Genomic DNA, 57,335 nt, shown 5'->3' with positions numbered 1-57,335 from the left:
GCTCGCGGCACGGGAGTGCGTCCCGCTGGGCGCGCTGGCCGGCGAGACCGTGTACGCCGGAGACGGGAACCCGAGGACGCCGGAGTGGACCGATCTGGCGCGGAAGCTGTTCGCCGGGCGGGGCATCACCGTCGCGCCGCCCGCGCCGCTGGCGGTGGGCGAGGAGGAGTTCCGGCGGGTGATGGAGAAGTTCGGCAATCCGGTGCTCGTGGTCGTGGACTTCCCGGCACTCCCCGGTACCGTACGGCGGCCGCTCGTCGACCCCGTGCCGCTGTCGCCGGTCTCGCTGGTGTGGCGCAAGGGGCTGCGCCACCCCGGTCTGGACGCGCTGCGCCGTGCGGCGGCCGAGCTCGCCGCGCGGGAGGGCTGGCTGGAAAGGGATCCCGCACAATGGCTGCCCGAGGGCGATACGTCCCTGATGTACGGTCGGGCCTGAGCTCTCCCGACGGCGCGGCCGCCCGCCGTGGCCCGCCGCCCGCCGAGGCGCCGGCCTCACGGGGCCGGTACGGCGGACGTGAGAGCAAGGTTTCGCACCGGTCACCTCACGGCACCGGCCTGAAACGCGACGTCCATAGCGTCGTATCCCACGACGAGAACCAGGTGGAGGCGCGTGATGGCAGGCCGATGGATCGAACAGTGGGACCCCGAGGACGAGACCTTCTGGCAGACGAAGGGGGAGCGGATCGCCCGGCGCAATCTCGTCTTCTCCGTACTCAGTGAGCACATCGGGTTCTCGATCTGGAGCCTGTGGTCCGTGATGGTCCTCTTCATGGGGCCCGAGTACGGCGTGGACCCGGCCGGGAAGTTCTTCCTGATCGCCACCGCGACCGTGGTGGGGGCCCTGATCCGGGTGCCGTACACCTTCGCCGTCGCCCGGTTCGGCGGACGCAACTGGACCGTCTTCAGCGCGCTGCTGCTGCTCCTGCCGACCGGCGCGGCCTACGCGGTGATGGAGCCCGGCACCTCGTACGCCACGTTCATCGCGGTCGCCGCCCTCACCGGCGTCGGCGGCGGTAACTTCGCCTCGTCGATGACGAACATCAACGCCTTCTTCCCGCTGCGGAAGAAGGGCTGGGCGCTCGGCCTCAACGCGGGCGGCGGCAACATCGGCGTCCCCGTCATCCAGCTCGTCGCCCTGCTGATCATCGGCACCGCGGGCGCGGCCCACCCGCGGCTCGTGCTCGGCATCTACATGCCGCTCATCGTGGTCGCCGCCGTGTGCGCGGCCCTGTGGATGGACAACCTGGCGCCGGTCAAGAACGACACCGGTGCCGCGAAGGACGCCGCCAAGGAGGGCCACACCTGGATCATGGCCTTCCTGTACATCGGCACCTTCGGCTCGTTCATCGGCTACAGCTTCGCCTTCGGTCTCGTGCTGCAGACGCAGTTCGGGCGCACCCCGCTGCAGGCCGCGTCGCTCACCTTCATCGGCCCGCTGCTCGGCTCGCTGATCCGGCCCCTCGGGGGTGCGCTCGCCGACCGCTTCGGCGGCGCCCGCATCACCCTGTGGAACTTCGCCGGCATGGCCGCCGCCACCGGAGTCGTCGTCGCCGCGTCCGTCCAGGAGTCCCTCGGCGTCTTCCTCGTCGGGTTCATCGCCCTGTTCGTCCTCAGCGGGCTCGGCAACGGCTCGACGTACAAGATGATCCCCGGCATCTTCCAGAACAAGGCGCTGGCCATGGGCATGACCGGCGAGACGGCGGCCGCCTACGGGCGCCGGCTCTCCGGCGCCTCCATGGGGCTCATCGGAGCGGTCGGCGCGCTCGGCGGGCTCGCGATCAACCTCGCCTTCCGCCAGTCCTTCCAGACCGCGGGCACCGGCACCGGCGCCTTCGTCGCCTTCCTCGCCTTCTACGCGGTGTGCTCCGCGCTGACGTGGGCGGTATACCTTCGCCGGCCCGCCGTCGTCCCGGCCCGCACCGCGGAGACCGCGACGGAGCCCGAGCCGGCCTACGCCCGGGTCTGAACCGGCAGGAAGCATCAGTGGGTGTGTAACAACCGCGAAATCTGAGCGATCCGGGCCTGTCATGCACCTTTGACAGGCTCGGCCGCCAGTTCAGCAGTCCAATGGGGTACATCCAGGCACATTCAGTAGGGACGACCAGATGCACGACCACGGCCAACCACACGGCCCGCTCGCGGGCTTCACCGTCGGCGTCACCGCCGCCCGCCGCGCCGACGAGCTCGGCGCACTGCTGCGGCGGCGGGGCGCGGCCGTGCTGCACGCCCCGGCGCTGCGCATCGTTCCGCTCGCCGACGACGCGGAGCTCCTCGCCGCCACCAAGGAACTCATCGACGACGCGCCCGACGTGGTCGTCGCCACCACCGCCATCGGCTTCCGCGGCTGGGTCGAAGCCGCCGACGGATGGGGCTTCGGCGAGGATCTGCTCGCCCGGCTGCGCGGCGTCGAACTCCTCGCGCGCGGTCCCAAGGTGAAAGGCGCGATCCGGGCCGCCGGGCTGACCGAGGAGTGGTCCCCGGCCTCCGAGTCCATGGCGGAGGTACTGGACCGGCTGCTGGACGAGGGCGTCTCCGGCCGCCGCATTGCCCTCCAGCTGCACGGCGAGCCGCTGCCCGGGTTCGTCGAATCGCTGCGGGCCGCGGGCGCCGACGTCGTCCTCGTCCCGGTGTACCGGTGGATGGAGCCCGAGGACATCGCCCCGCTCGACCGGCTCCTCGACGCGACGATCGCGCGCGGCCTGGACGCCGTGACCTTCACGAGCGCGCCCGCCGCGGCCTCCCTGCTCTCCCGCGCGGAGAGCCGCGGGCTGCTGGGCCGGCTGCTGGAGTCCTTCGACCACGACGTCCTCGCGGCGTGCGTGGGGCCGGTCACCGCGGTGCCGCTCCAGGCGGCGGGGGTGACCACGGTGCAGCCGGAACGGTTCCGGCTCGGCCCGCTCGTGCAGCTGCTCGGCGCCGAACTGCCCGCTCGCGCCCGTACGTTGCCGCTCGCGGGCCATCGTGTCGAGATCCGGGGCCACGCGGTCCTGGTCGACGACGACCTGCGCCCCGTGCCGCCCGCGGGTATGGCGCTGCTGCGGGCCCTGTCGCTGCGCCCCGGCTGGGTCGTCTCCCGGGCCGACCTGCTGCGGGTGCTGCCGGGCACGGGCAAGGACGAGCACGCCGTCGAAACGGCGATGGCGCGCCTGCGGACGGCGCTGGGCGCGCCGAAGCTGATCCAGACCGTGGTCAAACGCGGGTACCGGCTGTCGCTGGACCCGTCGGCGGACACGAAGTACGCGGGGGCCTGAGCCGGGGCCACCCGGCGGGTGTGCGGGGCTCTGCCCCGGCCCCGCGCCTCAAGCACCGGCGGGGCTGGATTCGGCCCGGTCGTGGGGGTGCGGCGGGGCCGGGTGTCGCTGGGGGCGTCGGTGCGGCGGGTGTCTGCCCCGGGCCCAGCACCTCAAGCGTCGGCGGGGCCGGATTTGCCCGATCGCCGGGTGCGGGGCCGACGCGGGCTTTCGGGGGGAGGGGCGGGCGGGCACTCTGGTGGGGACAGCCGGTCGTGAAACCCTAGGCGGTGACAGGCACATGGCGGCGGGCACGGGCTCGTACGAGTGGCGGTTCGACTCCGGGCGGGTCTGCCTGGATCTCGTGGCCACGGCACCACAGGCCGACCGGGCGGGCGCCGCGTGGGAACCGCTCGCCGGGCCGGGGCGGCTCTCCTGCTGGCTGACGGGCACCGGGCTCGTGCCCGCCGGGACCCGTATCGGCGCGGTCGACGACTCCTGGGTCACCGGCTTCGTCGAACTGCGCGAGTGCGTAGCCCAATTGGTGGGCGCCGCACTTGAAGGACGCCCCGCGGGCCCGGCGTTGGAGACCCTCAACGCCCTTGCCGAGGGACCGCCGCCCGGCATCAGGGCCGTACGGGACGGGGACGGCACGCTCGTACGGGCACTGAGCGCCGCGCCCGGGCGCGGCGCGCTGCTCGCGGCCGTCGCCCGCGACGCCGTCGACCTGCTCACCGACCCCGTCGCCCGCTCCCGGCTCCGCCGGTGCGAGGGCGACAGCTGCGCCCGCGTCTACCTGGACACCTCCCGCGGCCGGCGGCGGCGCTGGTGCTCCAGCGAGGTGTGCGGCAATCGCGAGCGCGTGGCCCGGCACCGGCGCAAAGCGGCCGCCCACTGAAAAAGATCTTGAAATTTCTTCTTCGCCCGTTGAGTGATCCTCTTCCGGACCCCGTAGTGAAGGGGGACCAGGAAACAAGGTCTCGACCGGGGAGGTTCAGGTGCGCAAGGATGCCGCCGTGGCCGATGACCGTCCGCAACGGGCCCGCCATCGCAGGGGGCACCTCCCGGGCCCGGAGGGCTCGGGGGGGCAGAAGCCGCGCATCGATTCCTCCGTCCCCGACGAGGAGTTGATGCGCGCTCTCTATCGCGAACACGCGGGACCGTTGCTCGCCTATGTACTGCGTCTCGTCGCAGGCGACCGCCAGCGCGCCGAGGACGTCGTGCAGGAGACGCTCATCCGTGCCTGGAAGAACGCCGGTCAGCTCAACCGGGCGACCGGCTCTGTCCGACCCTGGCTGGTGACGGTCGCCCGGCGCATCGTCATCGACGGTCACCGCAGCCGGCAGGCCCGGCCGCAGGAGGTCGATCCGTCGCCGCTGGAGGTCATGCCCGCGGAGGACGAGATCGACAAGGCGTTGTGGCTGATGACGCTCTCGGATGCGCTCGACGATTTGACGCCCGCCCACAGGGAAGTCCTTGTCGAGACGTATTTCAAGGGGCGTACGGTCAATGAGGCGGCCGAAACGCTCGGCATACCCAGTGGGACCGTGCGGTCCCGAGTGTTCTACGCGCTCCGTTCCATGAAGCTCGCTCTGGAGGAGAGGGGGGTCTCGGCATGACCAGGTACGAGCAGGAGTCCGTACACGACGCCGTCGGCGCGTACGTGCTCGGCGTGCTCGACGAGGCGGACGCCTCCGCCTTCGAGGCGCACCTCGCCGGGTGCGACATCTGCGCCGCCCGCCTCGAGGAGTTCTCGGGGATGGAGCCGATGCTGGCCATGCTGGCCGAGGCGCCGGCCCCGCCGCCGCAGAATGTCCACAGTCTTCCCGGGATGCCGGGCCGCATGGACTTCCCGCCGCCGCGCCCCGCACCCGTCGTGCCCACGTCCCCGAGCCCCCGGGTCCTCGACGGCCTGCTGAACGAGGTGGCCGCGGGCCGTGCCGCCAAGCGCCGGCGTGGCATGTACCTCCTCGCGGCCGCGGCGGCGCTGATCATCGGCGGCCCGGCCGTCGCGGTCGTGGTCACGGCCGACGACACCACCGGCAACCAGGCCGTCGAACCGCACCCGACCAGCCCCGCCGAGGACGCCTTCTTCAACCACATGGAGGAGAAGGTGCAGGCCATCGACGCGACGACGAAGGTCAGCGCGGTCGTCGGCATGGAGAAGAAGGGCTGGGGCACCCACACCGTCCTGGAGCTCAAGAACGTCAAGGGCCCCCTGAAGTGCAACCTCATCGCCGTGTCCAAGACCGGCGAGGAGGAGGTCGTGACGTCCTGGGCCGTGCCGAAGTGGGGCTACGGCATCCCCGACAGCCCCGAGAAGGCCGCGAAGAACCCGCTGTACGTGCACGGCGGCGCGTCGATGGACCGCAACGACATCGACCACTTCGAGGTGCGCACCTTCGACGGGCAGCGCCTGGTGGAGGTCGACGCGTAGCCCGCCCGGCCGCGCACGGGCAGACCGCTGACCCGGCGCGGCCGGTACAGGTGCAATGTCCGCCCCCCTTGGCGTACGGTTGACGGCTGCCCAGTGCACGTCAGAAGGGGGCCTCGGTGGCCGCGCCGCATGCCGCTGAATCCGTTGATTCCGTTGTCGACACCGTGATCGGCTCCGCAGCCGACTCGGTGCGGGACCGGGAGATCGCCGTCGAGCAGATCCACCTGGACCGGGTGTACCGCCGTCTCGAGGAGAAGATCCACGAGGCGGAGTTCCTGATGAACGACGCCGCCAAGCGGGGGCAGGTCGGCACGCCCGGCGCGCTCGCCGAGCGGGACGCCCAGGTCTTCCGCGCCGGCGTGCACCTGAACCGGCTCAACAACGAGTTCGAGGACTTCCTCTTCGGCCGTGTCGACCTGCTGTACGGCAAGGACGGCGAGAAGGGCCCCGACGGCGCGTACACATCCGTCGAGCCCGCCGACGACGCCGTACGGCCGGACAACACGGCCGACATCGGCGAGACCCTGCACATCGGCCGCATCGGGGTCCTCGACTCCGACTACGCCCCGCTGGTCATCGACTGGCGTGCCCCGGCCGCCGCGCCCTTCTACCGCTCCACGCCCGTCGACCCCGGCCGCGTGGTGCGCCGGCGCGTCATCCGCTCCAAGGGGCGCAAGGTCCTAGGCGTCGAGGACGACCTGATGCGTCCCGAGCTGACCGCGTTCCTCGGCGGCGAGGAGCTGCCCGTCGTCGGCGACGGCGCGCTGATGGCGGCCCTGGGACAGGCCCGCAGCCACACCATGCGCGACATCGTCGCCTCCATCCAGGCAGAGCAGGATCTCGTCATCCGCGCACCCGCCGCCTCCGTGACCTACGTCGAGGGCGGCCCGGGCACGGGCAAGACCGCGGTGGCCCTGCACCGGGCCGCGTACCTGCTCTACCAGGACCGCCGGCGGTACGCGGGCGGCATCCTGATCGTCTCGCCGACGCCGCTCCTGGTGGCCTACACCGAGGGCGTGCTGCCCTCGCTCGGCGAGGAGGGCCAGGTCGCCATCCGCGCGGTCGGCTCCCTCGTGGACGGCGCCGAGGCGACGGCGTACGACGAACCGGCCGTGGCCCGCGTCAAGGGCTCCTCCCGGATGCTCAAGGTGCTGCGCAAGGCCGCCCGGGGCGCCCTCGAACAGGGGGAGGCCCCCACGCGACTGCGCGTCGTCGCCTTCGGGCGGCGTCTGGAGCTGGAGGCCGACGAGCTCCAGCGCATCCGCAACAACGTGCTGGGCGGCACCACCCCCGTCAATCTGCTGCGCCCCCGCGCCCGCCGCCTGCTCCTGGACGCCCTGTACGCCAAGTCCGGAGCCGCCGGACGGCACGACGACCCCGAGCTGGCGGCCGAGCTGCGCTCCTCCTTCGACGAGGACGTCACCGGCGAGGACGGCTTCGTCGCGTTCCTGGACGCCTGGTGGCCGGAGCTGACCCCGCGCGGCGTGCTGACGGCGATGGCGGACGAGAAGCGGCTCGGCCGCTGGGCCCGCCGGGTACTGAACCCGGGGGAGGTGCGCAGGCTCTCCCGTTCCCTGCGCCGGGACGCCCTGTCCGTGCACGACGTGGCGCTCCTGGACGAGCTGGACACCCTGCTCGGCACGCCCGCCAGGCCGCGCAGGAGACGCGAGCTCGACCCGCTGGACCAGCTCACCGGTCTCGAGGAGCTGATGCCGCAGCGCGAGGAGTCGCAGCGCGAACGCGCGGAGCGGCTCGCGGCCGAGCGGACCGAGTACGCACACGTGATCGTCGACGAGGCGCAGGACCTGACTCCCATGCAGTGGCGCATGGTCGGCCGCCGCGGCAGGCACGCCACCTGGACCGTCGTCGGCGACCCGGCCCAGTCGTCCTGGTCGTCCCCGGACGAGGCGGCCGAGGCGCGCGACGAGGCGCTGGGCACCCGTCCGCGGCGTCGTTTCGAGCTGACCGTGAACTACCGGAACCCCGCCGAGATCGCCGAGCTGGCCGCCAGGGTGCTCGCCCTGGCCATGCCGGGCATGCAGGCGCCCTCTGCGGTCCGCTCGACGGGCGTCGAGCCGCGGTTCGCCGTCGTCCCGGACGGCGGCGACCTGGCGGGGGCGGTGCGGGCCGAGGCCGAGCGGCTGCTGGCCCGGGTGGAGGGCACCGTGGGCGTCGTCGTCGCCATGAACCGCCGCGAGCAGACGGCCCGCTGGCTCGCGGGTCTCGGCGAGCGCGTGGTGGCCCTCGGTTCGCTGGAGGCCAAGGGACTGGAGTACGACGCGACGGTGGTCGTCTCGCCCGCGGAGATCGCGGACGAGTCGCCGGCCGGCCTGCGGGTGCTGTACGTGGCGCTGACCCGCGCGACGCAGCAGCTCACGGTCGTCTCGGACCGCCGTGACCAGCCGGACGCGGAGGGCGTGCCCGACCTGTTGCGCGACTGACGAGTGCGGCCCGCGGGTGACTGACGGCGAGTCAACACGCGGAGGGGGAATCACTTGCCCGGGTGGTGCGTTAGCCTGGGTGTGGCACCGGCTCGATCCAAGCCCCCGGGCCCAACCTTCGTCGCTACGAGCGACCACTTGCCGCGAGGCGAGCATGGCGGGTCGGTGCCACTTGAACCACCTGGAAGAGGCCCGGAGTCACCGTATCGGTGACTCCGGGCCTCTTCTGTTTCCCAGCAGCTTCTCGTATGGTGGAAAAGAGTTTCCGAAAACAAAATGACCGCATTACCTGCTACCGGCAGGTAGGTGTCACCATCGTTAGGCGCTGCCGGGCCTCGGCCCCTGACGTCGCGCAGCAACGAAGCTAGGGAAAGCAGAGGAACCCGGTCATGGCAACGGCGCCCAGCGTCTCGTACTCGATGACGGTCCGGCTGGAGGTGCCCGCGAGCGGAACCGCGGTCTCCCAGCTGACCACGGCTGTGGAGTCCAACGGCGGCTCCGTGACCGGCCTGGACGTGACCGCTTCCGGTCACGAGAAGCTGCGTATCGACGTCACGATCGCCGCGAGTTCCACCGCGCATGCCGACGAGATCGTCGAGGAGCTGCGCAAGATCGAGGGTGTCGTCCTCGGCAAGGTGTCCGACCGTACGTTCCTGATGCACCTCGGCGGCAAGATCGAGATGGCGTCCAAGCATCCCATCCGCAACCGTGACGACCTCTCGATGATCTACACGCCGGGTGTGGCGCGTGTGTGCATGGCGATCGCGGAGAACCCCGAGGACGCCCGCCGCCTGACGATCAAGCGCAACTCCGTCGCCGTGGTGACGGACGGCTCCGCCGTGCTGGGCCTGGGCAACATCGGCCCCAAGGCCGCGCTGCCGGTCATGGAGGGCAAGGCGGCCCTGTTCAAGCGGTTCGCGGGCATCGACGCCTGGCCCATCTGCCTGGACACCCAGGACACGGACGCGATCGTGGAGATCGTCAAGGCGATCGCCCCCGGCTTCGCCGGCATCAACCTGGAGGACATCTCCGCGCCCCGCTGCTTCGAGATCGAGGCCCGGCTGCGCGAGGCGCTGGACATCCCCGTCTTCCACGACGACCAGCACGGCACCGCCATCGTCGTCCTCGCCGCGCTGACCAACGCGCTGCGTGTGGTGGGCAAGTCGGTCGGCGATGTGCGGGTGGTCATGTCTGGTGCGGGCGCGGCCGGCACGGCCATCCTGAAACTGCTGATCGCGGCGGGTGTCAAGCACGCCGTGGTGGCCGACATCCACGGTGTCGTGCACGCGGGCCGTGAGGACCTGGTGGGGGCGGCGGGCGATTCCCCGCTGCGCTGGATCGCGGACAACACCAACCCGGAGGGCGTCACCGGCACGCTCAGGGAGGCGGTGGTGGGGGCCGATGTGTTCATCGGTGTCTCGGCTCCGAATCTGCTGGGTGCGGAGGACGTCGCGGCGATGGCGGACGGGGCGATCGTCTTCGCGCTCGCGAATCCGGATCCGGAGGTCGACCCGGCAATCGCCCGTCAGACGGCGGCAGTTGTGGCCACGGGCCGTTCCGACTTCCCCAACCAGATCAACAACGTGCTGGTGTTCCCGGGTGTGTTCCGCGGTCTGCTGGACGCCCAGTCCCGGACCGTCAACACGGAGATGATGCTGGCGGCGGCGGCCGCGCTCGCGGACGTCGTGACCGAGGACGAGCTCAATCCGAACTACATCGTTCCGTCGGTCTTCAACGACAAGGTCGCGGGTGCCGTCGCGGGCGCCGTCCGCGAGGCGGCGAGGGCGGCAGCGGCTGTGACGGGCCCCACGTCCGCCTGACATACGGCGCGTCGCGGGTCGCGGCATCCCAAACCCCCCTTTAGGGTGGCGGACCATGAGCCCGCGGCCGCAGTCCGGCCGCGGCCGGGCCGCTCCAATGAGTCTCAAGGGAGTCGACGGAACGTCACCACGACAGGGCGCTGGCGCTTTTCGTGTGACTCCGGAGGGTGCCGGATTGGCTTTCCCGCCGCTGGTGGGGGCAGGATGCTTCCTCGAGGACCTGCGCCTTGGGGGGACCCCCGCGGGCGCGGAGGGGTCTGACAGCAGACCCGGGTCCGGGGACTGTCCGAGGGCCCTGGCAGCATCGGCTTCGATCCACGCCTCACAGGCAAGAAGAACACGGGAGTAACGAAATGAACCGCAGTGAGCTGGTGGCCGCGCTGGCCGACCGCGCCGAGGTGACCCGCAAGGACGCCGACGCCGTTCTGGCCGCTCTCGCCGAGACCGTCGGCGAGGTCGTCGCCAAGGGCGACGAGAAGGTCACCATCCCCGGCTTCCTGACCTTCGAGCGCACCCACCGTGCCGCTCGCACCGCTCGTAACCCGCAGACCGGCGACCCGATCCAGATCCCGGCCGGCTACAGCGTGAAGGTCTCCGCGGGCTCGAAGCTCAAGGAAGCCGCCAAGGGCAAGTAAGGCCTGAAGCGCCGGAGGGCGGGCACCGCTACGGGTGCCCGCCCTTCCGCACGCCCGGCGCCGGGTGCCCCCGTACCACTCGCACCGCCGCGGGACGGCTCCGTGGTCCTCCAGGGGCCCTGCGACGGCCACCGGCTGGGCCGTCCGCCGAGTGCGTGCGCGAGGCGCTGCGGCGGATGTCGTACCGTCCGACAACGCCGACGGCCCCCGCGGGAAACCCGCGAGGGCCGTCGGTGAGGATGCGTCAGACGATCGGGCCGCCGGGCAGCTCGACCTTCGCGCCGAGCTTCTCCAGCTTCTCCATGAAGTTCTCGTAGCCGCGGTTGATCAGGTCGATGCCGTGCACCCGGCTCGTCCCCTGCGCCGCCAGCGCCGCGATCAGGTACGAGAAGCCGCCGCGCAGGTCGGGGATGACCAGATCCGCGCCCTGGAGCTTCGTCGGACCCGACACGACCGCCGAGTGGAGGAAGTTGCGCTGGCCGAAGCGGCAGTCGGAGCCGCCCAGGCACTCCCGGTAGAGCTGGATGTGCGCGCCCATCTGGTTCAGCGCGGACGTGAAGCCGAGCCGCGACTCGTACACCGTCTCGTGCACGATCGACAGCCCCGTCGCCTGTGTCAGGGCCACGACCAGCGGCTGCTGCCAGTCGGTCTGGAAGCCGGGGTGGACGTCCGTCTCCAGCGCGATGGACTTCAGCTGACCGCCCGGGTGCCAGAAGCGGATGCCCTCGTCGTCGATCTCGAAGGCGCCGCCGACCTTCCGGTACGTGTTCAGGAACGTCATCATGGAGCGCTGCTGAGCGCCGCGCACGTAGATGTTGCCCTCGGTGGCCAGGGCCGCCGACGCCCAGGACGCCGCCTCCAGGCGGTCCGGGAGCGCGCGGTGGGTGTAGCCGCCGAGCTTGTCGACACCGGTGATCCGGATCGTCCGGTCCGTGTCCATGGAGATGATCGCGCCCATTTTCTGCAGGACGCAGATCAGGTCCTCGATCTCCGGCTCGACCGCCGCGTTGGTCAGCTCGGTGACGCCCTCGGCGAGCACCGCCGTCAGCAGCACCTGCTCGGTCGAGCCGACCGACGGGTACGGCAGACGGATCTTGGTGCCGCGCAGCCGCTGCGGGGCCTCCAGGTACTGGCCGTCCGCACGCTTCTCGATCGTGGCGCCGAACTGGCGCAGGACGTCGAAGTGGAAGTCGATCGGCCGGCCGCCGATGTCGCAGCCGCCCAGACCCGGGATGAACGCGTGCCCGAGCCGGTGCAGCAGCGGGCCGCAGAACAGGATCGGGATGCGCGAGGAGCCCGCGTGGGCATCGATGTCGGCGACGTTCGCGCTCTCGACGTGCGTGGGGTCGAGGACCAGCTCGCCGGGCTCGTCGCCCGGGCGGACCGTCACGCCGTGGAGCTGGAGCAGTCCGCGGACGACTCTCACATCGCGGATGTCGGGCACATTGCGCAGCCTGCTCGGCTCGCTGCCGAGCAGGGCGGCGACCATCGCCTTGGGCACGAGGTTCTTCGCGCCGCGGACGCGGATCTCGCCCTCCAGCGGGGTTCCGCCGTGGACAAGCAGTACATCGTCTGTGCCGGTCATGAATCTCGCGTTCCGCAGGGGTCCCCCCAGCGCATCGAGGGGGCCGTCGGGCAGGGCCAGAGAAAAGGGTAAGGGGCCCGGGGCCCTTCGATGTATGGGTGAGGGGGCTCTTGGTACGTAATGAATCGGGTACAACACGTTCCGTCCGCCGCCTCTCGCACACTGTCACCGGACCCGGGGCGCCGACGGCACCCGGACGCCCGCGCGCGGGGCACGCTCCGACCTGCGCCCCCTCGCACCCGCGGTGGCGCACTGTGCCGCTCCGCCCCCGCGGACGGCCGAGATGCGGGATCATGTGTCGCATGACCGAGGTGTCCTCGCTCACAGGGCGGCTGCTCGTCGCCACACCTTCCCTCGCGGACCCGAACTTCGACCGCGCGGTGGTCCTGCTGCTCGACCACGACGACGAGGGTTCTCTCGGCGTCGTCCTCAACAGGCCCACACCCGTCGACGTGGGCGACATCCTCGAGTCCTGGGCCGCGCTGGCGGGGGAGCCCGGTGTCGTCTTCCAGGGCGGTCCCGTCTCCCTGGACTCGGCGCTCGGCGTCGCGGTGATCCCCGGCGACGAGGGGCCGCTCGGCTGGCGGCGGGTGTACGGGGCGATCGGCCTCGTCGACCTGGAGGCGCCGCCCGAGCTGCTCGGCTCCGCGCTCGGTTCCCTGCGGATCTTCGCCGGATACGCGGGCTGGGGCCCGGGCCAGCTGGAGGCCGAGCTGCAGGACGGCGCGTGGTACGTCGTCGAGTCGGAGCCCGGCGACGTGTCCTCGCCGCGGCCGGAGACGCTGTGGCGTGCGGTGCTGCGCCGCCAGCGCAACGAACTGGCCATGTTCGCGACGTATCCGGACGACCCGTCCCTCAACTGACCGGATCGCCGCGCCGGGGTCCTCGCTCCCGTACCGGCGTCGGCGTGGGTACCCTTGGAGCTCATGAGCACTCTTGAGCCCGAGCGCGGGACAGGCACCGGGACCCTGGTAGAGCCGACGCCGCAGGTGTCGCACGGCGACGGCGACCACGAGCGCTTCGCCCATTACGTCCAGAAGGACAAGATCATGGCGAGTGCCCTCGACGGCACTCCCGTGGTCGCGCTATGCGGAAAGGTCTGGGTGCCGGGGCGTGACCCCAAGAAGTACCCGGTCTGCCCGCTGTGCAAGGAGATCTACGAGTCCATGAGCTCGGGTGGCGACAAGGGCAAGGACGGCGACAAGAAGAAGTAGTCCGCCGCCGCTCGACGGCTTCTTCCGACGGCCCCCGGGGTGCGCGTTTCGCGTGCCCCCGGGGGCCGTTTCGCGTCCTCGGTCCTCGCCGCGGCGTTGCACGGGGTGCGGCTGCCGGTCACAGAGTGGTTGAGACCACTTGTGGCGCTGCGCCGGCCACCTCTAGCCTCCTGCGTGTTGTGCAGTACGAAACATGCGTTGCGCATACTGCAACGCGACGACGCGTGGGGGTTTCCCGCATGAAGCTCATCGCCACACTCGCCGCCCCCGTGGCGGCACTCGCCCTGGCGGGCCTCACCGCCTGCGCCCCCCAGACCTCCGACACCGGCGCCAAGGAGGACGCCAAGAGCGGCACCCTGCGGGTCTGGCTCTTCCAGGAGGTCAACAACAAGCCCAAGGAGCAGGTCGTCGACGCCGCGGTCGCCGCCTTCGAGAAGGCGCACAAGGGCGCGGAGGTCGAGGTCGAGTACATCCCCGTCGAGACCCGCGCCCAGCGCATCAAGGCCGCCTTCAACGACCCGGCGAGCGCCCCCGACGTCATCGAGTACGGCAACACCGACACCGCCGGATACGTGAAGGACGGCGGACTCGCCGACGTCACGGCCGAGTTCGGGGCCTGGGACGAGGCGAAGGACACCGACCCCACCGCCCGGGAGTCGGTCACGGTCGGCGGAAAGGTCTACGGCGCGCCCCTCTTCGTGGGAGCCCGCGCGCTCTACTACCGCACCGACGTCTTCCAGGAGCTGGGCGTCGAACCGCCCAGGACCCAGGGCGAACTGATCGCGACCGCCAAGAAGATCCGCAAGCAGAAGCCGGAGCTGTACGGGCTCGCGGTCGGCGGCGCGTACACCTACGGCGCGATGCCCTTCATCTGGGCCAACGGCGGCGAGCTCGCCTCCCGCAGCGGCGGCTCGTACACGTCCGCCATCGACAGCGCCGCCGCACGGAAGGGCATCACGGCCTACACATCCCTGTTCGGCGACGACAACTGTCCCGCCGCCAAGTGCGCCTCCATGGGCGGCAACGCGACGGTCACCGCGTTCGCCTCCGGCAAGGCGGCCATGGCCATCGGCGGCGACTTCAGCCACCAGGCGGTCGAGGCCGGCTCGGTCAAGGGCAAGTACGCCGTCGTGCCGCTGCCCGGGCTGAGGGCGGGCGAGATCGCTCCTGCCTTCGCGGGCGGCAACAACATCGGTGTTCTCAGGAGCAGTTCGCACCGCACCCTGGCGGTGGACCTGATGAAGCGGTTCGCGGGCAAGGAGACGCAGGCGAAGCTGTTCGACGCGATGGGCTTCCTGCCGACGTACACCGACGTGCGGGCCGAGGCCGCGAAGAAGGAGCCGTTCGTCGAACCGTTCATCAAGACGCTCGACGCGGGAGCCAAGTTCGTGCCCGCGTCCCCGGCGTGGGGCCGGATCGACGCCTCGCTCGTCCTGCCCTCGATGTTCCAGGAGATCGTCAGCGGCAAGAAGGACGTGGCGGCCGCGTCGAAGGACGCGGCGGAGAAGATGGACGCGGCGTTCGCGTCGGCGGGCTGACGCCGATGACGCACCGCACGAACGGCACGACCGGGCGAACGGAGTCCGCCACCGCGCCGCCGTCCCCGTCCGGCCCGTCCCCGTCCGGCCCGTCCGCGTCCCCCGGCGCCCCGGCTTCCGAGGCGGCCGCGCCTCCGCCGTCCCCGGCCGACGAGCCCGCACACCACGAGACGACCGCGGCCGGCCCGTCCGAGTCGGACACCGTGCCGCCCGCGGCGACAAGGGCGTCGGCGGGTGCCGGCCCGCGTGCCGCGGCCGGCACGGCCGACCCCGCCGCCGTCGTCAAGACTGTGGCGCGGGCCGGGCGGCCCGGCAAGGAGCCGCCGACCGGGGGCCGCCGGGCCCCGAGGGCGCCGGGGCGGCGCGGGGGCTGGACCCCGTGGATCTACCTCGCGCCCGCCCTGGCCGTCCTCGCCGCCCTGCTCGTCTACCCGGTCTACCAGCTCGGCCTCATCTCCTTCCTGGAGTACACCCAGGCCCAGGTCAGCGGCGGCGAGCCGACCAGCTTCCAGGGCCTCGGCAACTACCGCACCCTCCTCGCCGACAGCCAGTTCCGGCAGGTGCTCCTCGCGACCGTGCTCTTCGCCGCCGCCTGCGTCCTCGCCACCCTCGCCCTCGGCTGCGCGCTCGCGGTCCTGCTGACCCGCGTACGGGCGCTGCCGCGCCTCGCCCTGATGCTGGCCGCGCTCGGCGCGTGGGCCACCCCGGCGATCACGGGCTCCACCGTCTGGGTCTTCCTCTTCGACCCCGACCACGGCCCGGTCAACCGGGTCCTCGCTCTGGGCGACTTCTCCTGGACCTACGGCCGCTGGAGCGCCTTCTCGCTCGTCCTCTTCGAGGTCGTGTGGTGTTCGTTCCCGTTCGTGATGGTGACGGTCTACGCGGGCATCAAGGCGATTCCCGGCGAGGTGCTGGAGGCGGCCTCGCTGGACGGGGCGTCGCAGTGGCGCATCTGGCGTTCCGTCACGGCCCCGATGCTGCGGCCCATCCTCGTCGTCGTCACCATTCAGTCGATCATCTGGGACTTCAAGGTCTTCACGCAGATCTACGTGATGACGAACGGCGGAGGCATCGCCGGACAGAATCTCGTGCTCAATGTGTACGCCTATCAGAAGGCGTTCGCGTCCTCCCAGTACAGCCTGGGTTCGGCGATCGGCGTGGTCATGCTGCTGATTCTGCTCGCGGTCACGCTCGTGTACCTGCGACTGCTGCGACGCCAGGGAGAAGAGATATGAGCCTCGGTACGAGCGCGTGGCGGATCCGGCGTCCCGGACGGCTCGCCGCCGAGGCGACGGCGCTCGCCGTCGCGCTGGTGGTCGCCTTCCCGCTGTACTGGATGGTCCTCTCCGCCTTCAAACCGGCCGGTGAGATCCAGTCCGCCCAGCCGCGTCCCTGGACGCTCGCCCCCTCGCTGGACTCCTTCCGCCGGGTCTTCGAACAGCAGGAATTCGGCCGTTATTTCCTCAACAGCCTGATCGTGGCGGGAACGGTCGTCGTCGCCTCGGCGCTGATCGCGTTCCTGGCCGCCACGGCGGTCACCCGGTTCCGGTTCCGGTTCCGTACGACCCTGCTCGTCATGTTCCTCGTCGCGCAGATGGTGCCGATCGAGGCCCTGACGATTCCGCTGTTCTTCCTGATGCGCGACGCCGGACAGCTGAACACCCTCGGCTCGCTGATCCTGCCGCACATCGCCTTCTCGCTGCCGTTCGCGATCTGGATGCTGCGCGGCTTCGTCAAGGCGGTCCCCGAGGCCCTGGAGGAGGCCGCGTACATCGACGGCGCGAGCCGTACGCGGTTCCTGTGGCAGATCCTCTTCCCGCTGGTCTTTCCCGGGCTGGTGGCGACGAGCGTGTTCTCGTTCATCTCGACATGGAACGATTTCCTCTTCGCCAAGTCGTTCATCATCAGCGACACGTCGCAGTCGACGCTGCCGATGGCGCTGCTCGTCTTCTTCAAGCCGGACGAGAACGACTGGGGCGGGATCATGGCGGCCTCTACCGTGATGACCGTGCCGGTGCTCGTCTTCTTCGTACTCGTTCAGCGACGTCTGGTCTCCGGGCTGGGCGGCGCGGTGAAGGACTGACGCGATGTCTCCCACGAACCTGGTCCCCGCTCCGCTCGTCGCCGAGTGCCGGGCCGGCAGCCCCGGTTGTCTCTCGCTGGACGAGCGGACCACCGTCGACGCCCGGCCGGGCGCCGAGGGCGTCGCCCGCCGGCTGCGCGCGATGCTCGGGCCGGCCACCGGCCTCCCGCTGGCCGACGGCTCCGGCCCGCACAGCATCCTGCTGCGCGCCAGCGCCGATGTGGAGCGGGAGTACGGCCCGGAGGGCTACCGGCTCTCCACCGACCGCTCCGCCGAGGACGTCGCGGTCCTCGTCGAAGGCGGAAGCGCGGCCGGGGTGTTCTGGGGTGTCCAGACGCTCCGGCAGCTGCTCGGGCCGGACGCGTTCCGCAGGGCGCCCGTCGCGCGCGGCCGGGACTGGGTCCTTCCCCTGGTCACGGTCGAGGACCGCCCCCGCTTCTCCTGGCGCGGCATGATGCTCGACGTCGCACGGCACTTCCTGCCCAAGGACGACGTCCTGCGCCAACTCGACCTGCTCGCCGCCCACAAGCTCAACGTCTTCCACTTCCACCTCACCGACGACCAGGGCTGGCGCATCGAGATCGAGCGGTACCCGAAGCTCACCGAGGTCGGCGCCTGGCGGGCCCGCACCAAGCACGGGCACCGCGCCTCGCCGCTGTGGGACGACCGTCCGCACGGCGGCTACTACACGCACGACGACATCCGCGAGATCGTCGCCTACGCCGCCGAACGGCACATCACCGTCGTCCCCGAGATCGACATTCCCGGGCACTCGCAGGCGGCCATCGCCGCGTACCCCGAACTCGGCAACACCGACGTCGTCGACACGGCCTCCCTGACGGTCTGGGACAACTGGGGCGTCAGCCCGAACGTCCTCGCCCCCGGCGACACCACCCTGCGCTTCTACGAGGGCGTCCTGGAGGAGGTTCTCGGCCTCTTCCCCTCCGTCTTCGTCCACATCGGCGGCGACGAGTGCCCCAAGGACCAGTGGAAGGAGTCACCGGCCGCCCAGGCCCGCATCAAGGAGCTCGGGCTCGCCGACGAGGACGAGCTCCAGTCCTGGTTCATCCGGCACTTCGACCGCTGGCTCGCCGACCGCGGCCGCCGCCTCATCGGCTGGGACGAGATCCTCGAAGGCGGACTCGCGCCGGGCGCCGCCGTCTCCTCCTGGCGCGGCTACCAGGGCGGCATCGCCGCCGCCGAGGCCGGTCACGACGTCGTCATGTGCCCCGAACAGCAGGTGTATCTGGACCACCGGCAGGCTGCCGGCGACGACGAGCCGATGCCCATCGGCTACGTGCGGACCCTGGAGGACGTCTACCGGTTCGAGCCCCTGCCGCCCTCGCTCGGCCCCGAGGCCGCCGCCCATGTGCTCGGCACCCAGGCCAACGTCTGGACGGAGGTCATGCAGGACCGCTCCCGCGTCGACTACCAGGTCTTCCCGCGTCTCGCCGCCTTCGCGGAGGTCGCCTGGTCCGCCCTGCCCGCCCCCGCCGAACGGGACTTCGCCGGATTCGAACGGCGCATGGAGACCCACTACGCGCGCCTCGACGCGCTCGGCGTCGACTACCGCCCGCCCGGCGGCCCGCGGCCCTGGCAGCGCCGTCCCGCCCCTGCAGGAATGACAGGCAGCCTCGGACGCCCGATCGAAGGAGCACCCCCGAACGTGTGAGCCGCGCCCGGCCACCCGCCCGGCCCGTGTCCGTCGTCGCAGGACGACGGGGAGTGAATCCGGACCATCGCGTACGGAACCGGACTTACGGGTTGGACGGGTCCTTCGCGGACCCTCTCGCCGGACGGCTCGGAAGATGTGCCAGAGTTGCCACGTCCGGCATGTGAGCACGTACGGTACGGCACACAGGCGGGACAGCCGGGACACCGGGAAGGGGCAGCTGGGTGACCACGCACGCACCGCAGACGGCGCAGTCGGTGACGCTGCCGGGCTCGCTCGACGAGGCCGTGGCGGCGCTCACCGCCATGCCTGCCGCCGTGCCCGTCGCCGGGGGCACGGACCTGATGGCCGCCGTCAACAGGGGACAGCTCCGCCCCGCGGGGCTCGTCGGCCTCGGCCGCATCAGCGAGATCCGCGGCTGGCGCTACCAGGACGGGCACGCGCTGCTCGGCGCCGGACTCACCCACGCCCGGATGGGACGGCCCGACTTCGCGGCCCTCATCCCCGCCCTCGCGGCCTCCGCGCGCGCGGCGGGCCCGCCCCAGATCCGCAACGCGGGCACGCTCGGCGGCAACATCGTCACCGCCGCGCCCACCGGAGACACCCTGCCCGTGCTGGCCGCCCTGGAGGCGGACCTGGTCGTGGCGGGCCCCGAGGGCGCGCGCCGCGAGATCCCGGTCTCCCACCTGCTCGCCGGCCGGGAGATGCTCGGCCCCGCCGAACTCATCGGCTTCGTACGGGTGCCGCTCCTGCACGCCCCGCAGGTGTTCCTCAAGGCCACCGGCCGCACCGGCCCCGGCCGCGCCACGGCGTCCGTCGCCGTCGTGCTCGACCCGGCGCGGCGCGGGGTGCGCTGCGCGGTGGGCGCGATCGCGCCGATGCCGCTGCGCCCGCTGGAGGCCGAGCGCTGGATCGCGTCGCTGATCGACTGGGACGGGGAGCGGGGGCTCGCGGGCGAGGCGCTCGCGGCCTTCGGCGAGTACGTGGCGGCCGCGTGCATCCCGGACCCGCCCCCGGCGGCACCGGGCGAGGAGCAGCAGGTACTGCCGCCCGCCGTACTGCATCTGCGGCGCACCGTCGCCGCGCTGGCCCGACGGGCACTGGGGAGGGCGCTGTCGTGAGCAACGAGGACCATCAGCAGGGGCGCTTCCCCGAGCCGCCGGACCACCAGGACCGCCACGGCGGTCCGGACGGCGGCCAGGGGCGCCTGGACCTTCCGGACGCCTTCGTGCAGGACGGCCCGCACGAGTACCCGCAGAGCGGGGACCAGGGGTACGCCGCGGGCGCGCAGGAGGACTACCAGGGCTACCAGGACCACGGACAGGGCCAGGCCCACGATCACGGCCAGGGTTTTCCGTACGAGTACGGCGGCTGGCAGCCTACGGCCCCCGACTACGACGGCGAGGCGACGGGCTTCTTCCAGCTGCCGACCGAGGATTCGCCGGCAGCCGCCCCTCTGGAGGCGCCGGGGCACGGCTACGTACCGCCGATGATCATGCCGTTGACGCCGCTCGCGCCGGAGGCGGGCGTCGACCTGGCGGCGGACGGCGGTTGGGCGCCGGAGCAGCCGCAGGCCGCCGGCGAGCGGGCGGAGCCGTCCGCGGCCGCGCCCGAGCCCGTGCAGTGGCCGGAGGCGGGCGCCCAGCGGCACGGCGATCCGCACGCGACCGGTCAGTGGACGTTCCCCGAGGAACCCGCCCCGGCGGCCGCGCACGATCCTGCCGGTCACGAGATGACCGGGCAGTGGTCGATCCCGATCGCAGAAGGTGATCTTCCGGACGAGTCGGGCGAATTCCTGCGCTCCGCACCGCCGGTGGCCGAGACGCCCTGGGCCGCCGCGGAGCCCCCGGCCACGCTTCCGGGCGGCGCGCCCGCGCCGTGGACGACGCTGCCCGGCGGCGCGCCCGCGCCGTGGGCGGAGCAGGTGCCTCAGGAGCAGGCTCCTCAGGAGGCGGCGGTGCACCAGCCGGAGCCCGGCGAGGCCGCGCCCGAGGGCCCGGCCCCCGCGGAGCCCGGGCATGCGGCCCCCGAGCCCCAGGACGCCCCCGAACCCGCGAGTCCGGAGACCGCTCAGGTGCCGGACCCGCGCGAGGACCGGCCGGTCCCGCAGGAGCACGCGGCAGCGCAGCCGTCCGGCGACGCGTCCGACGCGTCCCCAGAGGAACCTCCCACCGGGGACCCGTCCTCCGAGGACGCCCCCTCCGGTGAACCGGACTCCGGGGCAGCGGCGGCCACCGGCGCCGACGAGCACCCGCCCACCTCGTACGTCCTGCGGGTCAACGGCACGGACCGTCCGGTCACCGACGCCTGGATCGGCGAGTCGCTCCTCTACGTCCTCCGCGAGCGCCTCGGCCTCGCCGGAGCCAAGGACGGCTGCTCGCAGGGCGAGTGCGGCGCATGCAACGTCCAGGTGGACGGCAGGCTCGTCGCCTCCTGCCTCGTACCCGCGGCGACGGCCGCCGGCTCGGAGGTCCGCACGGTCGAGGGTCTGGCCGGTGACGGCGAGCCCTCCGACGTGCAGCGGGCGCTCGCCAACTGCGGCGCCGTCCAGTGCGGCTTCTGCATTCCCGGCATGGCCATGACCGTGCACGACCTCCTGGAGGGCAACCACGCCCCCACCGAGCTGGAGACCCGTAAGGCCCTGTGCGGCAACCTGTGCCGCTGCTCGGGCTACCGCGGCGTGCTCGATGCCGTACGCGAGGTCGTCGCCGAACGCGCCGCGAGCGCGGCCGCGGCAGCCGAGGAGGCACCCCCCGAGTCGTACGGGGAAGCGCACGAGGACGCCCGTATCCCGCACCAGGCACCCCCCGGCGCCGGTAGGGTTCAGGCCCACCCGCACGACGGAGGCATGGCGTGAGCAACGACGCGGCCGTCACGGCGAATCCGCAGGCCGTCGAAGGCCCCGGGCCGGAAGCGCCGGCCCACGGCCTCGGCGCCTCCCTCCCCGCGGCCGACTCCCGCGCCAAGACGGAGGGCACGTTCCCGTACGCCTCCGACCTGTGGGCCGAGGGCCTGCTGTGGGGAGCGCTGCTGCGCTCGCCCCACCCGCACGCCCGCATCGTCTCCATCGACACGTCGGCCGCGCGTGCCATGCCCGGCGTACACGCGGTGATCACCCACGAGGACATCCCGGGCGACGCGTCGTACGGCAGGCGGATCGCCGACCGGCCGGTGTTCGCGTCCGAGATCGTCCGCCACCACGGCGAGGCGATCGCCGCGGTGGCCGCCGACCACCCGGACACCGCGCGGCTCGCCGCGGCCGCGATCGCCGTCGAGTACGAGCTCCTGGACCCGGTGACCGACCCGGAGAAGGCGTTCGCCGCCGAACCGCTGCACCCCGACGGCAATCTGATCCGGCACATCCCGCTGCGCTACGGCGATCCGGACGTGACCGGCGAGGTCGTCGTCGAGGGCCTGTACCGCATCGGCCGCCAGGACCCGGCGCCGATCGGCGCGGAGGCGGGCCTGGCCGTACCGCGGCCCGACGGCGGCATCGAGCTGTACACGGCCTCGACCGACCCGCACGCCGACCGCGCCCTCGCAGCCGCCTGCTTCGGCCTGGAGCAGGAGCGGGTCAAGATCGTCGTCACCGGCGTGCCCGGCGCGACGGGCGACCGCGAGGACCCCGGCTTCCAGCTCCCGCTCGGCCTGCTGGCCCTGCGGACCGGCTGCCCGGTCAAGCTCACCGCCACCCGCGAGGAGTCCTTCCTCGGCCACGCCCACCGCCACCCGACGCTGCTGCGCTACCGGCACCACGCGGACGCCGAGGGCCACCTGGTGAAGGTCGAGGCGCAACTGCTGCTCGACGCCGGCGCATACGCCGACGCGTCCTCCGAATCACTGGCCGCCGCCGTCGCGTTCGCATGCGGGCCCTACGTCGTCCCCCACGCCTTCATCGAGGGCTGGGCGGTGCGCACCAACAACCCGCCGTCGGGCCACGTGCGCGGCGAGGGGGCCATGCAGGTCTGCGCGGCGTACGAGGCGCAGATGGACAAACTCGCGGCCAGACTCGGCCTCGACCAGACCGAGATCCGCCTGCGCAACGTGCTGGCCACCGGCGACATCCTCCCCACCGGCCAGACGGTCACCTGCCCGGCGCCGGTCGCCGAACTGCTCCAGGCCGTACGGGACCACCCGCTGCCCTCCCTGCCCAAGGACACCCCCGAGAACGACTGGCTCCTCCCGGGCGGCCCCGAGGGTGCCGGCGAACCGGGCGCGGTGCGCCGCGGCGTGGGCTACGCGCTCGGCATGGTGCACATGCTCGGCGCTGAGGGCACGGACGAGGTCTCCACGGCGACGGTCAAGGTCCACGACGGCATCGCGACGGTCATCTGCGCGGCGGTCGAGACCGGTTCGGGGTTCTCGACCCTGGCGCGCCAGATCGTTCAGGAGACGCTGGGCATCGAAGAGGTCCACGTGGCGGCGGTCGACACCGACCAGCCCCCGGCGGGCCCGGCGGCGCACGGCCGCCACACCTGGGTCTCCGGCGGCGCGGTCGAACGCGCGGCCAAGATGGTGCGGACTCAGCTCCTGCAGCCGCTGGCGCACAAGTTCGGCATGTCCACGGAGCTGCTCCAGATCACGGACGGCAAGATCACGTCGTACGACGGCGTGCTCTCGACGACGGTCACGGAGGCGATGGACGGCAAGGAACTGTGGGCGACGGCCCAGTGCCGCCCCCACCCGACGGAGCCGCTGGACGAGTCGGGCCAGGGCGACGCGTTCGTGGGCCTCGCGTTCTGCGCGATCCGCGCGGTGGTCGACGTCGACATCGAACTCGGCTCGATCCGTGTGGTCGAGATGGCCGTGGCCCAGGACGTGGGCCGCGTCCTGAACCCGGCCCAGCTGGCGACCCGCATCGAGGCGGGCGTCACCCAGGGCATCGGCGCGGCCCTCACGGAGAACCTCCGCACGGCCCGCGGCCTGATCCGCCACCCGGACCTGACGGGCTACGCACTCCCGACATCGCTGGACGCACCGGACATTCGCATCGTGAAACTGGTCGAGGAACGGGACGTCGTGGCCCCCTTCGGCGCGAAGGCGGCGAGCGCGGTCCCGGTGGTCACGTCCCCGGCGGCAGTGGCCTCAGCGGTCCGCGCGGCGACGGGCCGCCCGGTCAACAGACTCCCGATCCGGCCACAGTCGGCGGTGGCGGCGCCCCACTCGTAACGGTGCAAGGCGGTGCGTACGGCAGCCGCTCCGGCTGCCGCACCGCGGCGCGCGGCAAGGCCGTGCGGCCCGTAGGCACGAAGGTGGCCGCCCCCTTCTCGGGGAGCGGCCACCACCCATCCGTGCGTACAGAGGCCGTGACCGGAATCGAACCGGCGTAACTCGCTTTGCAGGCGAGCCCCTCAACCACTCGGGCACACGGCCGTGCGTTCCAACTCCTCGACCGTAGGCGGACTTCGAGTGGCCGCTCAAGCATGTGGCCGGGGCCGCAACGCGACTGCCATACGCCGTTCACGATCGCGCGCCCGGTCGCAGGGGGTCGTACGACCAAGGGACCAGGCGGGTCCCGTCGAATGACAGGGTCCACAGTCCGCCATGCCCCTTACTCTGGAGCCCATGACCGCCCCCGAACCGCGTGACACCGAGGTCACGCACCTGCCCGCCGACCCAGCCCACAGCCCCGGGGAACCGGACGGCGGGGGCGTTCTCGGTCCGTCGTACCGTGCGCTCAGCATCGGCATCGTCTCCGTCGTCTTCCTGATCGCCTTCGAGGCGACCGCCGTCGGCACGGCGATGCCCGTGGCCGCGCGTGAGCTGCACGGCATCCCGCTGTACGCCTTCGCCTTCTCCGCGTACTTCACCACCAGTCTCTTCGGCATGGTCGTCGCCGGGCAGTGGGCCGACCGCAGAGGTCCGCTGGGCGCGCTCGCCGGCGGGATGACCGCCTGGGCCGCCGGACTGCTGCTGTCGGGGACGGCGGGCGCGATGTGGGTGTTCGTCGTGGGGCGTGCCGTCCAGGGGCTGGGCGGCGGCCTCGTCATCGTCGCCCTGTACGTCGTCGTCAGCCGCGCCTATCCCGGAAGGCTCCAGCCGGCGATCATGGCGGCCTTCGCGGCGAGTTGGGTGGTCCCGTCCGTGGTGGGCCCGCTCGCCTCCGGCACCGTCACCGAACAGCTCGGCTGGCGCTGGGTCTTCCTCGGCATCCCCGCGCTCGTCGCCGTACCGCTCGCCCTCGCGCTGCCCGCGATCCGGCAGCGCGCCTCGGGGCCGGCGGACGCCGCCGCGCCCCTGCCGCCGTTCGACCGGCGCCGGATCAGGCTGGCCCTCGGGATCTCGCTCGGTGCGGGGCTGCTCCAGTACGCGGGCCAGGACCTGCGCCCGCTGTCGTTGCTGCCCGCGGCGGCGGGCGTGGTGCTGCTCGTTCCGTGCGTCCTCGGCATCCTGCCCAAGGGGACGTACCGGGCGGCCCGCGGGCTGCCGTCCGTCGTCCTGCTGCGCGGCATCGCCGCGGGGTCGTTCATCGCCGCCGAGTCCTTCGTGCCGCTGATGCTCGTCACCCAGCGCGGGCTGTCCCCGACCCTGGCGGGCCTGTCGCTCGCGGTCGGCGGAGCGACGTGGGCGCTCGGTTCGTACGTGCAGTCCCGGCCGCGGACCGAGCCCTACCGCGAACCCCTGGTCGTCTTCGGCATGCTGCTGGTCGCCGCGGCGATCGCGACCGCGCCGAGCGTGCTGATCGACGCCGTCCCCGTGTGGGTCGTGGGCGTGGCGTGGGGTTTCGGCTGTTTCGGCATGGGGCTCGTGATCGGCTCGACGAGTGTGCTGCTGTTCAAGCTCTCGGCCCCCGAGGAGGCGGGCACGAACTCGGCCGCGCTGCAGATCTCGGACGCCCTGTCGAACATCATGCTGCTGGCGTCGGGCGGTGCCGCCTTCGCCGCACTCGGCGGCGGCACGGTGGGCGCCCACGCCGCCTCGGCCGCGTCCGCGTCGCACCCGACGGCCTTCGCCTCGGTGTTCCTGCCGATGGCGGGGGTGGCGCTGGTGGGGGCGTGGGTCGCGACGCGGTTGCGGGTGAAATCCGCGTGAGGCCGCGATCCGCGATCTCTACGATCACGGCATGCAGTCGAAAGACGAGTTCGCCGTCCGCCTGACCGAACCGGAGCAGCAGGCCGTGCGGGACCTGGCCGACGCCCGCGGTGCCGAGGACCTGCTCGCCGAGGCCGTCCGCCACTACCTGCACGCCGAGGGCGAGCTCGTGCGCGCCGTAGCGGCGCGGTACGCGGCGGACCACGCCGATCTCCTGAGGAGGCTGGGCGAGTGACACGACACCTCACGATCACCGAGGTGACCGGCATCGCGACGCTCGCCTTTGGCGGGACGCCGCCGGGGCTGCGCGCACCGGGCCTGCACGAATCCGCCGTACTCCGGCCCAGGGCCCGGATGTTCGGCGTGTCCGCGCACCAGGGCCTGTACGAGCAGTCCGCGGCGCTGCTGCACGCGATCGCCGCCAACCATCCCTTCGTCGACGGCAACAAGCGCACGGCCTGGCTCGCCGCCGTCACGTTCCTCGCCCTCAACGGCGCCGACCTCGCCGACGCAGACCAGGACACGGCGTACGACCTCGTCGTCGACGTGGCCTCCGGAGCGGCGGACGACCTGGCCGGCATCGCGGGCCGACTGCGTCGGCTCGCGGCGCGTGCTGTGAGCTGAGTCGCACCCGGCGCGGTCACGGCGTCGCGTCGTCCGGACGACGTCCGGGCCACCGATAGGGTGGCCCGGTTGTCGTACCAGAGCCCGCCACGATCCTGCCCGCCACCCTGCCCGCGCCCTTCGGGCGGCCCACTGATCCCTCACCGGAGACCGTGACTACTACCGCCTCCCACCACCTCTCACCCGCCTTCCCCGGCCGTGCCCCCTGGGGCACGGCCAGCAAGCTGCGTGCCTGGCAGCAGGGCGCCATGGAGAAGTACATCCAGGAGCAGCCGCGCGACTTCCTCGCCGTCGCCACGCCCGGCGCCGGCAAGACGACGTTCGCGCTGACCCTCGCCTCCTGGCTGCTGCACCACCACGTCGTGCAACAGGTGACGGTCGTCGCGCCGACCGAGCACCTGAAGAAGCAGTGGGCGGCCGCGGCGGCGCGGATAGGGATCAAGCTGGACCCGGAGTACAGCGCCGGCCCGCTGAGCAAGGAGTACCACGGGGTCGCGGTCACCTACGCCGGTGTCGGCGTGCGGCCCATGCTGCACCGCAACCGCTGCGAGCAGCGCAAGACGCTCGTCATCCTCGACGAGATCCACCACGCCGGTGACTCCAAGTCCTGGGGCGAGGCGTGCCTGGAGGCGTTCGAGCCGGCCACCCGGCGGCTCGCGCTCACCGGCACGCCGTTCCGTTCGGACACCAATCCCATTCCCTTCGTGACGTACGAGGAAGGGAACGACGGGATCCGGCGCTCCGCCGCCGACTACACGTACGGCTACGGCAACGCGCTCGGCGACGGCGTCGTCCGGCCCGTGATCTTCCTCAGCTACAGCGGCAACATGCGCTGGCGCACCAAGGCCGGCGACGAGGTCGCCGCCCGGCTCGGCGAGCCGATGACCAAGGACGCGATCTCGCAGGCCTGGCGTACCGCGCTCGACCCCCGCGGCGACTGGATGCCCAACGTGCTCCGCGCCGCCGACCAGCGGCTGACCGAGGTCCGCAAGGGCATCCCGGACGCGGGCGGGCTCGTCATCGCCTCCGACCAGGACTCGGCCCGCGCGTACGCCAAGCTGATCCGCGAGATCACCGGCACCAGGGCCACCGTCGTGCTCTCCGACGAGGCCGCGGCCTCCCAGCGCATCGAGGAGTTCAGCGGCAACCAGGACCGCTGGATGGTCGCCGTCCGCATGGTGTCCGAGGGCGTCGACGTGCCGCGCCTGGCTGTCGGCGTGTACGCGACGACCATCTCGACGCCGCTGTTCTTCGCGCAGGCCGTGGGCCGTTTCGTACGGTCCAGGCGCCGCGGCGAGACCGCGTCCGTGTTCCTGCCGACGATTCCCAACCTCCTCGGTTTCGCCTCCGAGATGGAGGTCGAGCGCGACCACGTGCTCGACCGGCCGAAGAAGGACGGCGAGGAGGACCCGTACGCCGAGTCCGAGAAGGAGATGGCGGAGGCCGAGAAGCAGCAGGACGAGGACACCGGCGAGCAGGACATGCTGCCCTTCGAGGCGCTGGAGTCCGACGCCGTCTTCGACCGGGTGCTGTACGACGGCGCCGAGTTCGGCATGCAGGCCCACCCGGGCAGCGAGGAGGAGCAGGACTACCTCGGCATCCCCGGCCTGCTCGAACCCGACCAGGTGCAACTGCTCCTGCAGAAGCGGCAGGCGCGGCAGATCGCGCACAGCCGCAAGAAGCCCGACGAGGAGGCCGACCTGCTGGAGCTGCCGGCCGAGCGGCGCCCGGTGGTCTCCCACAAGGAGCTGCTGGAGCTGCGCAAGCAGCTGAACACCATGGTCGGCGCGTACGTGCACCAGAGCGGCAAGCCCCACGGTGTCATCCACACCGAGCTGCGCCGGGTGTGCGGCGGGCCGCCGAGCGCGGAGGCCACGGCCGGGCAGATCCGCGAGCGGATCAAGAAGGTGCAGGAGTGGGCGACGCGCATGCGGTGACGCCCGCGACCGCAGCCTCGCGCGCACGCGCAACGGCGATCGACCTCGCCCGCACGCGCAGCCGCGACCGCAACGGAGCCCGCACGCGCACACTTTCACCGCCCCGGCCCCCGGGGGCCGCCCCCTCGGCCTTCCGAGGTCCCGTATGGGGACCAAAAGCCCGGCGTCGGCGGAAGATCGCCCGGATTCTGGACGAGCCCTTCCGCTGAGCGGTGCCGCTCGCTAATGTCCCCGCAATGCAAACGCCCCGTGGCAGCGCCGCCGCGGAGCGCAGTCGGTGCGCCATGGCCTGCCGGCGGCCTCTGGGTGCGTCGCCGATGGGACCGGTGTCGCGACATCTCTTCGAGGACCGCCGTCACTCACTCCGAAAGAGAGGGCGTCGTGACCGCGGAAACCTCCCAGACGCTCGACAGGGGACTTCGTGTCCTCAAGCTGCTCGCCGATACCGACCACGGGCTGACCGTCACCGAGTTGTCCAACAAACTCGGCGTCAACCGCACCGTCGTCTACCGTCTGCTCGCCACCCTCGAGCAGCACGCCCTGGTCCGACGCGACCTCGGCGGCCGGGCCAGGGTCGGCCTCGGCGTGCTCCGGCTCGGCCGGCAGGTGCATCCGCTCGTGCGCGAGGCGGCGATGCCCGCGCTGCGTTCGCTCGCCGAGGACATCGGGGCGACCGCCCACCTCACCCTGGTCGACGGCGCCGATGCCCTCGCCGTCGCCGTCGTCGAACCGACCTGGACCGACTACCACGTCGCCTACCGGGCGGGCTTCCGGCATCCGCTCGACCGCGGGGCGGCCGGCAAGGCCATCCTCGCCGCGCGCCAGAACGGCCAGGCGGAGCCCGGGTACACCCTCACGCACGGCGAGCTGGAGGCCGGCGCGTGCGGCGCGGCCGCGGCGCTCGTGGGCGTGACCGGGATAGAGGGGAGCGTCGGTGTGGTGATGCTGGCCGACGCCGTTCCGGAGCGGGTGGGTCCGCGCGTACTGGACGCGGCGCGCGAGGTCGCGGACGCCCTGCGCTGACGGACCTTCCCGGGGGCGTCCCCGCCCGGCGGGGGCGGGGTGGCACGGGCAGATAGATTGGCACCGTGCTCTCCAGTCTCACGCGCCCCCGCGCCCTCGCCGTCTGCGCCCTGCCCGTCGTCGCGCTGCTCGCCGTCGCCGGGCTCGCGCCGCTGCCGTACGTCGTCGCGCAGCCCGGGATGACCGCGGACGTGCTCGGCAAGGACCAGGGGCGGCAGATCATCACGATCTCCGGCGCTCCGACGCGCGAGACCGAGGGCGCCCTGCGCATGACGACGATCGTGGCGAGCGGTCCGTCCGTCGACGTCGGTCTCGGCGATGTCGTCGACGGATGGTTCCGTACGGACCGCGCGGTGCTGCCCCGCGACGCCGTCTACCCCGCGGGCAAGTCGGACCGGGAGATCGAGCGGCACAACGTCCGCGACATGGAGCAGTCGCAGAACGTCGCCACCCGCGCCGCCCTCGGCTATCTCGGCGAGGACCCCGCGAAGGTGAAGGTGTCGCTGCACCTGGCCGACGTCGGCGGGCCCAGCGCCGGGCTGCTGTTCTCCCTCGGCATCGTCGCCAAGATCGACGGCGACGGTGCGGGCGGCGACCTGACCGGCGGCCGGAACATCGCCGGTACGGGCACGATCACCGCCGACGGCAAGGTCGGCCCGGTCGGGGGCGTGTCGCTGAAGACCCAGGCGGCCAAGCGGGACGGAGCGACCGTGTTCCTGGTCCCGAAGGACGAGTGCGCGGACGCCCAGGCGGAACTGCCCTCCGGGATGCGGCTGATCCCCGTCACCACGCTCAAGGGCGCGGTGGACTCCCTGCGGGCGCTGGACCGGGGCGGTAAGGTCCCGAGCTGCTGACGCCCGCGGCGTCGTCCGTCACGGCCCCGCCCGGTCCGTGCGAGTCCGGTCCGTCCGAGCCCGGTCCGGCATCCCCTGGTCCCTCCGAGCCCTGTCCCGTGCCCTTGTCGCCCGCGTCCGCTCGGTCCAGCTCCCGCCAGGACGGGAACACGGCCGGTGCCAGCGTCGTCAGGAAGTACAGCCCGCCGAGGGCCAGCAGCGCCGTCACGAGTCCGGCCCGCTCGACCAGGTAGCCGGCCGCCAGACCGCCGAGCGGCATCGTCATCAGCACCCCGGCCGTCGTCGTGCTCGCGACCCGGCTGCGCAGCTCCTCGGGGATCCGCTCGTAGATCACGGTCGTCAGGATCGGGTTGAGCATGCCCGCGCCCAGCCCGCCGACCGCCATCGTGGCGGCGAGCGGCGGAGTCCCGTCCACCAGTGCGGCCACCACGAACCGCGGCAGCCCGCACAGCAGGAACGCGACCGTGAACAGGACGCGCCGCGGGAAGCGGTGCCCGACTGCCGCGTACAGCAGGGCGCCGAGCAGCGCGCAGCCGCCGAAGACGGCGACGAGCAGGCCGAGATCGCGTGCGCCGCCCAGATTCTCGCGTGCGTGCACGGGCAGCAGGACCGAACTCCAGCCCTGATCGAGGCCGTTGGTGAGCATCACCATCAGGACGACACCGAGCAGCAGCCTGCTGCGCAGCAGGAAGGCGTACCCCTCCCGCAGTTCGGCCCGGTAGGCGGCGAAGGAGATACGGGGCGCGTCCCGCAGGGGCTCGGCGGCGCGCAGGCCGCGCAGGCCGACGGAGACCAGAAGCGCCGAGCCGCAGAACGTCGCCGCGTCCACGTAAAGGACGGCCTCCGCGCCGATCAGCGCGATCAGTACGCCGGCCAGCGCCGCCCCGGTCATCCGCGCGCCGCGCGAGACCGCGTCGAACAGGCTCGCGGCCCGCGACAGGCTCGTACCGGCCCGCTCGGCGAGGTCGGGCACCAGGACATGGCGCGCGGTCTCGCCGGGCGCGTGGAACAGGCCGGTGACGGCCATCAGCGCGCAGAGCATCCAGAACCGCAGCGCGCCCGCATGGTGCAGGAGCGGGATCGCGGCGAGCGCGACGGCGCAGACCAGGTCGGTGACGACGCTGACGCGGCGGCGGCCCACGCGGTCGATGACCGGGCCGCCGGTGATCGCCGAGACGACCACCGGGAGGGTCGCGCAGAAGGCGACCAGTCCGGCCTTCGCGGGGCTGCCCGTGGTCTCCAGGGCGAACCACGGGACCCCGATGAGCGTGAGTGAATTGCCGCTGATGGACACGGCGTTGGCCGCCAGGACGGCGGCCAGCGGCCGGCGGTCACGCCGCCGGCCGGCTCCCGTTCCCCCCTGCCCGCTCATGCGAGACGGGCCGTGTGCCCGGTGCGGCCGGGCTGCTGACACAGCAGTCGAAGCCCCAACTCGACTAAAGCCCAGCCGAGTTGCGTCCGAATGCGCTCGCGCGGCGCATGGCAGGCGGCTTCCGTGCGCAGCTCCTCGGCGCGCAGTTCGTGCAGTCTCAGGTGTATGTCGGCGTGCATGTCCTTCGGTCCCCTCAGTCGGTGGCGCGTGGAAATGCGTGCGTGTGCAGCCGGACCTGGGCCACGCCCTCGGTGCCGGGGGGCGGTGCGAGGTCCCGGTAGCTCTCGATGAGCGCGTGGACCTTCTCCTTGAGCTCGAACGCCTGCGTGGCGGTCAGCCGCAGCGTGAAGTCGCTGAGGTCGGAGCTGCGCCACCACTCCTCGGGCCAGTCGTGATGGGTGCCGAGCCAGGTGGCGACCTCCTGCGTGTGCTGGGTCGCGACTTCGTGGATGAACAGATCCGCCGCGCCGCGCACCGCCGGGTCCGGATCGGCGAACAGGGTGTCGTCGAAGCGTGTCCCGTCCGCCGCCGCCTTCCACCAGCGCTCCCGGCCCTTGCCGCGCCCCGGGTCGTCCTCGACGAAGCCGTGGGCGGCGAGCTGGCGCAGGTGGTAGCTGGTGGAGCCGCTCGACTCGCCGAACTTCTCCGCCAGCTGTGACGCGGTGGCCGGACCGTCGTGCCGCAGCGACGACAGCAGACGCATACGCAGGGGATGGGCCAGACCGCGCAGCGAGTGCGGGTCGAGGGTGCGGACCTTGGGCGTCGGGGGCTCGCTCATGCATGCAAAGGTAGCGTTGCAAAGAATTCTTTGCAACGCTTTTTTGCAATGACTCCTTTGCATCGTCGGCGCCGTGCCGAGGTCACCTGTCGGCCGGGTCCTCCGCCGCCTGCTCCACCAGCGGGATGATCCGCAGCGGCACCGGGTTCTCCATGACGATCGCCGTCGACGCGCGCACGATCCCCTCGAAGCCCACGACCCGGTCGATCACCCGCTGGAGGTCGGCGTTGGAGCGCGCGACGAGCCGGCAGAGCATGTCGCCGTGACCCGTGGTCGTGTGCAGTTCCAGGACCTCGGGGACCGTCGCCAGGTGCGCCCGTACGTCTGAGCCCTGTCCCTGCTTGATCTCCAGAGTGGCGAAGGCCGTCACGGGATAGCCCAGCGCCGCGGGGTCGACGTCCGGCCCGAAGCCCCTGATCACGCCATTCGCCTGGAGCCTGTCCATGCGCGCCTGCACGGTGCCGCGTGCGACCCCCAGCCGCCGCGATGCCTCCAGCACCCCGATGCGCGGTTCCCGTGCCAGCAGCACGATGAGCCGCCCGTCCAGATGATCGATCGCCATGACGCCTCCCCAATGGTCATCCTGTACACAACGCCCGACAATCAGCCCGATCAGCTGGGCAGATTGTCCAGTCGATACGCAAACTATTGCGCACCTTGCGGCCCGGGGGGAGCCTGCTGCCATGGCAGATAACTCGATGACCATCGATCACACCCCGGAGACCGCGCGCAAGGCAGACCCCTTCCCGGTGAAGGGAATGGACGCGGTCGTCTTCGCCGTCGGCAACGCCAAGCAGGCCGCGCACTACTACTCCACGGCCTTCGGCATGAAGCTCGTCGCCTACTCCGGACCGGAGAACGGCAGCCGCGAGACCGCGAGTTACGTCCTCACCAACGGCGCCGCCCGCTTCGTCCTCACGTCCGTGATCAAGGCGTCCACCGACTGGGGCCGCTTCCTCGCGGACCACGTCGCCGCGCACGGCGACGGTGTCGTCGACCTCGCCATCGAGGTTCCGGACGCGCGCGCGGCCTACGCGTACGCCGTCGAGCACGGTGCGACGGGCATCACCGAGCCGTACGAGGTCAAGGACGACCACGGGGTCGTCGTCCTCGCCGCCATCGCCACCTACGGCAAGACCCGCCACACGCTCGTCGAGCGCAAGGACTACGACGGGCCCTACCTGCCGGGCTTCGTGGCCGCGGACCCGATCGTCGAACCGCCGGCGAAGCGCACCTTCCAGGCGATCGACCACTGCGTGGGCAACGTCGAGCTCGGCCGGATGAACGAGTGGGTCGCGTTCTACAACAAGGTCATGGGCTTCACCAACATGAAGGAGTTCGTGGGCGACGACATCGCCACCGAGTACTCCGCCCTGATGTCGAAGGTCGTCGCCGACGGCACGCTGAAGGTGAAGTTCCCGATCAACGAGCCCGCGATCGCGAAGAAGAAGTCGCAGATCGACGAGTACCTGGAGTTCTACGGCGGCGCGGGCGTCCAGCACATCGCGCTCGCCACGAACGACATCGTCGCCACCGTGCGCACGATGCGGGCCGCCGGTGTCCAGTTCCTCGACACGCCCGACTCGTACTACGACACCCTCGGCGAGTGGGCCGGCGAGACCCGGGTGCCGGTCGAGACGCTGCGCGAGCTGAAGATCCTCGTGGACCGGGACGAGGACGGCTACCTGCTGCAGATCTTCACGAAGCCGGTCCAGGACCGCCCGACGGTCTTCTTCGAGATGATCGAACGACACGGCTCGATGGGCTTCGGCAAGGGCAACTTCAAGGCGCTGTTCGAGGCGATCGAGCGCGAGCAGGCGAAGCGCGGCAACCTGTAGCCCGCGCCCGGCGCGTGCGGCGCGCCCCCGCGCCGCACGCGCCGGACCTGCCCGGTTCCGCGGTCACCGGGTGCCCGACGCCTTTGCCGGGGCTCCGCCCGGACCCCTGTGCCTCAAGCGTCGGCGGGGTGGGGGAAGATCAACCCGCCCCGGACACCTGCGGCGACGGCCCCACCGACACCACACCCGGCGACGCCGACGCCGAGGGTGACCACGAGGGCGAGGGCGAGGCCGGCGCCGACACCGACGGCTGTGCCACCGGCTGCGAAGGCGTCACAGACGGACTCGCCGACGGACTCGCGGACGGCTCCGCCGACGGCACCCCCGCCCCCGCGGGCGCAGCCGGCGGCACCACCGGCGGCTCCCACGGCTCCTTGTCCGGCAGCCCGTCCCCGTCCACGTCCATCGGACCCTCCGCCGGCGGCTCGCCGAGCGCCTCCAGCGCCTCGCGGGCCGCCGGCGCGTACAGGGGCGAGAAGTCCGGGTTGATGCGCAGCGCGTCCTCGAAGTACCGGCGCGCCCGCCCCTCGTCGCCGAGTGCCTGCTCGATCTCGCCCCGGTGGTACGAGAACAGCGCATTCCGCGCCTCCCGCCCCGTCGCGAGCTTCGCGAACGGCAGCGCGTCCTCCGCGCGGTCCGCCCGGTACAGCGCCCAGCCCATCGCGTCCGCGACGTGCACGCTGCGATGGCCGCGCCACCATTCGCCCTGGAGGCGCCGCACCGCCGACTCCGGGTCGCCGTGGTCCGCCTCGTACCGCGCCAGCACCAGGTCGCCGTCGACCCCGTGGGCACGTGCCTCCCCGACCAGCGTCCGCACCCGGGCGTACTGGGTCGCCGCGTCCCCGTCCAGGCCGAGCGACTCGGCCAACTCGCCCGCCTCCAGCGCGTACTCGGGCAGCGGCGCCATGTCGAGTGCCTCCTGGTAGTCCCGCTGCGCCTCATCCGTGCGGTCCAGCGCCACCAGGGCGCGGGCACGTCCCGCCAGGGCAGGGTGGCTGCGGGGGTCGGCCGCCAGCGCCGCGTCGTAGTGGTCCACGGCCTCGGCGGCCTCGCCCCGCTCCCAGGCCAGATCACCCTGCCGCACGAGCGCGACGGCCTTCTCGTGGCGCGTGTCGGCCCGAACCGTCGCGTCGTACGCGAGGGCCGCGGCGTCCTCCCGCCAGCCCCTGTCCCGGTAGAGCTGCGCCTCGCGGTCCTGCACCTGGGGCCCCGAGTGCAGTTCATGCAGCGTGTCCATCGCCTTGCCGGCGGCCTTGAGGTTCCCCAGCCCGGTGTAGGCGTCGACGAGCACCGGGTACACCGTCCACGCCTTCGGGGCCCGGCTGCGTGCCCGCTCGCCCCAGGTGCGTGCGGTCACGTAGTCGTGCCGGGCGTTGGCGAGCGCCGCCGTCCCCACCAGCGCGCGGACGTCGTCCCGCTCCTTCGCCGTCCTGAGCTCCATCGAGCGTCTGAGCGCCTCCTCCGCCTTCGAGAAGTCCTGCGGCCGCGCGAACCGAGTGCCCCGCTCCACGTAGGCCGCGCCGAGCACCGCCCATGACTGCCCGTCACTCGGATAGCGGCGCAGCCAGTTCTCGTAATCGCTGATCAGCGCCTTCAGATCCGCCGGCGCGGCCGGCGCCCCCGCACCGGCCGCGGCCACCGCGCGGACCGCGGACCGCTGGGTGACCGGCCCGGTACTCGTCTCCTCCCCCCACATGGGCGCGAGCAGGATCACCCCGGTGACCAGCGTCGCGCCGACCAGCGTGCTGACAGCGGCGTTTTTCAGGGTTTCGCTCTTCATGGCGCTCACTGTGCGTCAGCGGGCAGCTCATACGAAGTACACACTCGGTTGTGCGAAGCGGAACGCAGACGGGTTCACACCGATGGCCCCCGGTGCGACGCTGGGATCATGGACGATCTCCTGGAACGGCTGCGTGCCGGACTGCCGGCCGAGGCACTGATCACCGACCCGGACGTGACCGCTTCGTACGGGCGCGACATGGCGAGTTTCTGCGACGCGGGCAGCCCCGCCGTCGTGGTCCTGCCCCGGACCGTCGAGCAGGTCCAGCACGTGATGCGGACCGCGACCGCTCTGCGCGTGCCCGTGGTGCCGCAGGGCGCCCGTACGGGCCTGTCGGGCGCGGCCAACGCGTCGGACGGCTGCATCGTGCTGTCGCTGACCAAGATGGACCGGATCCTGGAGATCAACCCGGTCGACCGGATCGCGGTCGTCGAGCCGGGCGTCGTCAACGCGGTGCTGTCCCGCGCGGTGAACGAGCACGGCCTGTACTACCCGCCGGACCCCTCCAGCTGGGAGATGTGCACCATCGGCGGCAACATCGGAACGGCGTCCGGCGGACTGTGCTGCGTCAAGTACGGGGTGACCGCCGAATACGTGCTCGGGCTGACGGTCGTCCTCGCCGACGGCAGGCTGCTGACCACGGGCCGGCGCACCGCCAAGGGCGTCGCGGGCTACGACCTCACGCGTCTGTTCGTGGGCTCCGAGGGCAGCCTTGGCATCGTTGTCGAGGCGGTGCTGGCGCTCAAGCCGCAGCCGCCCGCCCAGCTCGTGCTCGCCGCCGAGTTCCCCTCCGCGGCGAGCGCCTGCGACGCCGTCTGCGCGATCATGGAGCGCGGCCACACCCCGTCGCTGCTGGAGATCATGGACCGCACCACCGTCCGGGCGGTCAACAAGCTGGCCAACATGGGGCTGCCGGAGACCACCGAGGCCCTGCTGCTGTGTGCCTTCGACACCCCCGACCCGGCCGCCGACCTCACCGCGGTCGCGGCGCTCTGCGAGGCGGCGGGTGCGAGCGAGGTCGTGCCCGCCGACACGGCCGCCGAGTCCGAACTGCTGCTCCACGCGCGCAGGTTGTCCCTGACCGCGCTGGAGACCGTCAAGTCGGCGACGATGATCGACGACGTCTGCGTCCCGCGCTCCAAGCTGGGCGAGATGATCGACGGCACGGCGGCGATCGCCCACAAGTACGACCTCACCATCGGCGTCTGCGCGCACGCCGGTGACGGCAACACCCATCCCGTCGTCTGTTTCGACCACCTCGACCCCGACGAGTCGCGGCGGGCCCGCGAGTCGTTCGACGAGATCATGGCGCTCGGTCTGGAGCTGGGCGGCACCATCACCGGCGAGCACGGCGTCGGCGTGCTGAAGAAGGAATGGCTGGCACGCGAACTGGGGCCGGTGGGTCTGGAGTTGCAGCGCGGTATTCGCCGCACCTTCGACCCGCTCGGGATCCTCAATCCCGGCAAGCTCTTCTGAGACCTCACCCTCCCACTCCGCTACGCGTCCTCGGTCCTGGTGGGGGACAGCAGCTCGGCCAGGCCGTCGTCGATGCCGAGCTGCTCCGTCTCCGAGCCGGGCGGCACCACCTTCAGTGTCCGCTCCAGCCACCCGGACACCACTGCCGAGGACGCCTCCAGCAGCGCCTCACCGTCGGGTGAACTGAGCGCCATCAGGACGACGCTGCGGCCCGCGGACTTCGTCGGCCACACGCGTACGTCACCGCCGCCGCACGGCCGGAACACCCCCTCGACGAGGAGATCGCGGGCGAACGTCCAGTCGACGGGGTGGTCCGAGCCGGTGTGGAAGGTGATGTGGACGGCGTACGGGTCGTCGGCGCGGTAGGTCAGCCGGGCCGGCACGGGCACACTGCGCTCCGGCGACAGCACCAGCTTCACCTGCAGTTCGCGTTCCACCACGGTCTTCTTCTTCATCGTCGTCTTCCTCTCCTGCTCCGGTGAGGCCCGCCCCGAGCGGGCCTCACCGGAGGAGAGGGGCTTCCCCCACGGCTCTTACGCGACTTCGGGTGACAACTTTCCGTGACCGCGCCCTTACCGGAAAGTGGTCGTTACCGAAGGACCGGCCCAGGTGCGTGCGAGTGTCTGATAGATGTGGAGCCTTGTATTGAGGCCTCGAAGAGATACGGGACCACGGTGATGAGCGCGCCAACCCCGGCAACCGGCGACAGCAGCCCCACGCCCGGCTACTACCCGGACCCCTCCATCCCCGGATATGTCCGGTATTGGAACGGCGCCGCGTGGGTGCCCGGTACGAGCAGGCCCGCGCCCAAGTCGGGCGAGGAGATGCCCGCGCCGCCCGCGTCGGCGGCGCCCGCGCCCGCCCGCGTGACGCCCGCGCCCCCGCAGGCGGCCGTGGAGGAGACCGGCCCGGTCTTCCTCGACGAGGAGCCCGACGCCGAGCCGTCACGCCCCGAACCCGCATCCGCCTGGCAGGCGGACGCCGCTCGCCAGTCCGGCTTCGGCGGCGACCTGGACAACCGTGTCTCCTGGGGCGGCGCCCAGGACCCGCGTGCTGCCGACCCCTCCGGTGCGGGCGCGTCCGACCCGCGCCGGCCGGCCGAGCCCTCGGGGACCGTCGACCCGAGCGGCGGCCAGTTGCCCGGCATGCGCTCGGTCACCCCGCAGAGCGGCACCGGCCGCGGCGACGCTCCCGGCGACTCCCGCCCGCTCGCCCCGTCCGCGGCCGACGGGCCCCTGACGGACGGCACCGTCGGCATCCGCGCCCCGCGCCCCGGCGCCGACGACGCCGGCGATGCCCCTGCGAGCCGTCAGCCGGCCGAGCACACGGTCACCATCCGCGCGCAGCGGCCGGGCGGACCGGCCGCCGGCGGAGAGCCCGACGGCACCATGACGATCCGCTCGCTCGGAGCCGGAGCCGGAGCCGGAGCCGGAGCCGCCGCGCCCGCCAAGCAGCCCCAGCCGCAGCCGGGCCTCCCCGCCCCGTCCCCGTCACAGCCACAGCCCCAGGCCCCGTCGCCCGCACCGCTGCAGCGGTCGCCGCAGCCGCAGGCACCGGCCGTCCAGGCCCCCGCCGCACAGACGCCCGTCACCAACGGCCCCGGCGGCGGCGCCGCCTCGTGGGCGCAGCAGGTCCACCAGCTCGCCCACTCGGCCCAGGCCCCCGACGCCGGACAGCCGGTCCTGCCGTGGAAGCCCCCGGTCGAAGACCCGTTCCTGGCGGCCGCGCAGGCACAGGCGAACGCCCGGCCCGCGTCCCTCGGCAAGCGGTTCGCCGCCCGGCTGATCGACACGCTGGTGCTCGGGGCGCTGGTCGGCGCCGTCGCGGTCCCGGTCGTCCTGAGCGCGCTCGCCCACATCGACGACAAGATCGAGGCGGCGAAGCTGTCCGGACAGACGGTCACGGTCTGGCTGATCGACGGGACCACCGCGGGCCAGCTCGGCATCGTCCTCGGCACGCTCCTCGTCCTCGGCGCGCTGTACGAGGCGCTGCCGACCGCCAAGTGGGGCCGCACCCTGGGCAAGAAGCTGTGCGGGGTGAAGGTGCTCGACATCGAGTCCCACGAACCGCCGACGTTCGGTGCGGCGCTGCGCCGCTGGCTGGTCTACAGCGTGCTGGGCGTTCTCGTCCTCGGTGTGCTCAATGTGCTGTGGTGCCTGTTCGACCGCCCGTGGCGGCAGTGCTGGCACGACAAGGCGGCGCACACGTTCGTGACCGGCTGATCCGCTTCGTGCGCCGTGTGGCGTGTGTTCCCCCGAACGCGCGCGAGCCGTTGCGAGGCCCTTTGTGCCGGTATGCACTGCCCCCATGAGCAACGATCAGCCGCCGCCCGGCCCGCCGCCCGATGACGACCCGTTCCGCAAGAGGCCGCAGGAGCCTTCGTCCGGCGAGGGCGGCGGGACCGGCGGCGGCGAGGGCCAGGGGCCGCCGCCCGGTTCTCCGTACGGCGGCGCCGGGGGGCAGGGCGGCCCGCCGCCCGGCGGCGGCTCCCCGTACGACACGCCCGGCGGTGGCGCGGGCGCGCCCGGCGGTCCCTACGGCGGCGGCGGTCCGTACGGCGGCGGTCCCTACGGAGGCGGCGGTCCGTACGGCGGCGCGGATCCGCTCGCGGGAATGCCGCCGCTCGCCGAGTTCGGCAAGCGCTTCGTCGCACGGCTCGTCGACATCCTGATCATCGCGATCCCCCTCGCGGTGATCTCCCTGTTGACCGGCGGCTTGGATGTGACCCGGGGAGGCGACGACTGGGAGGAGATCACCGACCGGGTCAACACGGGCCGGCAGTGGCTGTGGACGCTCATCTCCCTGGTCGCGTACATCGGTTACGACACGATCATGACGAAGAGGAACGGCCAGACCGTGGGCAAGCGGCTGATGAAGCTGCGGGTCGCGATGCTCGACGACGGGCGGACGCCGGACACGAGTTCCGCGCTGATGCGTGCCATCGTGCTGTGGGTGCCCGCGCTGGTGTGCTGCTACTGCATCTGGTGGCTCGTCATCCTCATCACCGTGCTGACCGACAAGCCCTACAAGCAGGGCCTGCACGACAAGGCGGGGAAGACGGTCGTCGTCTCAGCGGCGTAGCGAGTGTCCGGCGATCCCGGCCCCGGCGCGGGACGCCGGCACGCGGGTGGTGAGACCGTCGGCGGCGGCCGAGGCCGTCGGCTCGGGGGCGCGGCCCGCCGCGACGAGGTCCGCCGCACGGGACGCGGCGCGCTCCCCGGACGGCCCGGCCACGCGGCGCACGGGAAGGGCGAGCGCGACCGCGAGGCCGAGAGCGAGGGCGAGGACGCCGATCGCGGCGACGGCGATGCCGTCCGTCGTACGGGTCAGCAGCAGCAGGGCGACGGTCGAGAAGACGACGGTGGCCGAACCGTAGGCGTACTGTGCGGCAGTCGGACGCGGCATCACGGTATCCGTCCTCGGGGCAGGGGCGGGGAGAGACTTGGGGCCGGTAGTCGCACCGCCGCAAGACTCTACGATCCTGAATGCCCGTGAGGAACCGGCAGTAAGCGTGACCTAACCCACGGTGCCGGTGCATGGGGGGCGCACGGAGTCATTCCTTTCGACCGAGTGGCTGGAAATCCGCGCCCCTTGTCCCGAATCGCCACCGTCCGCATATCGGAACTCCGCTCCTGCATAGTGCAGTTGGCCTGTTCAAGTCAAGGACTGTCTTTTCTTCTCCGATTCCGGTCGAATGTCGTCACTTGAGACGCGTACACCGCGCGCGCGGACGACCCCACACTCCTGTCCGCAGCGGCGACGGGACGCGGGGGAGGAACCATCAAGTGACCAGCAAGCGACGGACGTTCAGAGCGTCCGCGGTCGTCGTCGCGCTCGCCGCCACGACCGCGACGGCCTCGGCGTTCACCTTCGCCCAGGCCGACAACCAGCAGTCGTCGGACCGGGCTGCCGTCGAGCGCCACGACCCGGCCGCGCACAAGGCCCATGTCGACCACGACCTCGACGGCCCCTTCAGCAAGCAGCAGGAGGCGCAGCGCGACGCTGCGATGGAGCAGCTGATAACCGGCGACGCCACCGTGCAGAAGCGCGGCGGCTCGAACGTCGTCAAGCTCGACGACAAGAAGTACGTCGAGCTCGCCCGGGAGAAGACCGACAAGATCTTCACCATCCTCGTGGAGTTCGGCGACAAGGTCGACGACACGACGATGTTCGACCCGGACGGCGCGGACGGGCCCAAGCCCCCGGTCAAGAAGTACGGCGGCACGCCCGGCCCGCAGCACAACAAGATCGCCGAGCCCGACCGGTCGAAGGACAACTCGACCGCCTGGCAGGCCGACTACAACCAGAAGCACTTCGAGGACCTCTACTTCGGCACCGGCAAGGACGAGAACGGGCAGCCGAAGCACTCCCTGAAGACCTACTACGAGAAGACCTCCTCGGGTCGCTACTCGGTCGACGGCATGGTCTCCGACTGGGTCAAGGTCGACTACAACGAGGCCCGTTACGGCTCCAACTACTGCGGCCAGTCCAACTGCGCCAACGCCTGGGACGCCGTCCGCGACGGCGTCAACGCCTGGGTCGCCGACCAGAAGGCCAAGGGCGCGTCGGACGCCGAGATCAAGGCGACGCTCGCCGAGTACGACAAGTGGGACCGTTACGACCACGACGGCGACGGCGACTTCAACGAGTCCGACGGCTACATCGACCACTTCCAGTTCGTCCACGCCGGCGAGGACGAGTCCGCGGGCGGTGGCGCCGAGGGCCCGAACGCCCTGTGGGCCCACCGCTGGTACGCGTACGGCACCGACGCCGGCAAGACCGGCCCCGCGAACAACAAGGCGGGCGGCACCCAGATCGGCGACACCGGCATCTGGGTCGGCGACTACACCGTGCAGCCCGAGAACGGCGGCCTCGGCGTCTTCGCCCACGAGTACGGCCACGACCTCGGTCTGCCCGACCACTACGACACCTCGGGCAAGGGCGAGAACTCGACCGGCTTCTGGACCCTGATGTCGGCCGGCTCCTGGCTGGGCACCGGCAAGGACTCCATCGGCGACCTCCCCGGCGACATGACCGCCTGGGACAAGCTGCAGCTGGGGTGGCTCAACTACACCAAGGCCAAGGCGGCGACGAAGTCCACCCACACGCTGGGTGTGGCCGAGTACAACACCAAGAAGCCGCAGGCCCTCCTCGTCGAGCTGCCGAAGAAGAAGGTCACCACCACTGTCGTGAAGCCCGCCGAGGGCTCCCAGCAGTGGTGGAGCGACATGGGTGACGACCTCAAGAACACCCTGTCCCGCACGGTCGACCTCTCCGGCAAGTCCAAGGCCACGCTGGAGCTCACCGGCTGGTGGGACATCGAGGCGGACTACGACTACCTCTACGCCGAGGTGTCGACGGACGGCGGCGCCAACTGGACGCCGGTGGACGGCACGGCCGACGGCAAGGCCATCACCCGCGATGCGAGCGACAAGCCGGCGCTGACCGGCCCGTCGGACGGCCACAAGAAGCTCGTCTACGCGCTGGACGCCTACGCGGGCAAGAAGGTCGACGTCCGCTTCCGTTACCAGACGGACGGAGGCGTCGCGGGCAAGGGCTTCGCGGCCGACTCCGTCGTGATCAACGCCGATGGCGCCCCGCTGTTCTCGGACAACGCCGAGGGCGAGGTCCCCGGCTGGACCGCGAAGGGCTTCTCCCGCATCGGTGAGGGCTTCACCAAGGAGTACGAGCAGTACTACATCGCGGAGAACCGCCAGTACGTCTCGTACGACAAGACCCTCAAGGCCGGCCCGTACAACTTCGGCTGGAAGGCGCCGAAGGACGGCTGGGTCGAGCACTACCCGTACCAGAACGGTCTGCTGATCTGGCAGTGGGACACCTCCCAGAAGGACAACAACACCAGCGCCCACCCGGGTGAGGGTCTGGTCCTTCCGGTCGACGCCCATGCCAAGCCGCTGAAGTGGGCCGACGGCACGCTGATGCGCAACAAGATCCAGACGTTCGACTCGACGTTCAGCCGGTACCGGACGGACGCCTTCCAGCTGCACAACGCGGGCGTCCCGTTCTCGCTGGCGTCGCAGCCGGGCACCTCCGTCTTCGACGACCGCAAGGGCGTCTACTGGTACGCGGAGAACCCGACGGCGGGCGTCAAGGTAACTGACACCAACACCAAGATCGCGATCGTCAAGGAGCCGCGCAGCGGACAGACGATCACGGTCCAGGTTGGCCCGTCGACCAAGTAATTCGTAAAACTGCAGGTCACAGGGGTATCGGCCGTCGCCCTCTAGCGGGCGGCGGCCGATCGTGTTTAGGTGCGGGGGACGAAGTCCTTATTGACAGTGAACGCACGGGGGAGTGGTTCCGCATGCCCGCTGGAGGTTTTTGCAAGTTGCCCAACGGCAGCGTGGTCGTCGCGCTCAGTCTGCCCAGCCCGGCCGGCGACGGGACCACCGTCAGGTTCCTCGTGCACGCCGCGAACCGGGCCAGGGCGCTGACCCGGCTGCGCAATCTGGGTCTCCGCGCGGTCTACCTGCGCGGCAACGCCGAGCCACCGACGCCGGACGAGGTGACCGCCGTGCTGCACCACCCCGACGGACTGGTGTGGCGCGCGGACCAGGGCACGGCCCAGGGGCTGTGGCACCCGATCCGGGCCCTGCTCAGATCCGCACGCCCCGCCTGACCGGCGGCCACGACCCGGCGGGGTCAGACGACCACCGGCTTCCCGCTCAGCTCCACGCCCGCCGTGCGCAGCTCCTCCAGGGCGCGCTCGGTCGTCTCCTTCGAGACACCGGCGGTCAGGTCGAGCAGCACACGGGTCGTGAAGCCCTCGCGGGCCGCGTCCAGCGCGGTGGCCCGCACACAGTGGTCGGTCGCGATGCCGACGACGTCCACCTCGGTGACGCCGCGGGCCCGCAGCCACTCGGCCAGCGTGGAACCGTTCTCGTCGGAGCCCTCGAAGCCGCTGTACGCCGCCGCGTACGCGCCCTTGTCGAAGACCGCGGCGACGGCGCCCGAGGCGACGGCCGGCGCGAAGTTCGGATGGAAGCCGACGCCCTCCGTGCCGGCGACGCAGTGCCGCGGCCAGGAGTCGACGAAGTCGGGGTGGTCGGAGAAGTGTCCGCCCGGCTCGATGTGGTGGTCGCGCGTGGCGACCACGTGGCGGTAGCCCGGCTGGGCCTGGCCGATCAGTTCGGTGATGGCGGCTGCGACGTCGGCGCCCCCCGCCACCGCGAGGCTGCCGCCCTCGCAGAAGTCGTTCTGAACGTCCACGACGATCAAGGCGCGGTGCATGACGGGTGTCCTTCGGTGGCTGGTGACGGTCGGCGCGGTGGCCGGCGGACTCGTCCTGCCGGGCGGGCCGGACGACTGGCGAGGGTTCAACTACTGAGCGTAGAGACTCGCAAGGCCCTGCGGGAGGGGGCGTCGGACGCTCACGCCCCGCTTCCCCCCTCGCACGGATCTACGCGTACTCGGTCGGGATCACCGGCTCGCCGCGCGAGAGCTGCATCGCCGACATCGGCAGCCCGGCCCGCGCCGCGATGTGCCGCTCGCGCGCCGCGTCCAGCGGCTCGCGGGCCACGATGTCGCCGCCCTTGACCAGCTCCACCAGCAGCTGCCGGTCCACCAGCGCGGGCGGTACGTCGCCGAGCCCCACGACCTCGGCCGCGGCGACCGCGTGCTCGTCCAGCCGGCGCGCGGCCCACTTGCGGCCGCCGATCGACAGCTTCCCGCCGAGCGACTTCTTCGCCACCGGCTCCAGCGGGGCCTTCGGGTCCGCCGAGCGGGCCCGGGCGACGAGCTTGTAGACCATCGCGCAGGTCGGGTGACCGCTGCCGGTGACCAGCTGGGTGCCCACGCCGTACGCGTCCACCGGGGCCGCGGCGAGCGAGGCGATGGCGTACTCGTCCAGGTCGGAGGTGACGACGATCCTGGTGTTCACCGCGCCCAGCTCGTCCAGCTGCTTGCGCACCCGGTGCGCGACGAGCAGCAGGTCGCCCGAGTCGATCCGTACGGCCCCGAGCTCGGGACCCGCGATGTCGACCGCGGTGCGCACGGCCTCGGCCACGTCGAAGGTGTCGACCAGCAGGGTCGTGCCGCGGCCCAGCGAGTCGACCTGGGCCCGGAAGGCGCCGCGTTCGCTGTCGTGCAGCAGGGTGAAGGCGTGGGCGCTGGTGCCGACCGTGGGGATCGCGTAGCGGAAGCCGGCCGCCAGGTCGGAGGTGGAGTCGAACCCGCCGACGTACGCGGCGCGCGAGGCCGCGACGGCGGACAGCTCGTGCGTGCGGCGGGCGCCCATCTCGATCAGGCCGCGTCCGCCGGCGGCCGCGGACATGCGCGAGGCGGCCGCCGCGATCGCCGAGTCGTGGTTGAGGATCGACAGGATCACGGTCTCCAGCAGCACGCACTCGGCGAAGGAGCCCTCGACCCGCAGGATCGGCGAGCCGGGGAAGTACACCTCGCCCTCCGGGTAGCCCCAGATGTCGCCGCGGAAGCGGTAGCCCGCGAGCCATTCGAGGGTGGGCTCGTCGACGATGTGCCGCTCGCGCAGGAAGCGGAGCACGCCCGCGTCGAAGCGGAAGTTCTCCACGGCGTCCAGGACGCGGCCGGTGCCGGCGACGACACCGTAGCGACGGCCCTCGGGCAGCCGGCGGGTGAAGACCTCGAAGACCGAGCGCCGCTCGGCGGTTCCGGCCTTGAGCGCCGCCTGGAGCATCGTGAACTCGTACTGATCGGTGAAGAGCGCGGTCGACGGCACGTCCACCGGCAGCCCCAGGTCTGCAGTGTTCATGACCATCATGCTAGCGCACATTTCGTCAGTCTGACGAGATGTCGTTTTTCCCGGCGGGGTCGTTTGTGCGACGAGGGGGCTCAGGTGGCAGCATGGGTGGAGTGACTGTGCCACTGGAGATCGAGCAGACCGAGTCGGCCGAGGAGAGTGCGGCCGTCCCCGAGCCCGATGTGCCCTGGGTGACCCTGGTGCACAACGACCCGGTCAACCTGATGAGCTACGTCACTTACGTCTTCCAGGCCTACTTCGGCTACTCCAAGGACAAGGCGCACAAGCTGATGCTCGACGTCCATCACAAGGGACGCGCCGTCGTCTCCAGCGGCAGCCGCGAGGAGATGGAACGGGACGTGCAGGCGATGCACGGATACGGACTGTGGGCCACGCTCTCCCAGGACCGTGGCTGATGAGCTCTCACTTCGAGCCGCTGAAGGGCGGCGGCGCAGCCGTGGCGCTGGACGAGGTCGAGATCTCCATCCTGCGCTCCCTGGTCGTGCAGATGCTGGAGCTCATCGGCCCGGGTGACGAGCCGGCCCAGGGCGAGGACCCACTGGCCGCCCTGTTCGCCCAGGGGCCGAGCGAACCGCCCTCCGACCCGGCGCTCGCCCGCCTCTTCCCCGAGGCGTACGCGGACCCGGAGTCCGGCCCGCAGGACGAGGAGATGCGCGCGGCCTCCGCCGAGTTCCGCCGCTTCACCGAGAACGACCTGCGCACCCGCAAGCGGGACGACGCCCTCGCGGTCGTCCGCAGCCTGGACTCGCTGACCGTCGCGGGCGACGGCGGCGCCGTGCTGGAGCTCGGCGCCGAGGACTGCCTGCACTGGCTGGGCGCGCTCAACGACCTCCGGCTGACCATCGGCACCCGGCTCGAGGTCACCGACGAGGACGAGAACGACGACCTGTACCGGCTGCCGGACTCCGACCCGCGCAAGCCCATGGTGATGGCCTACCTCTGGCTCGGGGCGCTGCAGGAGACGCTCATCGAGACCCTGATGCCCTGAGAGCCGCCCTCCGGTACCGCTTTGTCCCGGAACGGTGGCATCCGTCCCTGGGCAGTGTTCGCTCAACGGACGCTCAAATCCGGATAACGATCGCGTCACCGCGCCGCGACACTTCGACGCTTCGCATGCCCTTTGTCCACTTCTTCCTGTGGGGTGCGTCACTCTCGCCTCAGTGGATCACCGCTGCTGCCGTGATAGATCTTCACGACCGCTCGGGGACGCCACCCCTGTCCCCGAGGGCGCTTGAACCGGCAGACCGCCGGTGGCACTCCATCCATATCCGGGGGGATCAGGACCTGATCCGTTACCGCTCGACGCAGCGGTCGCGGCGGATCAGCATGGAGAAAGGGCGCATCACCATGACCTCGTTGCAGGTCGAACCGAACGACGGCAAAGAGGCCGCGGGCGCGGACGAGGGTTACCAGCGTGGACTGGGAGCCCGGCAGATCCAGATGATCGCGATCGGCGGTGCCATCGGCACCGGCCTCTTCCTCGGCGCGGGCAAGGCCATCTCGAAGGCCGGCCCCAGCCTCATCCTGGCCTACGCCATCGCGGGCCTGGTCATCTTCTTCATCATGCGGGCGCTGGGCGAACTGCTCATGTACCGCCCCGTCTCGGGTTCCTTCTCCGAGTACGCGCGCGAGTTCATCGGTCCCTTCGCGGGCTTCGTCACCGGCTGGACGTACTGGCTCTTCTGGGTCGTCACCGGAATGACCGAGGTCACGGCGGCCGCCCAGTACATGACGTACTGGTTCGACATCCCGCAATGGGTCTCGGCGCTGATCTTCACGATCATCCTCTACGGCGCGAACCTGATCTCCGTGAAGCTCTTCGGCGAGCTCGAGTTCTGGTTCTCGATGGTCAAGGTCACCGCCATCATCGGCATGATCCTGATCTGCCTCGGCATCCTCACCCTCGGCTTCTCCGACGCCGGTGAGACCGCGTCGGTCACCCACCTGTGGGCCGACGGCGGCTTCTTCCCCAAGGGCATCGGCGGCACGCTGATGACCCTGCAGATCGTCATGTTCGCCTTCCTCGCGGTCGAGCTGGTCGGCGTCACCGCCGGCGAGTCCAAGGACCCGGAGAAGACGCTGCCCAAGGCCATCAACACCGTGCCGTGGCGTATCGCCGTCTTCTACGTCGGCGCCCTGATCATGATCCTGTCGGTCGTCTCCTGGACCAACTTCCAGCCGGGCGTCTCCCCGTTCGTCGCCGCCTTCGACAAGATGGGCCTCGCCGTCGGCGCGGGCATCGTCAACTTCGTCGTGCTCACCGCGGCCCTGTCGTCCTGCAACTCCGGCATGTACTCCACCGGCCGGATGCTGCGCGACCTCGCGCTCAACAACCAGGGCCCGAAGATCTTCACCCGCCTGACCAGCAGCGGCACCCCGCTCATCGGCACCACCTTCTCGGCACTGCTGATGATGTTCGGCGTCTGGATCAACTACCAGTGGCCCGGCAAGGCGTTCGAGATGGTCGTCTCCTTCGCCACGATCTCCGGCATGTGGGCCTGGATCATGATCCTGGTCAGCCAGATCCGCTACCGGGCCAAGGCCAACCGCGGCGAACTGCCCGAGTCGACCTTCAAGGCGCCCGGCGCCCCCTTCACCAGCTGGTTCGCCCTCGCCTTCATCGGCATGGTGATCGTGATGATGGGCATCGACAAGGACGCCCGGCTCTCGCTGTACTGCGCCCCGCTCTGGGGTCTGATCCTCGGCGTCTCCTACCTGGTGCTCAAGAGCCGCAACCCCGAGGGCGCGGCCTTCGCCAAGCGCTCGTAAGGGTTCCGTCCAGCATCCGGGCCGCCGCGTACCACTCCTCGGTACGCGGCGGCCCGTCTGTTTATCCTGTCGCTCATGCTGACCATCACCCGGGCCCTGTTCGACCAGATCGTCGCCCACGCCCGCGCGGACCACCCCGACGAGGCCTGCGGAGTCGTCGCCGGCCCGGAGGGCTCCGGCCGCCCCGAGCGCTTCATCCCGATGCTGAACGCGGCCCGCTCGCCGACGTTCTACGAGTTCGACTCGGCCGACCTCCTCAAGCTCTACCGCGAGCTGGACGACAACGACGAGGAGCCGGTGATCATCTACCACTCGCACACCGCGACCGAGGCGTACCCCTCGCGCACCGACATCAGCTACGCGAACGAGCCCGGTGCCCACTACGTCCTCGTCTCCACCGCCGACACCGACGACGCGGGCCCCTTCCAGTTCCGCTCGTTCCGCATCGTGGACGGCGAGATCACCGAAGAGGACGTCAAGGTCGTCGAGGCGTACTGAGACGCACAGGGCAGTGGCACGGGCGGGCCGTCCGACAAGGGGTTCCGCCCGTGTGGTTCACATCCTGAGCGACTTCCGTCCGATATGCGAGATCACACTCAAGGATCGGGACCGGGAATCGATACGATGACCGCATGGTTCTTCACGACGTGAGCGACAAGACGCCGAGCACCCTGCTGCTCGTTGCGCGGCTGCACGTCGACCTGTGCCGCCTCGCCAGCGCGATGTGTACGGCCCGCGCTGCGTTCTGACGTACGAGCGCACCACGCCAGCAGCACCCCCTCGCGCGGGGGCCACAGCCGCGCGCCCCTACGCCACCTTCCGACAGGAGCCCACGTCATGGCCATCGAGGTCCGCATCCCGACCATCCTCCGCACCTACACCGGCGGAGCCAAGGCCGTCGAAGGCAGTGGAGACACCCTCGCCGAGCTGTTCGCAGACCTCGAGTCCCGGCACAGCGGCATCAAGGAGCGCATCGTCGAAGGCGACCAGCTGCGCCGCTTCGTCAACGTCTACCTGAACGACGAGGACGTCCGCTTCCTCGACGGCATCTCCACCAAGCTGTCCGACGGCGACAACGTGACGATCCTGCCGGCCGTCGCCGGCGGCATGGTCTGATCCTGATGCGTTACGACTCCCCGCTCGCCGCCGTCGGCAACACGCCGCTGGTGCGGCTCCCGCGGCTGTCCCCGTCCGAGGACGTCCGCATCTGGGCCAAGCTGGAGGACCGCAACCCGACCGGCTCGATCAAGGACCGCCCCGCGCTCCACATGGTCGAGCAGGCGGAGAAGGACGGCCGGCTCACCCCCGGCTGCACCATCCTCGAACCGACCAGCGGCAACACCGGCATCTCGCTGGCGATGGCGGCCAAGCTCAAGGGCTACCACATCGTCTGCGTCATGCCGGAGAACACCTCCCAGGAGCGCCGGGACCTGCTCGCGATGTGGGGCGCCGAGATCATCTCGTCCCCCGCGGCGGGCGGCTCCAACACGGCGGTACGCGTCGCCAAGGAGCTCGCCGAGCAGAACCCGTCGTGGGTGATGCTCTACCAGTACGGCAACCCGGACAACGCGGGCGCGCACTACGCGACCACCGGCCCCGAGATCCTCGCCGACCTGCCGTCGGTCACCCACTTCGTGGCGGGCCTCGGCACGACGGGCACGCTGATGGGCGTCGGCCGCTACCTGCGCGAGAACAAGCCGGACATCAAGATCGTCGCCGCCGAGCCGCGCTACGACGACCTCGTCTACGGTCTGCGCAACCTGGACGAGGGTTTCGTCCCCGAGCTCTACGACGCGTCCGTGCTGACCACCCGCTTCTCGGTCGGCTCCGCGGACGCGGTCACCCGTACCCGCGAACTCCTCCAGCAGGAGGGCATCTTCGCGGGCGTCTCCACGGGCGCGGCCCTGCACGCCGCGATCGGCGTCGGCAGGAAGGCCGTCAAGGCGGGCGAGCAGGCGGACATCGTGTTCGTGGTGGCGGACGGCGGGTGGAAGTACCTGTCGACGGGCGTCTACACGGCGAAGACGACGGAAGAGGCGATCGAGACGCTGCAGGGCCAGCTCTGGGCGTGACCGGGCCCCGCCCGGGGCTTTCGGGGGCTCCGCCCCCGGGGCCCCGCGCCTCAATCGCGGGCGGGGCTTCGCCCCGGTCCGGCGCGGGTTCACCCGTCGGGCTCGGGGGCCGGCCTCAACGCAGGCCGTGTCTGCCCGGCGCGCCGTCAGGGCTGCGGCGCGACATCGGCCAGGGCATTCCCACGGCCGTCAGGCAATAGGGGCGCTCGGAGCGCGGAACGGCCCGGGGCATGAGCCCCCGGGCACGGGGGCTCACACCGCCAGGTGCCGGACCTGGTCCCAGACCGCCGGGTCCACCGTGCCGACCCGCCTGCGGAACTCGCCCACCCGTATGTCCCGCAGCTCGTCCGTCTCCAGGAAGCTCGGCCGCCCCCGCGCATCGCCCACCGCGCCCGGCGGCAGCGCGATCATCCCGGGGCGTTCGTCGTGGTACCGGCTCGTGATCTTCACGACCAGGGCCGTCCCGCCCCGTACCGACAGCACCAGGCACGGGCGGTCCTTCGACCCCGGACCGTCCTCGTAGGGCACATCGGCCCACCAGATCTCGCCCGGCGACGGTCGCCCCTTCGGCCTGCCTACGCGCTCGCGTACGCGCTCGCCCGGTCGCGCCGGTGGCCGCCTGCGACCGGCCGGCCGCCGCGTGCCGCGGCCGAGTCCGTCGGAGACGGCGACCACGAGAGCGACCACGACGACGGCGATCACGGCGAGCCACCACGACGTGTCCATACCGGAGACGTTACCTGCGCTCCCGTGCTCCCGCCCGCGCCCCCGTCGGCCTGCGCCCGCACCGGTGTTCGGGGCCCCGGGTAAGGGTGAGTTCTCCCACAACACAGCGCTGCTGAGGAGCGACCGGCCCTTTCGCGCCTTACGCTCGACGCACCGCACGACCTTCCCCCAGCCCTCCTTCGTCCACGGAGGTTCCAGCTCAATGAAGCTCACCGTCGTCGGATGCTCGGGGTCGTTCCCGTCCGCGGATTCGGCCTGCTCGAGCTACCTCGTAGAGGCCGACGGCTTCCGGCTGCTCCTCGACATGGGCAATGGCGCCCTCGGCGAGCTGCAGCGCCACTGCGGTCTCTACGACCTCGACGCCATCTTCCTCAGCCACCTCCACGCGGACCACTGCATCGACATGTGCGGGTACTTCGTGGCCCGGTACTACCGCCATGACGGCGGCCGCTGCGCGCCCATGCCGGTCTTCGGCCCCGAGGGCACCGAGCAGCGGCTGACGACGGCCTACGCGGACACGCCCTCCGCGTCGTCGATGAGCGAGGTGTTCGACTTCCACACGCTGAAGTCCGGGAGCTTCGAGATCGGCCCCTTCTCCGTGCGTACGGAACGGGTGGCGCACCCCGTGGAGACGTACGGGATCAGGGTGGAGCACGGCGGGAAGGTGCTGACGTACTCGGGCGACACGGGCGTGTGCGACGCGCTGGACGAACTCGCCGCCGGTGCGGACCTCTTCCTGTGCGAGGCGTCGTTCGTGCACGGCAAGGAGGACATCCCGGACCTCCACCTCAACGGCCGCGAAGCGGGCGCCTGCGCACAGCGGGCGAAGGCGCGCCGGCTGGTGCTGACCCACATCCCGCCGTGGACGGACGGCGGGCGGAACCTGTCGGACGCGCGCGCGGTGTACGACGGTCCGTCGGAGATCGCGGTGCCGGGCGCGGTGTACGAGATCTGAGCCGGCCGAGCCGCGGGCAGCGCCCGCCCCCGGCCCCGGCCGGGGGCCTTCTGCGTCATGATGTTCCCCACGGATTCGAGTCGGGGGGCGCATCTGTTGAGAAGCCGCGCGTGCGTGTCGCTCGTGCCGGTTCTGCTGGCAGTCCTGGCCGTTCTGGTGCCGGCGGTGCCCGCGGACGCGGCGGAGAGATCAGTGGCGGATGTCTGCAGCACAGACTTTCTCGCCGGTGCCCGGGCCAGCACCTCGGTCGAACTGCAGCACGGCGACCGCACGTACACCAAGGTCACGACCGAGCTCAGGGTCGATGTCCCGGCAGACTGGCCGCTCGCGCAGGATCTTCTCCTCAGTGAGCGCAGCCGCCGCTATATCCAGGCGACGCGCTGCCTCATCAGGAGCCCGGGGAACGTACAGCGCTGGTCGGAATGGCGCACCGGCCGCCCCGAGGTGACCACGCACGGCGATCGCGTGAAGATCGTGGACCGGGCTCACACATGGGTCGACCACTACCGGCAGCACATCGACATCGGCACGTGGCGGGTACGGGCGGGCGCGGACCGCTGGACGGTGACACTCGCGGTGCCGCGCCCACTGGCCGGTGCCCGCTGGGAGAGGATCACCGTGGATCCCGGCCCCCAGGGAGCGGTGACAGCGGCGCCCCGGCCGGGGCTGGGAGAGGGAGATTCGGCCCTGGTGTGGCAGCCCCAGGAGACCGAGAAGCAGAAGCCGGAGAAAGACAAGAGTGGGCGGAAGAAGCAGCCCGGCGAGAGTCAGCAGGACGCGAAGTCGTCGGAGACCCGCCCCGCGCCCCGTGTGACCGTGTCCCTCGAGCCCTCCTGGCAGCGTTCATGGGCCGCCCAGGGGGACCGTCTCATCGCCGCGACGCTGGACCGGATCGGCGGCCTGCTGTGGGTGTCCGCCATCGCCGTCGTTCTGCTGGCCGCGGCGCGGCGTTACCGGCGGCGCTCGGGCACGCCGACCGAAGACCAGCGCCGGTCCAGGCGCAATCTCGTCGCCTGGGCGTTCGTGAGCATCGCCCTCTTCACACTGACCAGGCTGGACGATCTGATCACCCGCCGACTGCAGCGCAGCGGCTCCGGCCTGTCCTGGGACGAGCAGATCCTTCTCGGCCACGGATTGGCTTTCGCGGTCGTCGCCGTGCTCCTCGGATTCGCCCGGCCGAACGGCCGGATCTGGACGGGGGTCGCTGTCCTCGCACTGCCGCCGTCGGCGTTCGTCGTCGTGCTGAGCACGACCGCCGTCTTCCACTCCGACGACTCGCCGCCGGCTGCTCTCGCCATGGCCCTTGCCTCGTCCAGCCTGCTCGCCCTCACACTGCTCGGCCTCGTAGCGGCGGCATGGCGGCTCGCCACCGACGGCGGTCTTCTCCCGCCCAGTCGCCGTTACTCCGGCAACCGCCGGGTCCTGCAGATCCGTTGGGCGGCACCGGCGATCGGCGCGGCGAGCGTGGCCGTCATCCTGTGCGCCGTCCTGGCGAAAGAACGCAACTGGCAGCGGGCGACGTGGCTCAGGGACCACAGCTCAGCTGTCTACGCCGCGGACCACCGCTGGGAGATCCTCTGGGAAATCGTGTACTCCGCCGCCAACGTGCAGGACTGGCTCATCGGTTACGCCTGGATGATCACCGCGGTGGCCGTGCTCGCTGCCCTCCGCTCCTGGCGCGCACCCTCGTCGGTGTCGCCGTTCGACGACACGGCGGACCGTCTGCTCCTCCTGGTCTTCTTCCCGCTCGCCGTCGGAATGGATGTCGGCTACGCGCTCGAGAACGCTCTGGCCGCGTCTGTGGCGGTGCCGCTCCACATGCTGGCCCTGCTCGGTGCTGCGACGCTCCTCGCCCAGCGGGCCGTGTTGGCCCAGCCCTTCGAACGGTCCGGTCGGCTCCTCGCCACCGCCACGGTGCCGGCCGACCGTCGGGCGCTGCTGCGCAAGGCGCGCGCGTACCGGGAGATCCACGCTGAACTGCGCCGCCTCGACCAGGGGCTCTTCGGCGACGTTCCGCCGAAACGGAAGGATCTCGAACGGGAGCTGAACGAACTGCACGACTGGCCCGCGAGCACCGTCGGCGGCACCTCGACCGGTCCCGACCGGCTCCCGGCGAAGGTGTCGGTCGTGGACGCGGCTCTCGCGCTGGGCCCGCGCGACGACTGGTGGGCCAACGGCAGCCGCGGCGCACGCTTCGCCGTGGTGCCGGGGCTGCCGGCGAGTGTTCTCACCACCTGGCTGGCGGGCGTGCGCGGCGAAACTTGGCAGTACACCGTCTCGGATCTCTTCGGTCTCCCCGACCTGGTGCTCACCTTCCTCTACTGGATGGTGACGTGGGCCGCCGCGGGATTCGTGCTGGGCGCCCTGTGGCGCAGGCTGCCCGGGCGCCGAGGAGCGGCCAAGGCGCTGCCGATCGCGCTGGCGTTCGCTCTGCCCGTAGGGCTGCGGGCGCTGGGCAACCGGTTCACGCAGGAGAGCAACGCCAACCTGGCCCTCTACGTTGTGGCGATGCTGTTCGTCCTCACCATCACCGGTATCGCGCTCGACCTCGACACCTTCCGCAGCGAGCGGCGCTACTGGCAGAGCCGGCTGGGCCTGCTTCTGTCCGTGTACCAGATGCGCTACTACTCGCTGCAGATGGCGTATCTGATCGCACAGGTCGTTGCCATGATCACCATCTGGCAGTTCTTCGCGGAGCCGGATGTGATGCCGCCGGACGAGAGGACCGGCGCACGCTGAGGAAAGCCGCCGGCCGCCGGACGCGGGAAGCCCCCGCCCCAAGGACAAGGGCGGGGGCTTCGGCGTGGGCGAGGGGGCTACTTGGCCTCGGCCTTCTGCAGCTCGGCGAGCTCCTCGTCGGACTCGCGGCCCGGCGTCGGGAGGTTGAACCTGGTGATCGCGAAGCGGAAGACCGCGTAGTAGACCGCCGCGAAGCACAGGCCGACCAGGGCCAGGCCCCACGGGTTGGACGCGATGCCCAGGTTGAGCACGAAGTCCACCGCGCCGGCCGAGAAGCCGAATCCGTCCTTCATGCCGAGCGCCCAGGTCAGGGCCATCGAGACACCGGTGAGCACCGCGTGGATCGCGTACAGGACCGGCGCGATGAACATGAAGGTGAACTCGATCGGCTCGGTGACACCCGTGACGAAGGAGGTCAGGGCGAGCGAGAACATCATGCCGCCGACGACCTTGCGGCGCTCGGGGCGGGCGCAGTGCACGATGGCGAGGCAGGCGGCCGGGAGCGCGAACATCATGATCGGGAAGAAGCCGGTCATGAACTGTCCGGCGGACGGGTCACCGGCGAGGAAGCGGGCGATGTCGCCGCTCTTGCCCTCGTAGGAACCGGCCTGGAACCACGGGAACGAGTTGAGCAGGTGGTGCATGCCGACCGGGATCAGCGCACGGTTGGCGACACCGAAGATGCCGGCGCCCACGGCCCCGGAGCTGACCAGGCTCTCGCCGAACCAGTGCAGACCCGAGCCGAGCCACGGCCAGATCAGGCCGAAGACGATGCCGGTGAGCAGACCCGCGAAGGCCGACAGGATCGGGACGAGGCGGCGGCCGCCGAAGAAGCCGGCCCAGTCCGGCAGCTTGGTGCGGTAGAAGCGCTGGTAGAGCAGGGCCACGATGAGGCCCATGACCACGCCGCCGAGCACCTTGGCGTCGACCGCCTGCTCCACCATGACGATCTTGCCGTCGACTATGGCTTCCTTCTTGGGCAGGCTGCTGTCCGTGAAGGTGCCGAGCACGCTCTTGAAGACGAGGTAACCGGCCACCGCCGCGAGGGCCGTCGACCCGTCCGACTTCTTCGCGAAGCCGATCGCGATACCGACGGCGAACAGCAGTGCCATGTTGTCGAGCAGGGCTCCGCCACCTGCCGCCATGTACCCGGCGATCTCGGTGACGAAGGTCGGGAACGACTCCCTGCCGAGCATGTCGGGCTGACCGAAACGCACGAGCAGCGCGGCCGCGGGCAGCACGGCGACCGGCAGCATCAGGCTGCGGCCGATGCGCTGCAGGACAGCCATCGCACCCGCGCCCGTCTTCTTCTTGTCCGCCCCGGGGGCGGCGCTGGCCGTGGACATCAACTTCCTCCTGGGGGTCCCCCCGGCCGGAGGCCGGGGGAGGGCAAGGCGCCGCCGAGGACAGAAAAGCGGGGGAGGGCGGCGTCTCAGGGGAGATGCGGCCGTGGTCTGGACCGCGTGGTCTACACCACTGAGTGGTGTAGACCTGTTGTAGCACGGTGAGGGTTGGATAAGGAACCTGCGAAATTCGCGGGCCCGGTAACAATCCGGTGAATGCGCACAAACGCCCCCGGGCCGCTGGGGCCGGGGGCGTTGCGTCCTTGTTCGCTACGGCGTCACTTCGTCCGCTGCGGCGTCATTTCGTCGCGTCCCGCTCCATCTCCTCCTGGACCTCCTCGGGCTCACGGCCGGGTGTGGGGACGTCGAACACCGTGATCACCACGCGGAACACGAAGTAGTAGACGACCGCGAAGCACGCGCCGATCGGCAGGATCAGCCACGGTTTCGTGTCCAGGTGCCAGTTCACGACGTAGTCGATCAAGCCCGCCGAGAAGCTGAAGCCCGCGTGTACGCCGAGTGCCCAGGTGATCGCCATCGAGGCGCCGGTGAGCAGCGCGTGCAGCCCGTACAGCAGCGGTGCGGCGAACATGAACGAGAACTC

At 71.5% G+C, this 57,335-nt stretch carries 51 protein-coding genes and 1 tRNA gene (2 of these 52 only partly in view); 39 read left to right on the top strand and 13 right to left on the bottom strand.

The window, feature by feature from the left end; all coding sequences use genetic code 11:
* The 9 genes from HW130_RS28455 to HW130_RS28415 all read left to right on the top strand — a co-directional run.
* Positions 1-436, top strand: the end of a protein-coding gene (locus tag HW130_RS28455; RefSeq protein ID WP_309140607.1) for a LysR family transcriptional regulator. 536 nt of this gene lie to the left of the window's left edge; only the last 436 of its 972 coding nucleotides appear in the window; its start codon lies beyond the left edge, outside the window; the stop codon is at positions 434-436.
* Between the two features lie 177 nt (positions 437-613).
* Positions 614-1,966, top strand: coding sequence for a NarK/NasA family nitrate transporter (locus tag HW130_RS28450; RefSeq protein WP_177152605.1), 1,353 nt, complete (start codon positions 614-616; stop codon positions 1,964-1,966).
* Positions 1,967-2,105: 139 nt separating this feature from the next.
* On the top strand, positions 2,106-3,251 hold the full coding sequence (locus HW130_RS28445; protein ID WP_177152604.1) for a uroporphyrinogen-III synthase: 1,146 nt from the start codon (positions 2,106-2,108) through the stop codon (positions 3,249-3,251).
* Positions 3,252-3,531: 280 nt separating this feature from the next.
* Positions 3,532-4,128 (top strand): ABATE domain-containing protein, encoded by a 597-nt coding sequence (locus tag HW130_RS28440; RefSeq protein ID WP_177152603.1) that lies wholly within the window; start codon positions 3,532-3,534, stop codon positions 4,126-4,128.
* A 100-nt stretch (positions 4,129-4,228) separates the two neighbouring features.
* Positions 4,229-4,849, top strand: a complete 621-nt coding sequence (locus HW130_RS28435; RefSeq protein ID WP_177152602.1) for a sigma-70 family RNA polymerase sigma factor — start codon at positions 4,229-4,231, stop codon at positions 4,847-4,849.
* Positions 4,846-5,667, top strand: coding sequence for an anti-sigma factor (locus tag HW130_RS28430; protein WP_177152601.1), 822 nt, complete (start codon positions 4,846-4,848; stop codon positions 5,665-5,667). Before HW130_RS28435 ends, HW130_RS28430 begins: the two co-directional genes overlap by 4 nt.
* 164 nt (positions 5,668-5,831) lie before the next feature.
* Positions 5,832-8,108, top strand: coding sequence for a UvrD-helicase domain-containing protein (locus HW130_RS28425; RefSeq protein WP_177152600.1), 2,277 nt, complete (start codon positions 5,832-5,834; stop codon positions 8,106-8,108).
* A 389-nt stretch (positions 8,109-8,497) separates the two neighbouring features.
* Complete coding sequence (locus HW130_RS28420) at positions 8,498-9,928, top strand: NAD-dependent malic enzyme (protein ID WP_177152599.1); 1,431 nt, start codon at positions 8,498-8,500, stop codon at positions 9,926-9,928.
* A gap of 353 nt (positions 9,929-10,281) precedes the next feature.
* Positions 10,282-10,563 (top strand): HU family DNA-binding protein, encoded by a 282-nt coding sequence (locus HW130_RS28415; protein ID WP_004571953.1) that lies wholly within the window; start codon positions 10,282-10,284, stop codon positions 10,561-10,563.
* Between the two features lie 244 nt (positions 10,564-10,807).
* On the opposite strand, the gene murA is transcribed toward HW130_RS28415, so the two are convergent.
* A complete protein-coding gene (murA, locus tag HW130_RS28410) occupies positions 10,808-12,148 on the bottom strand; it encodes a UDP-N-acetylglucosamine 1-carboxyvinyltransferase (protein ID WP_177152598.1) in 1,341 nt (446 codons plus the stop codon).
* A 302-nt stretch (positions 12,149-12,450) separates the two neighbouring features.
* Here murA and HW130_RS28405 point away from each other — a divergent pair, with 302 nt between their 5' ends.
* The 9 genes from HW130_RS28405 (at position 12,451) to HW130_RS28365 (ending at position 23,824) form a co-directional block, all read left to right on the top strand.
* The gene (locus HW130_RS28405; RefSeq protein ID WP_177152597.1) at positions 12,451-13,011 is read left to right on the top strand and encodes a YqgE/AlgH family protein; all 561 of its coding nucleotides are present in this window, start codon (positions 12,451-12,453) and stop codon (positions 13,009-13,011) included.
* 63 nt (positions 13,012-13,074) lie between these two features.
* Entirely contained in the window at positions 13,075-13,362 is a 288-nt protein-coding gene (locus tag HW130_RS28400; protein ID WP_177152596.1) for a DUF3039 domain-containing protein, read from the top strand.
* Positions 13,363-13,601: 239 nt separating this feature from the next.
* Positions 13,602-14,900: an extracellular solute-binding protein gene (locus tag HW130_RS28395; protein ID WP_177152595.1), complete on the top strand. Its 1,299-nt coding sequence runs from the start codon at positions 13,602-13,604 to the stop codon at positions 14,898-14,900.
* Positions 14,901-15,190: 290 nt separating this feature from the next.
* A complete protein-coding gene (locus HW130_RS28390) occupies positions 15,191-16,135 on the top strand; it encodes a carbohydrate ABC transporter permease (RefSeq protein WP_177152625.1) in 945 nt (314 codons plus the stop codon).
* Positions 16,132-16,983, top strand: a complete 852-nt coding sequence (locus HW130_RS28385; protein ID WP_177152594.1) for a carbohydrate ABC transporter permease — start codon at positions 16,132-16,134, stop codon at positions 16,981-16,983. Before HW130_RS28390 ends, HW130_RS28385 begins: the two co-directional genes overlap by 4 nt.
* A 4-nt stretch (positions 16,984-16,987) precedes the next feature.
* Positions 16,988-18,655, top strand: a complete 1,668-nt coding sequence (locus HW130_RS28380) for a beta-N-acetylhexosaminidase (protein ID WP_177152593.1) — start codon at positions 16,988-16,990, stop codon at positions 18,653-18,655.
* 224 nt (positions 18,656-18,879) lie between these two features.
* Positions 18,880-19,776: a xanthine dehydrogenase family protein subunit M gene (locus HW130_RS28375; protein WP_177152592.1), complete on the top strand. Its 897-nt coding sequence runs from the start codon at positions 18,880-18,882 to the stop codon at positions 19,774-19,776.
* Positions 19,773-21,512, top strand: coding sequence for a 2Fe-2S iron-sulfur cluster-binding protein (locus HW130_RS28370; protein ID WP_309140606.1), 1,740 nt, complete (start codon positions 19,773-19,775; stop codon positions 21,510-21,512). Before HW130_RS28375 ends, HW130_RS28370 begins: the two co-directional genes overlap by 4 nt.
* On the top strand, positions 21,509-23,824 hold the full coding sequence (locus HW130_RS28365; RefSeq protein WP_177152591.1) for a xanthine dehydrogenase family protein molybdopterin-binding subunit: 2,316 nt from the start codon (positions 21,509-21,511) through the stop codon (positions 23,822-23,824). Before HW130_RS28370 ends, HW130_RS28365 begins: the two co-directional genes overlap by 4 nt.
* A gap of 132 nt (positions 23,825-23,956) precedes the next feature.
* Here the strand turns inward: HW130_RS28365 and HW130_RS28360 are convergent.
* Positions 23,957-24,028, bottom strand: a tRNA-Cys gene (locus HW130_RS28360).
* 192 nt (positions 24,029-24,220) lie between these two features.
* On the opposite strand from HW130_RS28360, the gene HW130_RS28355 reads away from it, so the two are divergent.
* The 6 genes from HW130_RS28355 to HW130_RS28330 all read left to right on the top strand — a co-directional run bounded on the left by HW130_RS28355 (position 24,221) and on the right by HW130_RS28330 (position 30,125).
* Positions 24,221-25,687 carry an MFS transporter gene (locus tag HW130_RS28355; protein WP_177152590.1) on the top strand — a complete coding sequence of 489 codons (1,467 nt, stop codon included), beginning with the start codon at positions 24,221-24,223 and terminating at the stop codon, positions 25,685-25,687.
* A gap of 31 nt (positions 25,688-25,718) precedes the next feature.
* Positions 25,719-25,922 carry a hypothetical protein gene (locus HW130_RS28350; protein WP_177152589.1) on the top strand — a complete coding sequence of 68 codons (204 nt, stop codon included), beginning with the start codon at positions 25,719-25,721 and terminating at the stop codon, positions 25,920-25,922.
* On the top strand, positions 25,919-26,311 hold the full coding sequence (locus tag HW130_RS28345) for a type II toxin-antitoxin system death-on-curing family toxin (RefSeq protein WP_177152588.1): 393 nt from the start codon (positions 25,919-25,921) through the stop codon (positions 26,309-26,311). The genes HW130_RS28350 and HW130_RS28345 overlap by 4 nt, the downstream gene beginning before the upstream one ends.
* Positions 26,312-26,463: 152 nt before the next feature.
* Positions 26,464-28,248: a DEAD/DEAH box helicase gene (locus HW130_RS28340; protein ID WP_177152587.1), complete on the top strand. Its 1,785-nt coding sequence runs from the start codon at positions 26,464-26,466 to the stop codon at positions 28,246-28,248.
* A 381-nt stretch (positions 28,249-28,629) separates the two neighbouring features.
* Entirely contained in the window at positions 28,630-29,271 is a 642-nt protein-coding gene (locus tag HW130_RS28335) for an IclR family transcriptional regulator (protein ID WP_177152586.1), read from the top strand.
* Between the two features lie 65 nt (positions 29,272-29,336).
* Positions 29,337-30,125: a S16 family serine protease gene (locus HW130_RS28330; RefSeq protein WP_177152585.1), complete on the top strand. Its 789-nt coding sequence runs from the start codon at positions 29,337-29,339 to the stop codon at positions 30,123-30,125.
* Here HW130_RS28330 and HW130_RS28325 read toward each other — a convergent pair.
* From HW130_RS28325 to HW130_RS28315, 3 genes are all read right to left on the bottom strand, one after another.
* On the bottom strand, positions 30,064-31,497 hold the full coding sequence (locus HW130_RS28325) for an MFS transporter (protein WP_177152584.1): 1,434 nt from the start codon (positions 31,495-31,497) through the stop codon (positions 30,064-30,066). The genes HW130_RS28330 and HW130_RS28325 overlap by 62 nt on opposite strands.
* Positions 31,498-31,690: 193 nt before the next feature.
* Positions 31,691-32,275 carry a transcriptional regulator gene (locus HW130_RS28320; RefSeq protein ID WP_177152583.1) on the bottom strand — a complete coding sequence of 195 codons (585 nt, stop codon included), beginning with the start codon at positions 32,273-32,275 and terminating at the stop codon, positions 31,691-31,693.
* An 82-nt stretch (positions 32,276-32,357) separates the two neighbouring features.
* Complete coding sequence (locus tag HW130_RS28315; protein WP_177152582.1) at positions 32,358-32,837, bottom strand: Lrp/AsnC family transcriptional regulator; 480 nt, start codon at positions 32,835-32,837, stop codon at positions 32,358-32,360.
* A 136-nt stretch (positions 32,838-32,973) separates the two neighbouring features.
* Here HW130_RS28315 and hppD point away from each other — a divergent pair, with 136 nt between their 5' ends.
* A complete protein-coding gene (gene hppD, locus HW130_RS28310; RefSeq protein ID WP_177152623.1) occupies positions 32,974-34,113 on the top strand; it encodes a 4-hydroxyphenylpyruvate dioxygenase in 1,140 nt (379 codons plus the stop codon).
* Positions 34,114-34,252: 139 nt separating this feature from the next.
* On the opposite strand, the gene HW130_RS28305 is transcribed toward hppD, so the two are convergent.
* Positions 34,253-35,893: a lipopolysaccharide assembly protein LapB gene (locus tag HW130_RS28305; RefSeq protein ID WP_177152581.1), complete on the bottom strand. Its 1,641-nt coding sequence runs from the start codon at positions 35,891-35,893 to the stop codon at positions 34,253-34,255.
* 108 nt (positions 35,894-36,001) lie between these two features.
* Here HW130_RS28305 and HW130_RS28300 point away from each other — a divergent pair, with 108 nt between their 5' ends.
* Positions 36,002-37,369 carry an FAD-binding oxidoreductase gene (locus HW130_RS28300; protein ID WP_177152580.1) on the top strand — a complete coding sequence of 456 codons (1,368 nt, stop codon included), beginning with the start codon at positions 36,002-36,004 and terminating at the stop codon, positions 37,367-37,369.
* A 20-nt stretch (positions 37,370-37,389) separates the two neighbouring features.
* Here the strand turns inward: HW130_RS28300 and HW130_RS28295 are convergent, their stop codons facing one another.
* Positions 37,390-37,824 carry an SsgA family sporulation/cell division regulator gene (locus HW130_RS28295; protein ID WP_177152579.1) on the bottom strand — a complete coding sequence of 145 codons (435 nt, stop codon included), beginning with the start codon at positions 37,822-37,824 and terminating at the stop codon, positions 37,390-37,392.
* A 222-nt stretch (positions 37,825-38,046) separates the two neighbouring features.
* Here HW130_RS28295 and HW130_RS28290 point away from each other — a divergent pair, with 222 nt between their 5' ends.
* Positions 38,047-39,591: an RDD family protein gene (locus HW130_RS28290; protein WP_177152578.1), complete on the top strand. Its 1,545-nt coding sequence runs from the start codon at positions 38,047-38,049 to the stop codon at positions 39,589-39,591.
* Positions 39,592-39,676: 85 nt separating this feature from the next.
* Positions 39,677-40,450 carry an RDD family protein gene (locus tag HW130_RS28285; RefSeq protein ID WP_177152577.1) on the top strand — a complete coding sequence of 258 codons (774 nt, stop codon included), beginning with the start codon at positions 39,677-39,679 and terminating at the stop codon, positions 40,448-40,450.
* Here HW130_RS28285 and HW130_RS28280 read toward each other — a convergent pair.
* Positions 40,439-40,774 (bottom strand): hypothetical protein, encoded by a 336-nt coding sequence (locus tag HW130_RS28280; protein WP_177152576.1) that lies wholly within the window; start codon positions 40,772-40,774, stop codon positions 40,439-40,441. The genes HW130_RS28285 and HW130_RS28280 overlap by 12 nt on opposite strands.
* A 380-nt stretch (positions 40,775-41,154) precedes the next feature.
* Here HW130_RS28280 and HW130_RS28275 point away from each other — a divergent pair, with 380 nt between their 5' ends.
* Together HW130_RS28275 and HW130_RS28270 are read left to right on the top strand one after the other, a co-directional pair.
* The gene (locus HW130_RS28275; protein WP_177152575.1) at positions 41,155-43,572 is read left to right on the top strand and encodes an immune inhibitor A domain-containing protein; all 2,418 of its coding nucleotides are present in this window, start codon (positions 41,155-41,157) and stop codon (positions 43,570-43,572) included.
* Between the two features lie 122 nt (positions 43,573-43,694).
* Positions 43,695-44,009, top strand: coding sequence for a hypothetical protein (locus HW130_RS28270; RefSeq protein ID WP_177152574.1), 315 nt, complete (start codon positions 43,695-43,697; stop codon positions 44,007-44,009).
* A gap of 23 nt (positions 44,010-44,032) precedes the next feature.
* Here the strand turns inward: HW130_RS28270 and HW130_RS28265 are convergent, their stop codons facing one another.
* Both HW130_RS28265 and HW130_RS28260 read right to left on the bottom strand, forming a co-directional pair.
* Positions 44,033-44,620 carry an isochorismatase family protein gene (locus tag HW130_RS28265; protein WP_177152573.1) on the bottom strand — a complete coding sequence of 196 codons (588 nt, stop codon included), beginning with the start codon at positions 44,618-44,620 and terminating at the stop codon, positions 44,033-44,035.
* 169 nt (positions 44,621-44,789) lie between these two features.
* Positions 44,790-46,118, bottom strand: a complete 1,329-nt coding sequence (locus tag HW130_RS28260) for a nicotinate phosphoribosyltransferase (protein WP_177152572.1) — start codon at positions 46,116-46,118, stop codon at positions 44,790-44,792.
* Positions 46,119-46,210: 92 nt separating this feature from the next.
* On the opposite strand from HW130_RS28260, the gene clpS reads away from it, so the two are divergent.
* The 7 genes from clpS to HW130_RS28230 all read left to right on the top strand — a co-directional run bounded on the left by clpS (position 46,211) and on the right by HW130_RS28230 (position 50,968).
* Positions 46,211-46,522, top strand: a complete 312-nt coding sequence (clpS, locus tag HW130_RS28255; protein ID WP_177152571.1) for an ATP-dependent Clp protease adapter ClpS — start codon at positions 46,211-46,213, stop codon at positions 46,520-46,522.
* A complete protein-coding gene (locus tag HW130_RS28250; protein ID WP_177152570.1) occupies positions 46,522-47,115 on the top strand; it encodes a DUF2017 domain-containing protein in 594 nt (197 codons plus the stop codon). Before clpS ends, HW130_RS28250 begins: the two co-directional genes overlap by 1 nt.
* Before the next feature lie 359 nt (positions 47,116-47,474).
* Positions 47,475-48,896: an amino acid permease gene (locus HW130_RS28245; protein WP_177152569.1), complete on the top strand. Its 1,422-nt coding sequence runs from the start codon at positions 47,475-47,477 to the stop codon at positions 48,894-48,896.
* Between the two features lie 75 nt (positions 48,897-48,971).
* Complete coding sequence (locus HW130_RS28240; protein ID WP_177152568.1) at positions 48,972-49,394, top strand: Mov34/MPN/PAD-1 family protein; 423 nt, start codon at positions 48,972-48,974, stop codon at positions 49,392-49,394.
* A gap of 134 nt (positions 49,395-49,528) precedes the next feature.
* Positions 49,529-49,645, top strand: a complete 117-nt coding sequence (locus tag HW130_RS37090) for a putative leader peptide (protein ID WP_374196289.1) — start codon at positions 49,529-49,531, stop codon at positions 49,643-49,645.
* Between the two features lie 88 nt (positions 49,646-49,733).
* Positions 49,734-50,012 carry a MoaD/ThiS family protein gene (locus tag HW130_RS28235; RefSeq protein WP_177152567.1) on the top strand — a complete coding sequence of 93 codons (279 nt, stop codon included), beginning with the start codon at positions 49,734-49,736 and terminating at the stop codon, positions 50,010-50,012.
* Positions 50,013-50,017: 5 nt separating this feature from the next.
* Positions 50,018-50,968, top strand: coding sequence for a PLP-dependent cysteine synthase family protein (locus tag HW130_RS28230; RefSeq protein WP_177152566.1), 951 nt, complete (start codon positions 50,018-50,020; stop codon positions 50,966-50,968).
* A gap of 252 nt (positions 50,969-51,220) precedes the next feature.
* On the opposite strand, the gene HW130_RS28225 is transcribed toward HW130_RS28230, so the two are convergent.
* Entirely contained in the window at positions 51,221-51,694 is a 474-nt protein-coding gene (locus HW130_RS28225; RefSeq protein ID WP_177152565.1) for a type II toxin-antitoxin system PemK/MazF family toxin, read from the bottom strand.
* A 202-nt stretch (positions 51,695-51,896) separates the two neighbouring features.
* Between HW130_RS28225 and HW130_RS28220 the strand changes: the two genes are divergently transcribed.
* Together HW130_RS28220 and HW130_RS28215 are read left to right on the top strand one after the other, a co-directional pair.
* On the top strand, positions 51,897-52,649 hold the full coding sequence (locus tag HW130_RS28220; RefSeq protein WP_177152564.1) for an MBL fold metallo-hydrolase: 753 nt from the start codon (positions 51,897-51,899) through the stop codon (positions 52,647-52,649).
* Between the two features lie 114 nt (positions 52,650-52,763).
* Positions 52,764-55,388, top strand: coding sequence for a DUF6185 family protein (locus HW130_RS28215; protein ID WP_177152563.1), 2,625 nt, complete (start codon positions 52,764-52,766; stop codon positions 55,386-55,388).
* Between the two features lie 77 nt (positions 55,389-55,465).
* Here HW130_RS28215 and HW130_RS28210 read toward each other — a convergent pair whose 3' ends face one another.
* Together HW130_RS28210 and HW130_RS28205 are read right to left on the bottom strand one after the other, a co-directional pair.
* Positions 55,466-56,734, bottom strand: a complete 1,269-nt coding sequence (locus HW130_RS28210; protein ID WP_177152562.1) for a PTS transporter subunit EIIC — start codon at positions 56,732-56,734, stop codon at positions 55,466-55,468.
* Positions 56,735-57,029: 295 nt separating this feature from the next.
* Positions 57,030-57,335 carry the end of a PTS transporter subunit EIIC gene (locus HW130_RS28205; RefSeq protein ID WP_177152561.1) on the bottom strand. It continues 954 nt past the right edge of the window, so only the last 306 of its 1,260 coding nucleotides appear in the window; its start codon lies off the right edge, out of view — the gene reads right to left on this strand; its stop codon occupies positions 57,030-57,032.

It is taken from the genome of Streptomyces sp. PKU-EA00015, assembly GCF_013387495.1.
Classification (GTDB): Bacteria; Actinomycetota; Actinomycetes; order Streptomycetales; family Streptomycetaceae; genus Streptomyces.
Note: the sequence above shows the minus strand (reverse complement) of the source record. Positions and strands in the feature narration are given on the sequence as shown.

Bases quoted from the DNA above. Each gene is read 5' to 3' on its own strand.
- HW130_RS28450 (WP_177152605.1), top strand. From the start codon at position 614: ATGGCAGGCCGATGGATCGAACAGTGGGACCCCGAGGACGAGACCTTC.
- HW130_RS28445 (WP_177152604.1), top strand. From the start codon at position 2,106: ATGCACGACCACGGCCAACCACACGGCCCGCTCGCGGGCTTCACCGTC.
- HW130_RS28440 (WP_177152603.1), top strand. From the start codon at position 3,532: ATGGCGGCGGGCACGGGCTCGTACGAGTGGCGGTTCGACTCCGGGCGG.
- HW130_RS28430 (WP_177152601.1), top strand. From the start codon at position 4,846: ATGACCAGGTACGAGCAGGAGTCCGTACACGACGCCGTCGGCGCGTAC.
- HW130_RS28420 (WP_177152599.1), top strand. From the start codon at position 8,498: ATGGCAACGGCGCCCAGCGTCTCGTACTCGATGACGGTCCGGCTGGAG.
- HW130_RS28415 (WP_004571953.1), top strand. From the start codon at position 10,282: ATGAACCGCAGTGAGCTGGTGGCCGCGCTGGCCGACCGCGCCGAGGTG.
- murA (WP_177152598.1), bottom strand. From the start codon at position 12,148: ATGACCGGCACAGACGATGTACTGCTTGTCCACGGCGGAACCCCGCTG.
- HW130_RS28405 (WP_177152597.1), top strand. From the start codon at position 12,451: ATGACCGAGGTGTCCTCGCTCACAGGGCGGCTGCTCGTCGCCACACCT.
- HW130_RS28400 (WP_177152596.1), top strand. From the start codon at position 13,075: ATGAGCACTCTTGAGCCCGAGCGCGGGACAGGCACCGGGACCCTGGTA.
- HW130_RS28395 (WP_177152595.1), top strand. From the start codon at position 13,602: ATGAAGCTCATCGCCACACTCGCCGCCCCCGTGGCGGCACTCGCCCTG.
- HW130_RS28385 (WP_177152594.1), top strand. From the start codon at position 16,132: ATGAGCCTCGGTACGAGCGCGTGGCGGATCCGGCGTCCCGGACGGCTC.
- HW130_RS28380 (WP_177152593.1), top strand. From the start codon at position 16,988: ATGTCTCCCACGAACCTGGTCCCCGCTCCGCTCGTCGCCGAGTGCCGG.
- HW130_RS28355 (WP_177152590.1), top strand. From the start codon at position 24,221: ATGACCGCCCCCGAACCGCGTGACACCGAGGTCACGCACCTGCCCGCC.
- HW130_RS28350 (WP_177152589.1), top strand. From the start codon at position 25,719: ATGCAGTCGAAAGACGAGTTCGCCGTCCGCCTGACCGAACCGGAGCAG.
- HW130_RS28325 (WP_177152584.1), bottom strand. From the start codon at position 31,497: ATGAGCGGGCAGGGGGGAACGGGAGCCGGCCGGCGGCGTGACCGCCGG.
- HW130_RS28320 (WP_177152583.1), bottom strand. From the start codon at position 32,275: ATGAGCGAGCCCCCGACGCCCAAGGTCCGCACCCTCGACCCGCACTCG.
- HW130_RS28315 (WP_177152582.1), bottom strand. From the start codon at position 32,837: ATGGCGATCGATCATCTGGACGGGCGGCTCATCGTGCTGCTGGCACGG.
- hppD (WP_177152623.1), top strand. From the start codon at position 32,974: ATGACCATCGATCACACCCCGGAGACCGCGCGCAAGGCAGACCCCTTC.
- HW130_RS28305 (WP_177152581.1), bottom strand. From the start codon at position 35,893: ATGAAGAGCGAAACCCTGAAAAACGCCGCTGTCAGCACGCTGGTCGGC.
- HW130_RS28300 (WP_177152580.1), top strand. From the start codon at position 36,002: ATGGACGATCTCCTGGAACGGCTGCGTGCCGGACTGCCGGCCGAGGCA.
- HW130_RS28295 (WP_177152579.1), bottom strand. From the start codon at position 37,824: ATGAAGAAGAAGACCGTGGTGGAACGCGAACTGCAGGTGAAGCTGGTG.
- HW130_RS28290 (WP_177152578.1), top strand. From the start codon at position 38,047: ATGAGCGCGCCAACCCCGGCAACCGGCGACAGCAGCCCCACGCCCGGC.
- HW130_RS28285 (WP_177152577.1), top strand. From the start codon at position 39,677: ATGAGCAACGATCAGCCGCCGCCCGGCCCGCCGCCCGATGACGACCCG.
- HW130_RS28280 (WP_177152576.1), bottom strand. From the start codon at position 40,774: ATGCCGCGTCCGACTGCCGCACAGTACGCCTACGGTTCGGCCACCGTC.
- HW130_RS28270 (WP_177152574.1), top strand. From the start codon at position 43,695: ATGCCCGCTGGAGGTTTTTGCAAGTTGCCCAACGGCAGCGTGGTCGTC.
- HW130_RS28265 (WP_177152573.1), bottom strand. From the start codon at position 44,620: ATGCACCGCGCCTTGATCGTCGTGGACGTTCAGAACGACTTCTGCGAG.
- HW130_RS28260 (WP_177152572.1), bottom strand. From the start codon at position 46,118: ATGAACACTGCAGACCTGGGGCTGCCGGTGGACGTGCCGTCGACCGCG.
- clpS (WP_177152571.1), top strand. From the start codon at position 46,211: ATGGGTGGAGTGACTGTGCCACTGGAGATCGAGCAGACCGAGTCGGCC.
- HW130_RS28250 (WP_177152570.1), top strand. From the start codon at position 46,522: ATGAGCTCTCACTTCGAGCCGCTGAAGGGCGGCGGCGCAGCCGTGGCG.
- HW130_RS28245 (WP_177152569.1), top strand. From the start codon at position 47,475: ATGACCTCGTTGCAGGTCGAACCGAACGACGGCAAAGAGGCCGCGGGC.
- HW130_RS28240 (WP_177152568.1), top strand. From the start codon at position 48,972: ATGCTGACCATCACCCGGGCCCTGTTCGACCAGATCGTCGCCCACGCC.
- HW130_RS37090 (WP_374196289.1), top strand. From the start codon at position 49,529: ATGGTTCTTCACGACGTGAGCGACAAGACGCCGAGCACCCTGCTGCTC.
- HW130_RS28235 (WP_177152567.1), top strand. From the start codon at position 49,734: ATGGCCATCGAGGTCCGCATCCCGACCATCCTCCGCACCTACACCGGC.
- HW130_RS28230 (WP_177152566.1), top strand. From the start codon at position 50,018: ATGCGTTACGACTCCCCGCTCGCCGCCGTCGGCAACACGCCGCTGGTG.
- HW130_RS28225 (WP_177152565.1), bottom strand. From the start codon at position 51,694: ATGGACACGTCGTGGTGGCTCGCCGTGATCGCCGTCGTCGTGGTCGCT.
- HW130_RS28220 (WP_177152564.1), top strand. From the start codon at position 51,897: ATGAAGCTCACCGTCGTCGGATGCTCGGGGTCGTTCCCGTCCGCGGAT.
- HW130_RS28210 (WP_177152562.1), bottom strand. From the start codon at position 56,734: ATGTCCACGGCCAGCGCCGCCCCCGGGGCGGACAAGAAGAAGACGGGC.